General features: G+C 43.7%; 41 protein-coding genes. 21 read left to right on the top strand and 20 right to left on the bottom strand.

Annotated features, from left to right (window positions below; genetic code table 11):
- Positions 1-284 precede the first annotated feature (284 nt).
- The 4 genes from PY364_RS13360 (at position 285) to hpsO (ending at position 5,390) form a co-directional block, all read left to right on the top strand.
- Complete coding sequence (locus tag PY364_RS13360) at positions 285-1,358, top strand: glycosyltransferase family 1 protein (protein ID WP_275523183.1); 1,074 nt, start codon at positions 285-287, stop codon at positions 1,356-1,358.
- 54 nt (positions 1,359-1,412) lie between these two features.
- Positions 1,413-2,885, top strand: a complete 1,473-nt coding sequence (gene glmM, locus PY364_RS13365; protein WP_275523185.1) for a phosphoglucosamine mutase — start codon at positions 1,413-1,415, stop codon at positions 2,883-2,885.
- A gap of 288 nt (positions 2,886-3,173) precedes the next feature.
- Positions 3,174-4,178, top strand: a complete 1,005-nt coding sequence (gene hpsN, locus PY364_RS13370; protein ID WP_275523187.1) for a hormogonium polysaccharide biosynthesis glycosyltransferase HpsN — start codon at positions 3,174-3,176, stop codon at positions 4,176-4,178.
- Positions 4,179-4,214: 36 nt separating this feature from the next.
- Positions 4,215-5,390 carry a hormogonium polysaccharide biosynthesis glycosyltransferase HpsO gene (gene hpsO / locus PY364_RS13375; protein WP_275523188.1) on the top strand — a complete coding sequence of 392 codons (1,176 nt, stop codon included), beginning with the start codon at positions 4,215-4,217 and terminating at the stop codon, positions 5,388-5,390.
- 31 nt (positions 5,391-5,421) lie between these two features.
- Here hpsO and PY364_RS13380 read toward each other — a convergent pair whose 3' ends face one another.
- Together PY364_RS13380 and PY364_RS13385 are read right to left on the bottom strand one after the other, a co-directional pair.
- The gene (locus tag PY364_RS13380; protein WP_275523189.1) at positions 5,422-6,075 is read right to left on the bottom strand and encodes an RloB family protein; all 654 of its coding nucleotides are present in this window, start codon (positions 6,073-6,075) and stop codon (positions 5,422-5,424) included.
- Positions 6,068-7,357 carry an ATP-binding protein gene (locus PY364_RS13385; protein WP_275523190.1) on the bottom strand — a complete coding sequence of 430 codons (1,290 nt, stop codon included), beginning with the start codon at positions 7,355-7,357 and terminating at the stop codon, positions 6,068-6,070. The genes PY364_RS13380 and PY364_RS13385 overlap by 8 nt, the downstream gene beginning before the upstream one ends.
- A gap of 99 nt (positions 7,358-7,456) precedes the next feature.
- Here PY364_RS13385 and hpsP point away from each other — a divergent pair, with 99 nt between their 5' ends.
- Entirely contained in the window at positions 7,457-8,671 is a 1,215-nt protein-coding gene (gene hpsP, locus PY364_RS13390) for a hormogonium polysaccharide biosynthesis glycosyltransferase HpsP (RefSeq protein WP_275523191.1), read from the top strand.
- Positions 8,672-8,701: 30 nt separating this feature from the next.
- Here hpsP and PY364_RS13395 read toward each other — a convergent pair whose 3' ends face one another.
- A complete protein-coding gene (locus tag PY364_RS13395) occupies positions 8,702-9,253 on the bottom strand; it encodes an acireductone dioxygenase (protein ID WP_275523193.1) in 552 nt (183 codons plus the stop codon).
- A gap of 113 nt (positions 9,254-9,366) precedes the next feature.
- Complete coding sequence (locus tag PY364_RS13400; RefSeq protein ID WP_275523194.1) at positions 9,367-9,906, bottom strand: Rieske 2Fe-2S domain-containing protein; 540 nt, start codon at positions 9,904-9,906, stop codon at positions 9,367-9,369.
- Positions 9,907-10,100: 194 nt separating this feature from the next.
- Here PY364_RS13400 and PY364_RS13405 point away from each other — a divergent pair, with 194 nt between their 5' ends.
- The 3 genes from PY364_RS13405 (at position 10,101) to PY364_RS13415 (ending at position 13,672) form a co-directional block, all read left to right on the top strand.
- The gene (locus PY364_RS13405; RefSeq protein WP_275523195.1) at positions 10,101-11,060 is read left to right on the top strand and encodes a M48 family metallopeptidase; all 960 of its coding nucleotides are present in this window, start codon (positions 10,101-10,103) and stop codon (positions 11,058-11,060) included.
- Positions 11,061-11,195: 135 nt separating this feature from the next.
- Entirely contained in the window at positions 11,196-11,603 is a 408-nt protein-coding gene (locus PY364_RS13410; protein WP_275523196.1) for a DUF4359 domain-containing protein, read from the top strand.
- A 101-nt stretch (positions 11,604-11,704) separates the two neighbouring features.
- Entirely contained in the window at positions 11,705-13,672 is a 1,968-nt protein-coding gene (locus tag PY364_RS13415; protein WP_275523198.1) for a TerD family protein, read from the top strand.
- Positions 13,673-13,703: 31 nt separating this feature from the next.
- Here the strand turns inward: PY364_RS13415 and PY364_RS13420 are convergent, their stop codons facing one another.
- Entirely contained in the window at positions 13,704-14,042 is a 339-nt protein-coding gene (locus tag PY364_RS13420; RefSeq protein ID WP_275523200.1) for a hypothetical protein, read from the bottom strand.
- A gap of 414 nt (positions 14,043-14,456) precedes the next feature.
- Between PY364_RS13420 and PY364_RS13425 the strand changes: the two genes are divergently transcribed.
- Together PY364_RS13425 and PY364_RS13430 are read left to right on the top strand one after the other, a co-directional pair.
- A complete protein-coding gene (locus PY364_RS13425; RefSeq protein ID WP_275523202.1) occupies positions 14,457-14,759 on the top strand; it encodes a hypothetical protein in 303 nt (100 codons plus the stop codon).
- Complete coding sequence (locus tag PY364_RS13430; protein WP_275523204.1) at positions 14,756-15,175, top strand: PIN domain-containing protein; 420 nt, start codon at positions 14,756-14,758, stop codon at positions 15,173-15,175. Before PY364_RS13425 ends, PY364_RS13430 begins: the two co-directional genes overlap by 4 nt.
- 41 nt (positions 15,176-15,216) lie before the next feature.
- Here the strand turns inward: PY364_RS13430 and PY364_RS13435 are convergent, their stop codons facing one another.
- From PY364_RS13435 to PY364_RS13455, 5 genes are all read right to left on the bottom strand, one after another.
- Complete coding sequence (locus PY364_RS13435; RefSeq protein WP_275523206.1) at positions 15,217-16,290, bottom strand: EamA family transporter; 1,074 nt, start codon at positions 16,288-16,290, stop codon at positions 15,217-15,219.
- A gap of 198 nt (positions 16,291-16,488) precedes the next feature.
- Entirely contained in the window at positions 16,489-16,899 is a 411-nt protein-coding gene (locus PY364_RS13440) for a hypothetical protein (protein WP_275523207.1), read from the bottom strand.
- Between the two features lie 6 nt (positions 16,900-16,905).
- Positions 16,906-17,895, bottom strand: a complete 990-nt coding sequence (secF, locus tag PY364_RS13445) for a protein translocase subunit SecF (RefSeq protein ID WP_275523208.1) — start codon at positions 17,893-17,895, stop codon at positions 16,906-16,908.
- 123 nt (positions 17,896-18,018) lie between these two features.
- Complete coding sequence (gene secD, locus PY364_RS13450; RefSeq protein WP_275523210.1) at positions 18,019-19,413, bottom strand: protein translocase subunit SecD; 1,395 nt, start codon at positions 19,411-19,413, stop codon at positions 18,019-18,021.
- 186 nt (positions 19,414-19,599) lie between these two features.
- Positions 19,600-20,583: an alpha-ketoacid dehydrogenase subunit beta gene (locus PY364_RS13455; protein WP_275523212.1), complete on the bottom strand. Its 984-nt coding sequence runs from the start codon at positions 20,581-20,583 to the stop codon at positions 19,600-19,602.
- Between the two features lie 175 nt (positions 20,584-20,758).
- Between PY364_RS13455 and PY364_RS13460 the strand changes: the two genes are divergently transcribed.
- The gene (locus PY364_RS13460; RefSeq protein ID WP_275523214.1) at positions 20,759-21,367 is read left to right on the top strand and encodes a pentapeptide repeat-containing protein; all 609 of its coding nucleotides are present in this window, start codon (positions 20,759-20,761) and stop codon (positions 21,365-21,367) included.
- Here the strand turns inward: PY364_RS13460 and PY364_RS13465 are convergent, their stop codons facing one another.
- Positions 21,368-21,997: a Uma2 family endonuclease gene (locus tag PY364_RS13465; protein ID WP_275523215.1), complete on the bottom strand. Its 630-nt coding sequence runs from the start codon at positions 21,995-21,997 to the stop codon at positions 21,368-21,370.
- A gap of 190 nt (positions 21,998-22,187) precedes the next feature.
- Here PY364_RS13465 and PY364_RS13470 point away from each other — a divergent pair, with 190 nt between their 5' ends.
- A complete protein-coding gene (locus tag PY364_RS13470) occupies positions 22,188-22,748 on the top strand; it encodes a Uma2 family endonuclease (RefSeq protein WP_275523216.1) in 561 nt (186 codons plus the stop codon).
- Positions 22,749-22,761: 13 nt separating this feature from the next.
- On the opposite strand, the gene PY364_RS13475 is transcribed toward PY364_RS13470, so the two are convergent.
- Entirely contained in the window at positions 22,762-23,025 is a 264-nt protein-coding gene (locus tag PY364_RS13475) for an AAA-like domain-containing protein (protein ID WP_343277575.1), read from the bottom strand.
- Between PY364_RS13475 and PY364_RS13480 the strand changes: the two genes are divergently transcribed.
- From PY364_RS13480 to PY364_RS13490, 3 genes are all read left to right on the top strand, one after another.
- A complete protein-coding gene (locus PY364_RS13480) occupies positions 22,992-23,369 on the top strand; it encodes a type IV pilin-like G/H family protein (protein ID WP_275523217.1) in 378 nt (125 codons plus the stop codon). The two genes, PY364_RS13475 and PY364_RS13480, sit on opposite strands and share 34 nt — an antisense overlap.
- Positions 23,370-23,506: 137 nt before the next feature.
- Complete coding sequence (locus tag PY364_RS13485) at positions 23,507-24,922, top strand: radical SAM protein (RefSeq protein ID WP_275523218.1); 1,416 nt, start codon at positions 23,507-23,509, stop codon at positions 24,920-24,922.
- Between the two features lie 96 nt (positions 24,923-25,018).
- Entirely contained in the window at positions 25,019-26,095 is a 1,077-nt protein-coding gene (locus PY364_RS13490) for a potassium channel protein (protein ID WP_275523219.1), read from the top strand.
- Positions 26,096-26,343: 248 nt separating this feature from the next.
- Here the strand turns inward: PY364_RS13490 and PY364_RS13495 are convergent, their stop codons facing one another.
- The 3 genes from PY364_RS13495 to PY364_RS13505 form a co-directional block, all read right to left on the bottom strand.
- The gene (locus PY364_RS13495; protein WP_275523220.1) at positions 26,344-26,874 is read right to left on the bottom strand and encodes a hypothetical protein; all 531 of its coding nucleotides are present in this window, start codon (positions 26,872-26,874) and stop codon (positions 26,344-26,346) included.
- Between the two features lie 370 nt (positions 26,875-27,244).
- Positions 27,245-28,162 (bottom strand): N-acetylmuramic acid 6-phosphate etherase, encoded by a 918-nt coding sequence (gene murQ, locus PY364_RS13500; RefSeq protein ID WP_275523221.1) that lies wholly within the window; start codon positions 28,160-28,162, stop codon positions 27,245-27,247.
- 184 nt (positions 28,163-28,346) lie between these two features.
- A complete protein-coding gene (locus tag PY364_RS13505; protein ID WP_275523222.1) occupies positions 28,347-28,709 on the bottom strand; it encodes a DUF3110 domain-containing protein in 363 nt (120 codons plus the stop codon).
- A 522-nt stretch (positions 28,710-29,231) separates the two neighbouring features.
- On the opposite strand from PY364_RS13505, the gene PY364_RS13510 reads away from it, so the two are divergent.
- Positions 29,232-35,525 (top strand): translocation/assembly module TamB domain-containing protein, encoded by a 6,294-nt coding sequence (locus tag PY364_RS13510; RefSeq protein WP_275523223.1) that lies wholly within the window; start codon positions 29,232-29,234, stop codon positions 35,523-35,525.
- Positions 35,526-35,578: 53 nt separating this feature from the next.
- Here the strand turns inward: PY364_RS13510 and PY364_RS13515 are convergent, their stop codons facing one another.
- Positions 35,579-36,139 carry a hypothetical protein gene (locus PY364_RS13515; RefSeq protein ID WP_275523224.1) on the bottom strand — a complete coding sequence of 187 codons (561 nt, stop codon included), beginning with the start codon at positions 36,137-36,139 and terminating at the stop codon, positions 35,579-35,581.
- A gap of 111 nt (positions 36,140-36,250) precedes the next feature.
- Positions 36,251-37,255, bottom strand: a complete 1,005-nt coding sequence (locus tag PY364_RS13520; protein WP_275523225.1) for an RNA polymerase sigma factor, RpoD/SigA family — start codon at positions 37,253-37,255, stop codon at positions 36,251-36,253.
- 606 nt (positions 37,256-37,861) lie between these two features.
- On the opposite strand from PY364_RS13520, the gene PY364_RS13525 reads away from it, so the two are divergent.
- Together PY364_RS13525 and PY364_RS13530 are read left to right on the top strand one after the other, a co-directional pair.
- A complete protein-coding gene (locus PY364_RS13525; RefSeq protein WP_275523227.1) occupies positions 37,862-38,083 on the top strand; it encodes a helix-turn-helix transcriptional regulator in 222 nt (73 codons plus the stop codon).
- The gene (locus tag PY364_RS13530; protein ID WP_275523229.1) at positions 38,084-38,347 is read left to right on the top strand and encodes a ScaI family restriction endonuclease; all 264 of its coding nucleotides are present in this window, start codon (positions 38,084-38,086) and stop codon (positions 38,345-38,347) included.
- 13 nt (positions 38,348-38,360) lie between these two features.
- Here PY364_RS13530 and PY364_RS13535 read toward each other — a convergent pair whose 3' ends face one another.
- Entirely contained in the window at positions 38,361-39,209 is an 849-nt protein-coding gene (locus PY364_RS13535; RefSeq protein WP_275523231.1) for a site-specific DNA-methyltransferase, read from the bottom strand.
- Positions 39,210-39,307: 98 nt separating this feature from the next.
- On the bottom strand, positions 39,308-40,285 hold the full coding sequence (locus PY364_RS13540) for a heme o synthase (protein ID WP_275523232.1): 978 nt from the start codon (positions 40,283-40,285) through the stop codon (positions 39,308-39,310).
- A gap of 71 nt (positions 40,286-40,356) precedes the next feature.
- Between PY364_RS13540 and PY364_RS13545 the strand changes: the two genes are divergently transcribed.
- Entirely contained in the window at positions 40,357-40,536 is a 180-nt protein-coding gene (locus PY364_RS13545; RefSeq protein WP_275523233.1) for a hypothetical protein, read from the top strand.
- A 67-nt stretch (positions 40,537-40,603) separates the two neighbouring features.
- Here the strand turns inward: PY364_RS13545 and PY364_RS13550 are convergent, their stop codons facing one another.
- The gene (locus PY364_RS13550; RefSeq protein WP_275523234.1) at positions 40,604-41,521 is read right to left on the bottom strand and encodes a heme A synthase; all 918 of its coding nucleotides are present in this window, start codon (positions 41,519-41,521) and stop codon (positions 40,604-40,606) included.
- Positions 41,522-42,129: 608 nt separating this feature from the next.
- On the opposite strand from PY364_RS13550, the gene PY364_RS13555 reads away from it, so the two are divergent.
- A complete protein-coding gene (locus tag PY364_RS13555) occupies positions 42,130-43,176 on the top strand; it encodes a cytochrome c oxidase subunit II (protein WP_275523235.1) in 1,047 nt (348 codons plus the stop codon).
- A gap of 95 nt (positions 43,177-43,271) precedes the next feature.
- Positions 43,272-44,948 (top strand): cytochrome c oxidase subunit I, encoded by a 1,677-nt coding sequence (gene ctaD, locus PY364_RS13560; protein ID WP_275523236.1) that lies wholly within the window; start codon positions 43,272-43,274, stop codon positions 44,946-44,948.
- Positions 44,949-45,001: the final 53 nt, after the last annotated feature.

Raw genomic sequence — 45,001 nt, forward strand, 5'->3', positions numbered from 1 at the left:
CTGCACTTGAGGGGAAGGGCTTACCGCACGGCGGTTTACCTTCAAATGTAATCAGTTGTTCTAGCAGATGAGCTAGACTAACCGTCCCTGAGTATTTCTACTCATTTTAGGTTAAACGAATCGCACTATTGTGATTCTTAGTCCAGATGTCAGCAAAGAAGAAAATTGAATGAGTTAAATTTATACTGTTAATATTATAGCAGATGTTCGCGATATAGTTTCCCCAATTCTTGCACAATTAAGCGTTATAATCCTGTTGAAATTTTAATTTGATATCTGAAAGTATGCTCAATCCTCTATTAATAAATCTATCCTTCCTAATTCCAGAACCCACAGGAATTTCCACCTACGCAACGAACGTTTTCCCCTACCTAAAATCTCTCAATCCTACCCTCCTAGTTTCCCATTCAATCCCAGATTATACCTGCTATCCCGTACCCGATAACATGACTCCCGCCCAAGGAAGTAAGGGACACTTACGGCGCTTATTATGGACTCAATTTCAACTACCGCAAATTTATAAAAACCAGCAAGCAAGTTTACTTTTCTCCCCGCTACCTGAAGCACCGTTATTTTCTAAATGCCGCTACGTAGCGATGGCCCACGATCTGATTCCTTTGCGCTTTCCTAAACGTTTTTCGCGCTTAACAGCTTACTTCCGTTACTATATACCACAAGTATTATCGCAGGCAGAACATATAATTTGCAACTCGGAAGCGACAGCTAAAGATATTGCAGATTTCTACAAAATACCGGATAATAAAATTACACCTATTCCTTTGGCTTACAATCCTGATAAATTTCGCTTTCTCGACTTGCCAACTAGCAATTATTTCCTTTATATCGGTCGCCATGACCATTATAAAAATTTGCAACGGGTGATTTCTGCTTTCGCCACTTTGCCGAATAAATCCGATCTTGAACTGTGGCTAGCGGGCCCCGGCGATGGACTTTATACGCCACAACTGAAAGCTCAGGTTGTAGGATTAGGTTTAGAGAAACAGGTAAGGTTTTTAGATTACGTTCCTGCTGCTGAGTTGCCAATAGTAATTAATCAGGCGATCGCACTTATTTTTCCCAGTTTGTGGGAAGGTTTCGGCTTCCCGGCCCTCGAAGCAATGGCCTGCGGTACACCGGTGATTACTTCCAACCTTTCCTCAATGCCAGAAGTCGTAGGCGATGCGGCATTGTTAGTAAACCCTTACAATATCGGCGAAATTGCTGAGGCAATGCAGGCAATTGCTGATAGTTTGGAATTGCGATCGCGCCTTCGCAGCCTTGGCTTAGCTAGATCCGCCCAATTTAGCTGGGAAAAAACCGGTCAGGCAACTGCTATTACTATTAAACGTTATATCTAGAGTCCGGAAATGTTATCCTCCAGTGTGTGTGTGTGATTGTTTAGAGGAGTGATTATGGTACAGACACCTTCGCGCCGTCGCAGCTACCAGCTTAAAGCTGCTAACTCGCTACAGCCAGCTAAAAGCGTAAAAACTGTAGGCGCAGCAAACAGTATATCCCTACCGAATACGCCGCTATTCGGGACAGACGGCATTCGCGGCAAAGTTGGGGAATTATTAACGGCCCCCTTAGCATTGCAAATCGGTTTTTGGGCGGGACAAGTGTTGCGCGATCGCGCTTCCCAACCGGGCCCAGTCATTCTCGGTCAAGATAGTAGAAACTCCAGCGATATGCTGGCAATGGCTTTATCAGCAGGTTTAACCGCCGCCGGCTTGGAAGTATGGAACTTGGGATTATGCCCAACCCCCTGCGTCGCCTATCTCGCCAGCGTTTCCCATGCTGTCGGCGGAGTGATGATTTCCGCTTCCCACAACCCCCCAGAGGACAACGGTATTAAGTTTTTTGGGCCGGGAGGAAGCAAACTACCTTCAGCAGTACAGCAACAAATTGAAGCCGGAATCAGGGGTGGGGCAAATGTCGCGATCGCGAGTTCCGTTTGGGGACACCACTACCACAGATCGGAATTAATCAAAGATTACGCCGCATCGCTACACGGCCCGCTCTTGCCAGAAGTGAATTTGCAAGGAATGCGAATTGTTTTAGACTTAGCTTGGGGGGCCGCCGCCCATATCGCCCCAGAAGTTTTTGCCGAAATGGGGGCAGAAGTTATCTGCTTGCACAACAATCCCGATGGCGATCGCATTAATGTTAACTGCGGTTCAACTAATCTTAATTGCCTGCAAGCAGCAGTTTTAGAACATCAAGCAGACTTAGGATTTGCCTTTGACGGCGACGCTGACAGAGTTTTAGCCGTTGATACCAAAGGCCGACCCGTTGACGGCGATTATATTCTTTATCTGTGGGGCCAAAGGTTGCGCCAGTCCGGGCAATTGCCGGACAATTTGATTATTTCTACAGTAATGGCTAACTTGGGATTTGAGCGTGCTTGGGAACAAACAGGCGGCAAACTAATTAGAACTTCCGTCGGCGATCAGTACGTCCACGCCGAAATGGAACGTACAGGATCGAAATTGGGGGGCGAACAATCCGGTCATATTCTCTGCCCTCATTATGGTGTCAGCGGCGACGGTTTATTAACAGCTTTGCATTTGGCATCGTTGGTTCGCAAGTCGGGAGAATCTTTAGCAGAATTAGTCGATGGTAGCTTTCAAACCTACCCCCAACTATTACGCAATGTCCGAGTTGAAGACCGAGAGAAACGGATGAGATGGCAAGAGTGCGAGGCCTTGCAGACTGCGATCGCGATCGCTACAAAGGCAATGGGAGAACAAGGACGAGTCCTCGTCCGCGCCTCTGGTACAGAACCCTTAATTCGAGTTATGGTAGAAGCAGCCAGTGACGAATTAGTAAACCATTGGACGGAAAATTTAGTGTTAGCAGTCCAGAAACATATCGCTTTTTGCTAATGGCTAATTGGGGGTCTAGAAACCGGGTTTTTTTACGAAAATACTTCGTTAGAACCCAGAGATTTGGTAAAAACCCGGTTTCTTTCGTCCAATTACCAAAATATAAGTAAATCCACCTAATTAAACATAAGATAAGAATGGCTAAAAAGCTGAATGTATAAACATTCTACCTTCTACCTTCTACCTTCTACCTTCTACCTTCTACCTTCTACCTTCTACCTTCTACCTTCTACCTTCTTCCTTCTACCTTCTACCTTCTTCCTTCTTCCTTCTTCCTTCTACTTAACAATGAACCCTTACGAATTACCAATTCCCAATTATAAATTCCCAATTCCCATCTCTGTTGTCATACCAACATACAACCGCGAAGTACATTTGCGTGATACATTAGCAGATGTAGTTAAACAAACCTACCCAGATTTTGAAGTATTAGTAGTAGATCAAACACGCAGCCACGAAGAGGAAACTCAATCCTATTTAGAACAATTAGTAGATACAGGTAAAATCCGCTGGTTTCGAGTTAATTGGGCAAGTTTACCCGGAGCTCGTAACTATGCAGTAGAGCGTGCACTTGGGAATATAATTCTATTTATTGATGATGACGTGCAATTACCAGATGGGTTTCTAGAAAATCATGCTCGCAACTACTTAGAAAAACCCAAAATCGGAGCAGTAGCAGGGCGAGTTTTTGATAGAATGAAATTAGATGATTCTGGAGGCGATTTAAAAATAGAATATTTGCCACCAGAAGCGATGGATGCAGGTATTGGCTGGTATCATATTGACTTAGTACATACAGTAAAACCGCAGCAAATATTATCAGCTAGAGGCTGTAATATGTCCTTTCGTCGGGAGATTTTTATTGAACACGGTTTAAGATTTGACGAGCGATTTATGGGTAGTGCAGTGCGAGAAGAGTCAGATTTTTGTTTGAGGTTGCAGTCAATAGGTTATAAAATTTGGTACGATCCAGATGCGTATTTAATTCACTTAGGAGAAGAGACAGGAGGCTGTCACGATATTAGTAAACGCTCGATTAAGTATCAAGTTACATTCTATCACAATCACTTCCTAATGGGGTTAAAAAATTTAACGCCTTTTCAAAATTTACGCTTTTTTGCAAAGTTATTTGATTGTCACGTCTTAGGACATCCGCCTTGCTATAAAAGCGGTTCTCCGATCAAGATTATAACTCGATTATTTTTTTACATTCTTGGGTTTATTAGCGCTCTTTTTACATTGATTTTATCCCTTTGGACTGATGGTCAAATTTATACTAACTTACGCAATTAGTGGGTAATTTACCGAGCAATCATCAATTACTAAAAGATGAGAATCTTAGTTGTCAGTCACACCTATATCGTAGATATAAACCGTGAAAAATTCAAGATTTTAGCCAATCTAGAACCAGATATTGAGGTGATAATTGTTGTACCGCGACGCTGGAAGCCAGGAGGAGTACAAAATAAAACTATTGAGACACAATTTTATCAGGAAGGTTCATTTAAGGTAGTACCTCTGTCAAATTTAAGTCAAAACAATCAAGCTTTACTAATATTTGGCACTGATTTAATTAAATTATTACGCCAGTTTAAACCGCAACTTATCCAAGTAGAACAGGGTTCAAAATCCCTGGCATACACTCAATTAATTATCCTCAATAAGCTACTAAGTTTGAAGGCAAAAAATATATTTTTTACTTGGTGGAATTTGCCTTATAAATTAAAGTTTCCAGTTTCTTGGTTAGAAGCTTATAACCTTCAGCATACTGACGGAATTATTGCTGGCAATTTAGCTGGGGCTGAAATATTGCGTCAGCGGGGATATCCAGGGATAATTAAAGTGATGCCACAGTTAGGCGTAGATGAAAACTTATTTATGCCTGCTTCTAAAAATGCTGAATTGTCTAATTTATTGGGGATTAAGTCTACAGATTTTGTGGTAGGATTTGTGGGGAGATTTGTGGAAGAAAAGGGTCTGTTGACGCTGGCTAAGGCATTAGCTAGTTTAAAAGAACGTAATTGGAAATGCCTTTTAGTGGGGCGGGGAGAGTTGCGATCGCATCTAGTTGATAAAGCAACAGCATGGGGAATAAATGACAGATTAATCTGGGTAGAAACCGTTTCTCACAATCAGGTTCCCGAATATATTAACTTAATGAACGTATTAGTATTACCATCAGAGACGAGTTATAAGTTCAAAACTTTAACTACTCTTGGTTGGAAAGAACAATTCGGTCATGTTTTAATTGAAGCAATGGCTTGTCAAGTTCCGGTAATTGGTTCCAATTGTGGGGAAATTCCTCATGTAATTGGGGATGCGGGGTTAGTTTTTCCAGAGGGAAATGTAGAGGCGTTGCGAGATTGTTTGATACAATTGATGGAAGTGCCAGAGTTGGCGGCGGATTTAGGTAAGCAGGGTTATGAAAAGGTGATGGTTCATTATACTAATCAGGCATTGGCTAGGCAATTGTTAGATTTTTATCAGGAATTGTTAGAATGTTAAATGATTTAACTGTTGTTTAATGGATAAATAATCAGTGAATAAATTTGTTTAGTTCTACCACTAGCAAATGTACTGTTGTTGAAGGATTATCCTGTTCAGGTTTTGGCGGATTATATGCCTCCAAAAGCCGTTTTGCGTGCTTAATTGCTTTTTCTTGTTTATCTTTCAGTTCATCATAAATTGTCGGGCAGTTTTTTTCGTACTTATGCCCCAATAAATTAGTTAACATACTTTTATAGTTCTTACGAGACATCGCAGTATCATAATAATTAAAGTGTAACAAGTACCAAAGTTCAAAAGCCTCATTGGAATAAGCCACTTTAATGTCGTTGCTTTGAGCACGAGTTATAGCAGCATTAAAGTTTTGTGGGGGAAATGAATCGCGGTCGAATACACACCACACCTCGTCATTATTATCAGCGCTATATTCTCCCTCTTTTTTCAACTTGATTGTTTCTTCTACTAGACTTATCGTATTTAACCCGTCTCCTTGAATATCAAGATTTATCACCTCTTTGTTTACGGGAAAGCTTTTGAAATAGTTAGGTTCAGTTTTTTCACCTTCACAAACTATTAAAAACCATTTTCTCTGTTCTTTTGTCTCAAAAGACCTATTAAAATAGGTATTATATGAGTTTTTTGATGATCCTTTTTCTCGTTTTTTTGATGAACGTTTATTACTCATTAATTTCACCTATCAAACGGCTTAAGTCACCAATAAAAGGAATTGCCCCATACTTTCCACGAATATAATCTTTTTCTAAAGAAGCATCTTTACTTATTTTATACTCTACCAAAGAATAAAGATGAGTTGCACCCTGCCTGTATTTTTCAGTGAACCATATTTGATCTTTTCTAAACAACTTGTTGCTGAGTAGATTTGTGTCATGTGTTGTAAATATGAGTTGTGCGTTGTTCGGATTAGTCTCCTTAGAATTGAATAGACTGATAATTGCACAAGTAATTAATGGATGAAATCTTGCATCAAGTTCATCAATCAACAAAATCTTTCCGGCTTTTAATGTATCAAGTAAAGGCCCGGCTAAAGAGAACAACTTTTTAGTTCCTTCTGATTCATTGTCGTTAAGATCAAAAATTTCATTGGAAATTGGCTGTTCTTCATCATTATATTTTCTGTGAAGTGTTTTAATCGCTTTTACGTCAATTTCATGGGAGCGTATAAGGTTCCTAAACTCTTCAGGTAAAATATTTGGTAATAATACTTCATTGATTGGAGTTTTCTCAATTTGAATATCCTCAATGCCCAAATCTAGTTTTTTTACAAAGCCAAGAATATCATCTTTGTGCTGGTTGTTTTCAAAGCTACGGATTGTGTAAGTGCGATATCCTAAATCGTTAAGCCCCGAAATCAAGTTTAATCCGTTGAACCACACCAAAATTTTCTGTGCAATCTTGCCATTAAATTGTGCAACAACAGAAAGGAATAAAGCATTATTCCTAGTCTTATCTGTGACACCTTTACCCTCTTTGAAAGTATCGGTAAGTTTAGAAAAAGTATCTAATTCTCGTTCAAATAGCTTAACTTCCCTTGTTTTTTGTTTGTAAAATAGCCATTCAGAAATAACCTGCTCTGTATCTACCTCAAACCCGTATCTGTATATTTTCCCATCTAATCTAAAAACGATTTCAAAAAAAGATGGTTCTTTTTCTGTTTGTGTGCTTAACCGGAAACGATCAACATCGATAGGTTCTGAAATTTGTCCTTCTTTCGATGAGTTCAGAACAAAGGACTTCATAAAGTTAATGGCAGCCACAAGATTGCTCTTGCCACTTGCATTAGCTCCATAAATTGCTGCACTTTTTAGCAGGCTTAGTTGAGCATCAATTCTAAATACATTATTTTCGTCAAGCCTTTTATCTTCGCTAGCAATCGCCGAAGCCACCATAGTGAAGGTGACAGTATCTTTGAACGATTTATAGTTTCCAACGCTGAATCCGATCAGCATAAAGTCCTCTGGCAATATAAAGCAACATAATTTGCGATTTTCGCTACTTAATCTATAATAACACAACAGGCACTTCTAATTCACACAGAATGCTAAAAAATGCAAATCCTCCAAATTATCCCCTCAATTTCCCTCGTCTACGGCGGCCCAAGTCAAATGGTACTAGGACTATCAGCCGCCCTTTCTAACCAAGGTATTGATGTTACAATCCTTACCACAGATTCTAACGGAGATATCGGTCAAACTCCCTTAGATGTTCCCCTAAATCAACCAATACAGCAAGACGGATATAACATTATTTATTTCCGCTGTTCGCCCTTCCGTCGATATAAATTTTCTCTAAGTTTATTGCAATGGTTAAATAACCATATTAAAGAATTCGATCTAGCCCATATTCATGCTCTATTCTCACCAATAAGTACCGCCGCTGCTACCATTGTTAGATATCATCATCTCCCCTATATTATCCGTCCCTGCGGTATGCTTGACCCCGCAGATTTATGCAAGAAAAAGCAACTTAAACAAATTTATGCAGCATTGTTAGAACGACCTAATTTAGCAGGCGCGGCTGCTATTCACTTCACCAGTAAACAAGAGGCGAAAATCTCAGAAAGATTCGGAATGTCTACCGCAGGTAAAATACCGTTACCGCAAGACTTAGTAATTCCCTTGGGCGTTAAAATTAGCACTGATACTCTATCTGTTAAATCCCTTGCTAACCAGTTTTCTCTAAACTTTGTAGACGCACAAATTCCTCAAATATTATTTATGTCCAGGATTGAACCTAAAAAAGGATTAAATCTGCTGATTCCAGCACTAGAAAAAATCCTGGCACAAGGAATAAAATTTAACTTTATCCTAGCTGGTTCTAATCCCCAAGATGCAGATTATGAAATGAAAATTAAGGAACAAATAGACAATTCACCCTTGGTAAACCATACAACAATTACAGGATTTGTTACAGGAGAAATCAAGGCATATTTATTGCAAAATGCCGACTTATTTGTGCTACCTTCTTATTATGAAAACTTTGGTATTGCTGTAGCTGAAGCGATGGCCGCTGGTACGCCTGTGGTAATTTCAGATCGAGTACATATTTGGGAAGATATACGGCAAGCTGAAGCGGGTTGGGTTGGGCCTCTAGAAGTGGATGCGATCGCGTCTCTAATTACCATAGCACTCCTAGATGCCGATGAGCGCAAACGGCGGGGCTTAAACGGGAGAGAGTATGCGAGAAAGCATTACAGTTGGGATGCGATCGCGCAGCAAACCATCCAAGCTTATCAACAAATTTTGAAACCGGGCAATTTTTAATATTGCCCAATTTCTTAATAGCTTTAAACTTTAAACAGCCGCTAACTTGGAACGAATTTCAGTACCAGTATACTCCGGTACCCAACCCTCAGTACCATTAAAATAGCGTACAGCTTTAATCCGGCGACTAACTGTTAGATAAAACCAATGTTCGCTATTAGCAGGAACATTAATATATTCTTCAGATTGCACCGTCAATTCTACTTGATCGCCGCCGGGACGCACAAACCCAAAAATGCCTTCACCTGCTACAATGTAACGAACTTCATCATCAGCATGGGTGTGGCATTGATAAAATTTAGATAGCATTCCATCTAAATTTGGAACCTCTGGATGCAGTACAATTAAATCGCGGGAATGATAGCCAGCAGTTTGCTTGAGTTCTTCAAAATAGCCATCTAAAGCTTCTAGAACTTGCTCTTTCTCGCTGTCATTAAGCACGTCTTGTGCAAGCAAATTGCGAATTTCTGGATCTTCACCAACCGGCCAACGGTTAAGTTGAATGTTAAGTTGAGCGAGTTCGCGGGAAATGTCGCTCAGGTCAGTATAAGTTGTACCGTCTTCTAGTCGTAAAATAGCCATATTGCACCTCCCAATTGCGGGTTAGACGCGATGAAAGACGCGAGGACTCGCGCCATACCAGAAAAACAATTATAACTGATATTTGGCACTATTAGCTCTGAGAACTAAAATTTTTAATTTTTAATTTTTTCGCGCGGATCGATCGCAGGTTTTCGGTCTACCAAGCGGATTTGGTTTTGCTTGACCACCACCGTCAACAAAGGCAGGGAAAGCTTCGCAGGGCCTTTAACAACGCGGCCTTGACCATCATACTGAGAACCATGACAGGGACATTCAAAGCGCGATCGCTCTGCTTTCCACTCTACAGTACAACCTAAGTGCGTACACACAGGATTGATGCCATATTCGGCAATTTTTGGCCCATCATTAATTACCAAATAAGCAACTTTTGGCAATCCTTTCACCAACACAGGAATCCCCGCTTTTGCATTAGGAAGGAATTCAGAAACCTCAATCGGTTTTCCCTCACTATCTTCGGCTCTTACTCCTGGCAGATAATTTTCACATTGGGAATTATGGGGAAACGCAGAACAGAGCTTTTCGAGGTCAACTTTTTCGCTTTGGCTGGCTGCGGGAAAAAGCAACCCAATTGCTACAGTTCCCGCCGTTCCAGTCACCATATATTTTAGAAATTGCCGCCGATTGTTTGTCATCGCCTCAGCCTTTAGCCTTCGCTATAAATTGGTTAATCTTTCTCAAAAAATTTTAACCTTAATTTTTATTATTATAGCATTGTCAAGAGAAGGGTGCGATATAATTTTAATGAGTGAACCACAAAGGCGCAAAGGAGAGAAGGGAAAAATTTTGAGAAAATGATATATTTAAAGTAACTTTCGTAAATATAATCATGCCTAACTACCCTGGAATTTCTAGCGAAGCTTTTCGTCACCCCCTTGACCGCCAAGCAGAAGAAGCTTTACGCAGCGTCCCTGGATTTGATATGATTGCTAGTCAATTTGTAGAATTTGTCTACGAAAGACCGCAATTTGTTTATCTGATGGGAAATAGTATTCAAGTTGGCCCCCGACAATATGCCAGTATCTATCATATATTTCGGGAATGCGTACAAGCTTTAGATATTTTTCCTGAACCATCTTTATTTGTGTCCCAAAATCCTGAAGTTAATAGCTATGCTTTGGGCAAAAACAATCCTTATATTGTTATAAATACAGGTCTTTTAGACTTAGTGAATGAGCAGGAATTGCGCTCAGTTATTGCTCACGAATTGGGACATATTAAATGCGGTCATCCGATATTAAGCCAGATGGCTATCTGGGCCATGAGTGTGGCTTCGATGATTGGGGAAGTAACTTTTGGACTCGGAAATATTGTTAGTAGTGGTTTAATTTTTGCTTTCTATGAATGGCGACGGAAGGCAGAATTATCAGCAGATCGGGCGGCTTTGTTAGGAACAGATGATATTAATTGTGTGATGACTACGATGATGAAAGTTTCAGGAGTTAGCAGTAAATATGCTCACGAATGTAGCTTGCAGGAATTCATTAATCAATCTGATAATTATCAAGAGCTAGACCAAGATAACCTCAACCAAGTTTATAAATTTTTGCTATATAATGGCGGACAGGGTGCAATGCTGAGCCATCCTTTCCCAGTGGAACGTTTGCGCTATCTCCGGGATTGGGCCAATTCTGAAGAATACCGCCAAATTCGCTTGGGGAACTATAAAAAGGCGGTTTCCGAGGGTGCAGTTGATGTGAAGTCACAGGAACCAAGCAATGAGACGGAGGCGCTGCGGCGGGAAATTGAGGAGTTGCAACGCGAGATTAATCGTTATAAGTCACGGTAAGGAATTACTAGCAGATTTAACGGATGTAAACATCTGTAAATCGCCTCAAAGCTCAAATCTAAAACATAATTCTGAAATCTGTCTTCAGGATGTGTAGTCTAAAAAAAGTACAACTCAATTAGGCAAGGTAAAAAAATGATTACTGACAAAGATTTTAACAGTGACAAGGAGACATCTAATTCTAGCCGCAATCTTGGGAAAGGTGCGATCGGGCTGGCGATTCTTGCTGTTGTGATGGGATTTACTAATCCTCCCAGAGATGAGTACCTCAGCTATGCTTCAGGCACAATGGCAACAGAACTACAAAAGTCTATGTGCAAAGAGTCTCGCGTACCTGAATTTTTAGGGAATTTTGCAGAGTCTTTAGTTGGTGCTTGCAAAAGTGTACTAACTTCGGAACGGGGTACTATAGAAATTTTGATCGACAATTCAACGCATCGCCAGAATTTAATTATCTTCAGTATTTACACTACTGAAGTTGTGGGACAAAAGTATCATACAATCGGAGCTTTTGGGAATTTCTTAACTATTGCTGCTAAATAGGAGAATAACCATCATTTTTAAGATTTGTTAAAAATTTGCGATGTGAGATACACTCTCTCTTATACTATTATGCAATATTTGCATTTATAGGGCGATCGCAGATGGTAGTCGAATTAACTAAAGGTGCAAGGTTTAACCTTTCTAAACAATCAGATTTAAAGAAAGTTGCGATCGCCCTCGGTTGGGAGTTCAATAACCCCGCACAAAGCTATGAGATAGATGCCTCTGTATTCATGCTGGGATCTGATGGCAAACTCCCCCACGAAAAATATTTTGTATTCTACAATAATCTACAATCATTTGATAGCTCTGTCCTGCAATCAACACCTAAAAAAGAACAGCAAGAAAAAGCAGAAAATAAGGCGATGTATGGTGTGAGGCTGGAAAAAATTAATCCTGATATTCAGGAAATAATATTTGTCGGTACTATTGACGAAGTACCAGAAAAAAATGCCAACTTCAGCATGATTAAAAATGCTTTTATCAAGATTTGTCATCTGGATAATGGCAGCGAAATTGCTCGATATGATTTAAAAGAAAATTTTTTCCAAGAGACGGCTATCGAGTTTGGACGTTTGTATAGAAACAAAGGAGAATGGAAGTTTCAGGCTGTAGGACAAGGATATAATACAGGATTACAAAGCTTTGTTGATAAGTACCATGTCGAGAATATACAATCTACTGCTAACACCTCTGCAATTAGCCCATCATTAGATAATTCTCAGCCTGTTATTAACGACTCAAGTGTAGAATCAGAACCGAAAAAACCGCGTAAGAAAAAAAGACGGAAAACACCAAAAAATAATAATCAAGTTTCGGCTGTAAAGCGTAAAATACCCATAAATTTATTAGCAGGGTTAGGTGTTTTAATTCTAGGCATTGGTGCAGGCGCGACTGCATTAATTAAATCGCAAGAAGCCAGTCTACATCAAGCTAAAATACTGATAGATGACAGAGAAAAGTTTAGAATATCAACAGATATAAATTTTCTCAAAAATGTAGAGGAAAGCCTCAAAAAATCAATAGCCAATTTAGATACGATTCCTAATTTACCTGGTTTTGCCTATCAGCAAGCTCAATCAGATTTAGCTAATTTGCGCCCCACTATGGTGTCTGTTGAGCAAAATATCAATGCTGTTCAAAGTCTAGAAACTGCTCAAAAACTAGCATTAGAAGCTGCTATTTTAGTAAAAAATCCGCCTCATACTGTGGAAGTTTGGCGTGATTCACAAAGCAAATGGCAACAGGCGATCGCGCTTTTACAGGCGATTCCAACAGACGCATCTGTTTATATTTCAGCGCAACAAAAGTTGTCTAATTACCTTGCTAACCAGACTGTGATTAGTCAAAGATTTGCTACAGCCCAAAAAGCTGTCACCTTCAGCAATCAAGGTTCTATGAAGCTTGAAAAAGCCGATTATCGAGGTGCGATCGCAGATTTTAATCAAGCAGTTAACATCAACCAAAACTTACCCCAAGCTTATCTAGGCTTAGGAATTTCTCACTCAAAACTAGGTAATAGCCAGCAGGCAATTCAAAATTACAATCAGGCACTAAAATTTAATGGTAATTTGGCAGATGCTTATTTCAGCAGGGGTCAAGCTTACTATGAAATCGGTAATAATCAAAAGGCGATCGCAGATTATGAGCAAACTATTCGCCTTAATCCTAATTATGCCCTAGCTTACTTAGAGCGAGGTGCTATTCGCTATCAAATTGGCTCTAAACCTCAAGGATTCCAAGACTTCCGCCAAGCAGCGGAGCTTTTTTCTAAAGAGGGAGATACAAAGAATTACCAACTAGCGCAAACTCTGCTCAACAAGTTTCAAGAGCCGACTTCACCAAGTCCAGAGCCAGTAAAATGTGATTATGCACGAAATATTGACTCATTAGGTCGGCCGTGTGGTGTGCATTTAAATATTCCAGTTAGAACCCGCAAAACTTCTCTTCCTAACCCTTATACTTCAGATACTAACCTTCAAAAAAATACGAGTAAACAGGAAATATCCCCCTCTAATTCTGATAGCAGTAGCAGCAGACCTCGTAGGAGTAGAAGAAGCAGAAGATAAACTCTGTTTCACCCTTTATAACTACTAAAGGTTAAACACGCTTTACTTTTTTACTCTCACGAAAGCGCCGAATTCCTACTAATACGCTAGCGGCCAAGGCTAAACCATTGAGAGTTAAAAGTTCAGTAAATTGCAACTCTCCATCTTCTACTACGGATGCTGCTGTGCGAACTACTATCGCCACAGGAGGGAGCAAAAATTGCTTTGAAGTTTCAGAGGCGACGCGATCGCGCGAGGCGAGTTTGATTTCACTCTCTTGCTGCGCTAATTTATCGCCAGCAGAGGCTTTGGGAGCAGCCACAGCAAATACAAGACTCAATATCAGTGCAGAGGTAGTAACTTTGACCAGTAAATTAGTTGTTTTATTCATAAATCCTCCTCACAGGGAGTCGCGCCACCAAACCTTTTCTTAAGATGAAGGGTGTGACCCCCTCTTGCTGACACCCCCTACTTCCTCAATCATTACTCGCCAAAGTACGGGTGTAAATAGTCTTGGGCAAATTTCACTCAATCTTTAAGAATCCCCTCTCCGCATGAAGCTTGGAGTTATGGAGGTAGGTAAAATGATTGATTTCAGGCTGAAACTCCTCTTCGCACGCTCAATTGTCACAGAAGACAAGAGAGCGATCGCAGAAAGTAAGTAAGTTAAGTATAAATAAACACTTCTATACCTTTAGACTTTTACGTAACACCCTCCTCTGGGCGGTATATTTACCCCCCAGAGCACGGTGTTACGGATACGTAAGTGCCATATAAAATAGAAATAGAGTTATCGGAAAATATCATGCAAGCATACAAACTCAAAGGAACTATCGATTCGGCAGGTAATTTAATAGTTGCCGAACCTGTTAATATGCCCCCAGGCGATGTTGAAATTATCCTCTTGCAAACAGTTGATAAAGTTGCCAGTTCCAAATTCTCGGTAGCGGAGTCACACCCAGCAGAGACACCTAAGAGGAAGTTTGAAAGTAACGTTAAGGCATTTCAGGGTTTATTTGATGAAAATACTACACCTGAACCACCAGATTTTGACGATCCAGACAAACAAGCAAAATGGGAATATTTGAAGGAGAAACATAACCTGTGAAAATTTTGTTAGACACCAATGTTATAGTGGATGTTGCTCTTGAGCGAGAGCCTTTCTCTGCCGATAGCGATCGCGTCTTATCGTTCGTTGAGCAAGGGCAAGTTGAAGGTTATATTTCAGGATCAACTTTTAGCGATCTTTTCTACATTATTCGTAGAAGTAAAGGTCGCGATTCTACACTTGTTTTTTTAAGGCAGTTAGCAACCTTCTGCCAAGTTGCTACAGTCGATCGAGCTGTTATTTCAATGGCTTTAAATGCCAACTTCAAAGATTTTGAAGATGCCATTCAATACAGCACTGCTGTCATCAATCAATTAGATGCAATTATCACTCGTAACCAGAAAGACTTTCCCGTTACTACTCCTCAAATCCTCACACCTGCTCAGTTAATTCAAGAGTTAACCAATTCTGCTTAATTTTCTTGTTAAATACGCGATTAATCGCGTCCCTACAGATGCTAAATTTCTGACTCCAATTCAGTCACTCGCACCTGTAAAGGCATCTCAACGGAGTTGCCATCAGTCGCTTCCAATACTTTCTGCTGCTCATCACTCGCCTTAGTTCCAGTTAGCTTTATCCTCAACTTTTCAGCTAAAATATCTCGCTGATTAATCAAATAAATACTAACTAAAGTTAGCCCCACACCTATTGACTGTATAGGGTTCAGCACCTCACCTAAAAATAAATTACCAAATAGCAAAGCAAAAACTGGAGTTAAGAAAGTCAGGGAACTTAAACTCGTGAGACTGCCACTAGAGGCAAAGTAAAAGAATAAACCATAAGCGATCGCACTCCCAAACACAGTCGCATAACCCAAGGCCATCCAGCCAGAAAAATCAATATTCACAAACTGTTGCGATTCTGTTACAGCCGAAAGCCCAAACAGCGGTAAACCACCTAAAATCATGTGCCATCCAGTCGCCGCCACCGGATCGGCATAACGGCAAACCCAGCGCACCAAAATCGTACCCACAGCCATTGACAAAGCCGCCAACAGCATCAACCATTCCCCACTCTGGAACAACATCCCAATCCCCGCAGAGGTCGCCTGTACCGTCTCAGGATGTAACCAACCCAAAATCAAGCTCTGCGGCAACCCAATCAAACTGATACCCAAAATGCCAATCGCCAATCCCAACCAACCCCAAAATCCAATTCGTTCCTGAAACAGCCACAGCGATAAAATCGCCACCGCCAAGGGTTGAGAATCAATCATCACCGAACCTAAACCCGCCCCAGTTCTGACTAACCCTTCCGCCAAAAAGCCTTGAAACAGCGCACCATCTACCAGCGCAAACAGCGAAATCCACAGCCACGCCTTCCAACCCTGGGGCTGAGGTTTACCCATCAAAGCGGCCGCTATTAGGACTAAAACCCCCGCTGGCGCTAACCGTACCCCCGCCATAAATAGGGGCGTTGTATTGGGGATAACCCCTTTCATCGCTACCATTGCGGTTCCCCACAGGAAAAACGGCGCGATCGTTAACAGCGGCGTAAAGGGCAGTTTCGACTCAGTAAGCTTTAGCTGCATAATTATCGCTCCAAACAATAAGGGGGGTATCCTAAATTATTATGAAGTAATTTTAAGATTTGTGTGCTACCTGAGTCAATAAGGCTACTAGGGAATTGGGTGCGATCGCGCAAAAGTAAGGTGGGCGCTACAAATATCAATATTTCTTGCTGGAATTGAGAGGATGGTAGCGCCCACCCTACAAGAGTCCTTCTGCCTTCATTCTCGACACACAAACCGCCACAGAGGATGACTCGACCCCTGTTGGCGAATACGACGGACTTGTTGTTCTAAACGCAGTTTTTCCTTCCGAGGTAATCCCAGCAAAATATTACGACTTTGCCAAACGAGTACAGCCACAGTCATACCAATGCACAAACCCAAACCAACAGCAGGTAAACGGTTATAAATCAGACCATAACGTACAGCAGCCCAAGTAAAATTTTCCAACCACAAAGCAATTTCACCGCGCAACGCCCACAAACTCAAAGCGCCCACACTCAGCCACAGGAATGCGACAACTAACCAACGGCCGTAAACAGTTAATTCATGCAGCCTTTGCACTTGCGCTTGAAAAATTGGGTCATTTTCAAGGGAAGAGGAAGGAGAAGAGAAAGGAGGAGTCTTCACTTTTTCCTATTTTTGAATATCATCTTGAGGATTTGGCCCATCAACAGGAACCATGATAGATTTTCCTACGCGATCGCGCCACCAAGCCAGCAACGTACTAGCAATAAAAATACTCGAATAAGCACCCGCAGTAAACCCAATAATCAGCGCCAGCGCAAAGTATTTCAGGGTTTCGCCCCCAAACAAAAAGATAGCCGTTAAAGTCAGCAACACCGTTAACGTCGTATTGATTGACCGCCCCAACGTTTGGTTCACAGCATCATCCACAACCTGACTAATCGGTTCCCCCGGATTCAGCTTAATTACTTCCCTAACTCGGTCGTAAATCACCACTGTATCATTAACAGAAAAACCGATAATTGTCAAGATCGCCACCACGAATAAACTATCAACTTCGACACCCTGCACTAAACCCAAAATGGAAAAAATACCAACCGTAATTAAAATATCGTGGAACAGAGCAACAAAGGCAAAAAAGGCATAGTCTAACTGGAAGCGCAACGTTAGATAACCAGTAATACCGACAAAGGAGAGAATAATAGCGAGTAATCCAGATTTAAAAAGCTGTTTACCCAGGGTAGGGCCAACGGTATCAATCTTAGTAGCTTGAGGGTCAAAAGCACCTAACTTTTCACTTAAAGTTGTTTGCAACTTAGTGCGCTGTTCAACATCCAAAGTTTTTGTTCGTATTGAGATGCCCTGTTTTGTTTTATTAGCTGCATCTGTAACAACTTGGATACTGCTATTAGCTAAACCTTGGCTGTCAATGACTTCTCTAACAACTCCAAGATCGATGGGTTTAGCACAATTTGCAGGTTGCGTGCAGTCAAGTTCAAACTGCAATTTAGTCCCACCGATAAAGTCCAAACTGGGGCGCAAAGGAGCGCCGATAGTTGGATTAGTCCAAGAAATAACCATTGACACTAAACCTGCCAAAATTATAATGCAGGAAACTGTCCACCAAATCGACCGCTGTTTAATAACACTAAATTTCATAATTTGATAATTGTTAGTTGTTAGTTGTTAGTTGTTGATTGTTAATTGAATTGGTAACAGTTAACAGTTAACAGTTAACAGTTAACAGTTAACAGTTAACAGTTAACAGTTAACAGTTAACAATTAAGATATTGCCTTTGGCAAATTAGGACAAAACCATTGCGGTTTACGTAACTCAGGAAAACTCAAAACCACCAATAATAGAGTGCGACTGCAAGTAAGAGCAGTAAACATACTCACCATCACACCTAATCCCAGAGTCACGGCAAAACCTTTGACTAAACCCGATCCTAGCCAGAAAAGGGCAGCACAGGCAATCAGGGTGGTCACGTTGCCATCTAAAATACTAGAAAAAGCCCGATAAAAACCAGATTCTACAGAGCGATACAAAGTTTTACCAGCCCGCAATTCTTCCCGCGTGCGCTCAAAAATCAACACATTAGCATCAACAGCCATCCCAATACTGAGGATAAAACCAGCAATTCCTGGTAGCGTTAAAGTCACACCTAATAATACAAAACAAGCCCAAGTTAGCAGCGAATAAATTAAGAGCGATACATCCGCAATTAGTCCAGGCAGTCGATAGTAAGCGACCATAAAGATTAACACTAAAGCCAAACCACCAAGACCTGCATAAATACTGCTTTGAATGCTATCTCGACCTAAAGTAGCACCGACAGTGCGGTTCTCAACAATTTCTACTGGAACTGGCAAAGCGCCGCCGCGTAATTGTACTGCTAAATCGTTAGCTTCTTGGACTGTAAAGCTGCCTGTAATTTCTACATTGCCACCAGTAATGCCATTGGCTGCAAATTCAACGGGCACAGTTGGAGAACTAATCAACTTTTCATCTAAGTAAATACCAAGAGTTCGTCCTGTACCCGCCAGGTTTTTAGTCATTTTTGCAAATAGTTCTCCACCAGGGGGATCGAAGCGGAGAACTACTTTCCAATTATTGCTACCCTGGGTTGGTTCCGCTAGAGCATCTTTGAGGTTTTTGCCATTGAGTCCAGTAGGTTTATAGAGTTTAGCAATTGCCTCATAACTCCTCTTTAAAGCTGCCTGATTTTCTGCGATCGCGGCTTGATTCCCGCTATCTTTTAACTCTATTTGCTTCGCCAACAATTCCCCTTGCACTTGGCGCTCAATTCCTAACTGTGCTTCAGTTCCAGGCGACTGTTCCCGAAAATCCAACTGTGCAGTACCGCCTAAAACCCGCTCAGCTTGTTGAGGGTCGCTGACTCCTGGCAACTGTACGAGAATTTGGTCTTCTCCTACTGTTTGTACAACGGCTTCGGATACTCCTAAACCATTAACGCGATTTTCGACAATCCGCTGCACATCCTCTAACATTCGCTGCTCAATTTTAGGAATTGCCGGGGTAGTTTTTACCTGAATTGTAAGTTGCGACCCTCCTTGCAAGTCTAATCCCAGCCTTGGCGGAACTTTTACCACTACAGTGATTGCTGCAAGAACTAAAACTAAGATTAGAGCTAATAATGAACGCTGTTTTTGCATAACGTAACCCGGATCAAGAAATGATTATTATATCGCTATTTTGTGATTGTCTTAGGCATTGCTAATTGCTAATTGCTAATTGCTAATTGCTAATGTTTCTTCCTTAACAGTTAACAGTTAACAGTTAACAGTTAACCGTTAACCGTTAACCGTTAACCGTTAACAATTAACAATGCCTCTTGAACCTCAAACCCGCAGAGCAACCATTTTTTGGACTGCCTCGACAATTTGCGGCGGCTGGACGATTGTTAGTCTTTCCAATGTACCATTGTAAGGTGTAGGAATATCTTGGGAAGACAGCCGCAATACAGGGGCATCGAGTTCGTCGAATAGGCGATCGCTAATCGAAGCAATTAATTCCGCACCTATCCCACCAGTTTTCATGCACTCCTCAACAATAATTACTTTGTGAGTTTTGCGAACTGAAGCCCCGATCGTTTCCATATCGAGGGGTTTGAGGGAAATTAAGTCGATCACTTCTGGATCGTAACCTTCTTTGACCAATGCCGGCACTGCTTGCATGACGTGATGCCGCATCCGCGAATAAGTCAGGATCGTAACATCCTTGCCGGTTCGCACAATCTCTGCTTTATCTAGCGGGACTAGATATTCTTCCTCTGGCAAGTCTTCTTTGAGGTTGTAGAGGAGGACGTGCTCGAAGAAGAGAACGGGGTTATCGTCACGGATAGCTGACTTTAACAATCCTTTAGCATTATAAGGCGTAGAGGCAGCGACAATTTTTAGACCTGGTACTGCTTGGAAATAAGCTTCTAACCGTTGGGAGTGTTCAGCGCCAAGTTGCCTCCCCACCCCCCCTGGCCCGCGAATTACCATCGGCATTTTGAAGTTGCCGCCAGAAGTATAGCGCAGCATTCCCGCATTATTGGCAATTTGGTTGAAGGCTAGCAGCAAAAAGCCCATGTTCATGCCTTCGATAATCGGTCGCAGTCCCGTCATTGCCGCGCCTACAGCCATGCCTGTAAAGCTATTTTCAGCGATGGGGGTGTCGAGTACCCTCAAATCGCCATATTTTTTGTAGAGGTCTTTGGTCACTTTGTAGGAACCGCCATAGTGTCCTACGTCTTCGCCGAGTACGAATACGGCGGAGTCGCGGGCCATTTCTTCGTCAATGGCGGCGCGGAGGGCATTAAAGAATAAGGTTTCTGCCATCGGACTGTGTGATTGAGGTGGGTCAGACTAGCATATTACCCTTTTGGGGTGTAGTTAAGGTATGCGATCGCACTATTTGTTAACAGTTAACTGTTAACAGTTAACTGTTAACTATAATTGGTAATCCCTACTCCTTAGCTTCCCCATCTTCCCCATCCTCTTTTCTGCGATCGCTATGACTCAACCCCACAATCTCAATTTTTCTAATCAAGACTTGCGAAACCGCTCTTTTAAAGGTCTTGACCTCACTGGTGCAGATTTTAGCAGTTCTGACATTCGCGGTTGTAACTTCAGTGAGGCGATTTTAAGGGGGGCCAATTTTCAGGCTGCGAGGTGTGGAGAAAGCCGCAGGCGAGTAAGTATTCTGATTGCGCGTGCTGGCGGTGTGGCGATCGCAGTTACAATTGCAGGTGCTTTTGTGGGATTTGTTGCGGGTGCGGAAGCGGGAGCCGCCGCTATTACCGCTACAGCGGCCGTTGCGATCGCGATTACTAAAGTTGAGGCTGGAATTGTGGCAGGTGCGATCGCTGGTGCTGCGGCTGTTATCGGTTGTAACGGTATTATCACATTTTTGGGCGGAGATAGTCTCAGGGGAATATTATTATTTTTAGGATCTGGAATAATTTTTGGGTTAGCTACGATCGTGTTTTTTCAGACAGTTATTGAAGTTGAAAGTTTGAGTAAAACATCTTTTAAAGGAGCAGATTTGACTAATAGTAATTTTGATGAGGCGATGATTGAAGATACTGATTTTGCGGGTGCAATAGGTTGGCGGCGTGTATAATTATTGATTTTTCACCCATTTTCGGAATTCTCGCACGGCGGCGGTAACACCTAGATTTTGGCATTGAATCAGAAATTCATCAACTTTGGTGGGGGAAAGCATGGGGAAAGTGGGAGAGCGATCGCACTCTACGTACTGCCCATTTTGTAATTGATAAAATTTAATTGTTTCTCCATCATATCGCCAGAGTTCTGCTACACCTAAATCTGCATAGATATCAAATTGATTGAGAGAACTGCTAGTAATGTCAATTTCAACTGCTAAATCTGGCGGGGGAGTTTGAGTTAAGTCTAATTTAGCTATACCTCTAACTCGCGCTTCATTTTGGATATAGTAGCACGAATCAGGTTCTTTAGCTGCGTTTTTTTCGGAGCGCTTTAAGGTTACGGAACCACCCATTTCAATGTTAAAATTCAACTCATCAACAAAGGCTATAATCATAGCCTCTATTTTTCTGTTAGGATTCTCATGTTCCCAGAGTGGTGTCATAATTTCTAGGTTCCCTTTATGATATGAAAGTCTGCTAGAACGTTTGTCGCCAAGTTCCACTAGCAGGCTTTCAAAGAATTGCCAACTAATATTTTGTAGTAAAACTCGCTGTTCGGCTTGACGAATTGATGTTGTTACCATTTTACTCACCTTATCTACTTGAGTTTACGGTTGGCTAGGATTTTGATATAAAATTGTGCAATACAAACACAAATTATTCGCGCTCATTATCAGTATTGTAGCAATACTTTTCAGGATTGGTATAAATTTAAACCTGTTTTTTTCAACTTGTGATATGCTTTAGAAGAAATGATTAAAGGAAAGGTAAATTATGCCAGTCCAGTTACTCAAAAGGCTGTTCACAGTAGAAGAATACCATCTAATGACTAAAGCTGGTATCATTGCTGATAGCGACCGTGTAGAACTAATAGAAGGAGAAATTATCCTTATGGCTGCAATTGGAACTCGTCATGCAGGTTGCGTGAGGCGCGTAGCCAGAGTGTTCAGCCAACTTCCAGAAAACAGGGCTATTTTTGACGTACAAAATCCTGTCCAGTTGAGCGAACGAGCAGAACCGCAACCGGATGTAGTATTGCTACAACCTCGCGCTGATTACTATGATACAGCACATCCCACGCCCTCTGAAGTTTTGCTATTAGTAGAAGTGGCTGATAGTACAATTGATTATGACCGAGATGTGAAAATTCCTATTTATTCTCGTTCCCAAATTCAGGAAGTATGGCTAGTTAATTTAGTCGCAGAATGTTTAGAAGTCTACCGTCAGCCAACACCTAATGGTTATAGTTTAATCCAAAGATTTTGGCGAGGTCAGCAAGTTTCACCGCTAGCATTTCCTGAGTTAGAAGTGAGTTTAGATTTCGTACTAGGATAGATTAGGATAACTTTTAAGTTAAACGATCGCGAAAATATTGCTCATATAAACTGCACCTGGGAATACAATTATTTCCCTCAAGTTTCACCAAACCCATACTATTTAATTTAAACGCCAATTGCGAGCGTAGCCTTACCGCACCAGAAGACGTTACAACCTCCCTCATTCCATTCATCAATTCCGAATACTTCTCTAAATTCCACAAATGCCATCGCAAATGATCGCTGTAAATTCCCGCCTCACTTGGAGCCTCTTTCACTAACTTGGTTAAAGTCATATCTTGACGCGCAAGAGGAACTTTACACGGCTCGCAATGAGATCAATAATGCTTTAGTCGAGGAGTTAGATACAACAACCGAGACCACAAATTACAAGTATTCAGTTCGTGCAACTAACGCTAAGCAAGCTACCTTTAATTATGGAATCTCCAAAAAACCGGAGCTTAAAAGTTATGTTGGGGGTGCTTTTTTAATACCAACCAAGCCCTATCAGGAGAATGTAATAACAACAATATCCATCCTGTGTAGCACTGACAAACCCGGTACAATTACACCGCTACCTCCAAGGCTTCAAAACGGTGAATTAGTTTGCGGAAGTGGGACAACAGCCGTGACAAAATAGCGATCGTTGAAGGCTGCGATCGCCATTTTAAATAATTGTTAAAATAAATATGAGATCGCGCCTTTTCCTATAACCATCAGCTATCATTAGTTATCGCAAACATTTAGATTGCCTCTCGTCATCAAAGGAGCCAACAAATGAAAGTAAAAATGATTTTGCCAGCCCTCACCGAAGCCATCAGCCCCCACTGGCGGCCCATCAAATATTCCCTATTTCCACCCTTGGGATTAGCCACAATTGCCAGCTTTTTTAGTGAAGATGACGAAATCGACCTCCAAGACGAGCACGTTGAACCTTTAAACCTAGATGACGAACCAGATTTAGTAGTAATTCAAGTCTACATTACCTCCGCTTACCGCGCCTACGAATTAGCCGATTACTATCGCCAAAAAGGCGCTTATATCGCCCTCGGCGGCCTCCATGTCACCTCCCTCCCAGAAGAAGCCGCCGCCCATGCTGATACCATATTTCTCGGCCCTGGCGAAGATACTTGGCCGCAATTTCTTAAAGATTGGCATTTAGGCAAACCAGAAAAAGTTTATACCTCTAGAAATCGCACTTTGATCGGTGTTCCCAAAATCCGCCGCGATTTAATCAAACGCCAACTATACTTAGTGCCAAATTCCATTGTCGTATCGCGCGGTTGTCCTCACCACTGCGATTTTTGCTACAAAGAATCATTCTTCAAAGGTGGCAAATCTTTCTACACCCAAACAGTCGATCATGCCTTAGCTGAAATTGAAAGATTACCAGGAAAACACCTATTTTTTCTCGACGATCACCTATTTGGAGATGTCCGTTTTGCCAGCGCCTTATTTGACGGTTTAAAAGGCATGGGGCGAGTATGGCAAGCTGCGGGAACAGTTCATGCAATTTTGCAGCCAGATTTGTTAGAAAAAGCTGTAGAAAGTGGGTTGCGTAGTTTGTTTGTCGGCTTTGAAACCCTCAATTCTATCAATCTACGAGAACAGCACAAATATCACAACCTAAATCGCGATTACAGTGCCGCAATCCGGCGTTTACATGACATGGGTGTGATGATTAATGGCAGTTTTGTTTTCGGTATGGACGAAGATGATGAAACTGTGTTTGATACCACTGTAGAATGGGCAGTAAATAACGGGATTGAAACTGCCACATTTCACATTTTAACACCCTATCCTGGTACAGACTTGTATCAGCGAATGGATGCAGAAAAGCGGATCGATCATCACAATTGGGATTTGTACGATACTCGCAATGTTGTATTTAAACCTAAGAAAATGACCCCAGAAGTTTTAGAAGCTGGTTACTGGCGGGCCTATCGAGATTTCTATCGATGGAGTTCAATATTTCAAGGAGTTGCCACTAAAAATACTTGGAATCATCGAATGCGACATTTACTCTATGCAGGCGGTTGGAAAAAATTTGAGCCCCTGTGGGATGTGATTATTCGGGCGGAAAAAATAGCCAAAATACAGCCGATGTTAGAAACTATTCTCAGCGGATTTAAGAAAAATCCAACTTTGGAAAGTCAAACTGCTCAAAAATCAATTCCTGAATTAGTTCATTAACTGCTATAAAAAAGGGGGAATATCAAAAGCCCCCTTGTGCTTTTTAAGAGTTGGGGGCTCTCTTCTACGTAAATCCTAAAGTAATCAACTAAATCGGTGTACTCCACGCTAGAGCAAAAATACCAACGTTTGCAAAAAGAATTAGTTGGCGGTGCGATCGCCCTTGGCGGCATTTTTTGCATCGGCACCCTTTGGTATAGCCTGATTGAAGGGTGGCCGCCCCTCGATGCCGCTTACATGACAGTATTTACTCTAGCAACAGTAGGTTATGGCGAAATTCACCCCCTTGGATCGCGAGGCCGACTTTTTACCATCTACCTAATTTTAATGGGCGTTGTCACCATCGGTTATATCGTCAACCGCTTTACAGAAGCCCTAATTCAAGGTTACTTTCAAGAAGGAGCTAGACTGAGGCAACAACGGCGCTTGGTAGATTCATTAGTTGGACATTACATTCTCTGCGGTTTTGGGCGCATGGGTCGCCAAATTGCCTTAGAGTTCAAAGCAGAAGGTATCCCTTTTGTCATCGTAGACTCTAACGCAGATTCCATCCAAGATGCCATTTTATTAGGCTATAAAGCGATTCAAGGCGACGCTACTCTTGACGACACCCTGCTGAATGTGGGAATTAAACGGGGAGTCTGTATAGTATCGGCATTACCCTCGGATGCAGAAAATCTTTATGCAGTTTTGTCGGCAAAAACCCTCAACCCGAATGTGCGGGCAATCGTGCGGGCGACAACAGAAGAAGCAGTACAAAAGTTACAGCGGGGTGGTGCAGATGCAGTGATTTCACCTTACATTACAGGCGGAAAAAGGATGGCCGCTGCTGCGTTACGCCCTCAAGTTATGGACTTCGTGGATGGAATTTTGACGGGAACCGATCGCTCTTTTTACATGGAAGAATTTCTCGTCGATCCCGAAAGTTGCCCCTATTCGGGGCAAACCCTCAGAGATGCTAAACTGCGATCGCAATCAGGAGCATTAGTATTAGCAATTCGCCGCGACGATGGTACATTGATCGCAGGCCCCACCGCTGACACCACCATCGCAGGCGGAGATATGCTGATTTGCATGGGAACTGCTGAACAATTGCGCGAACTTAATAAAATTCTTAGTCCTCTCAAAACTCCTTTTCCTAGACCTCCTAAACAAACACCTCTTGGAGGGTAATTGCTAATTGCTAATTGGTAATTGGTAATTGGTAATTGCTAATTGCTAATTGCTAATTGCTAATCAGTGCGTAATACCAAATCCGGGGAAAGTCATCCCCTTTATGTTGTCATTGCGAACGAAGTGAAGCAATCGCCTAGTCTCTGCGATTGCTTCTGTTTGCTTCGTTCCTCGCAACTCGCAATGACGTAAAGGTGGTAGTAAACCTAGATTTGGTATAATAGCCACTAACAACTAACAACTAACAACTAACAATTAACAAGTAAATCTGGAACTTGGCGAGAAGAAGTAGACCAACTCATCAAACAAATCGTCATTTGTGGGCCACTTAGCATTTTTTCATTAGCAACAATAGACTGAAACTTTTCATAACTCAATCCCCAAACTTTACATTCAAAACTAGCATTAACTCGCTTACCTCCTTGGCGAATCGCCGCCCATTTACAGTCAGGCATAATGTTCTCTAAAAATGCTTCTGCTTCCTGCTTTGAAGCAAATCCGAAATAATCTACCCAGCGCACTCCATCGGCGGCCAGCGAGAAAATCCGACTGCTAATCCTGAGTGGCAGCCAATTTGCCGTTTGAGGACAAGCTGATAACATTTGCTTCCAAGCATCGATTACCAGACACAGTTCGCTCTTATTTAACGCTTTCCATTTCTTCGGCGTTCCTAGAATTTTGGCAATCACAGGATCGCAAAAAACCTCTGCTTTCTGGGATTTTTGGATCTGAGTTATTGTCTTGAGTAACTGCTCTTTTGTTGTTGGCGTTTTAGACATAATTCTTACCGCCTTTGCCTGCTTTATATAACCATTATAACTCTTATTGATTTATTCGTCAAGTCAAGCCTTAAAGGAAAATTTTAATATACCCTGGCGATTGGAAATCGCGGCTATACAAACAAAGTCCGCCTACGCGGACTCAAGAGGTTCTGATACTAAATCCGGGTTAGTCATCCCCTTTATTAGTAATAATCCGTCATTGCGAGCCAAGCGAAGCGCAGTTGCGAGGTACGAAGCAAGCCCGAAGCAATCGCAGAGACTAGGCGATTGCTTCGGGCAAGATCCAGCTTGCTTCGTTCCTCGCAACGCTTCGCGCCTCAGATTGCTTCGCTTCGCTCCCTAACAGTTAACAGTTAACCGTTAACCGTTAACAATTAACAATTCCTGCAACCGCAGCCCGCAAATTACCTTGATATTCTGCCAAAACCCGATCGCACTCTTCCTTGTCCAAACCAGTCCAGTGCATCATTAAAGCTAACTTTACAGACTTATTGCTTTTCTCCAATAAAAAACCAGCCTCATCCCGGCTCAAATCTGTCAAATCTTGCAAAATCCGCACAGCGCGATCGCGCAACTTCTTATTAGTCACCGCCACATCAACCATGCGATTTCCGTACACCTTCCCCAACTTCACCATCACCCCAGTCGAAAGAATATTCAGCGCCATTTTCGTCACAGTACCCGCCTTCAGCCGCGTCGAACCCGCCACCACCTCCGGGCCCACCAACAAGCGAATATCAACATCAGCCTCAGCATCCACTTGTTCAGCAGGCACACAAGCCATAAAAATAGTCTTAGCCCCCCGTTGGCGGGCGGCCTGTAAAGCACCTGTCACAAAGGGCGTTGTTCCCCCAGCCGTAATCCCCACAACCACATCCAAAGCAGTAACATGACGGTGTGCGATCGCCTCCGCCCCGTCATGGGCCCGATCCTCCAAATCCTCCGAGCTCCGCACCAAAGCCCCCGCACCCCCCGCAATAATCCCCTGTACCAACTCCGGCGGCGTACAAAAAGTGGGCGGACATTCAGCCGCATCCAAAACCCCCAAACGCCCAGAAGTACCCGCACCCACATAAAACAGCCTTCCTCCTTGACGCAAAGCCGTAGAGGTGATGTCAATCGCTATTGCTAAAGCTTGACGAGCAGATGCGATCGCCGCTAAAGTTTGAGCATCCTCACGATTAAACAGATCCACCAACTCCAGAGAACTCAACTGGTCTAAATTCTCACTATTGGCATTCACCTGTTCCGTCAACAAATGCCCACGTTCATCCAAATTTTTCATCTTTCAATTAACCTCATGTGTCATTTCTTTTGTGGGCAAGTGTTTGCAATCAGACGGGGAGCGGGGGAGAGAGGAAGAGGGGCTAGGGGCTAGGGGCTAGGGGAAGCGTGAAAGAAGGGGAACAAGGGAATAATTTACTGCATTTTCCTTCATCCTTCTTCCTTCTTCCTTCATCCTTCTTCCTTCATAAAAGTCCTTCCAGCCGGCGACGAATAGCGTCAAGTTCGCTGATTGGCATTTCCGAATCCTTCTTCTGTTCCACCTGCCAGTCAGTCTGTTCTACATTACTTTCTGGTGGAATAGCCAGAGCTCCCGCCGGGATCAGTTCCCAGTCATAATCAACACTATTGCAAAACTCCTTAACCTCCTCATCTTGGATTGCTTCCACCACAGGCGTAGGGAAATCCTGAGCCTCCAACATCACACCAAAGCGCTCAGCGTCGTCTTCCGACTCAAACATCAGCACCTTATTGCGATCGCCGATCTGTATAGTATGGATTCCCTCATTCTCCGTTCGAGCATTAAACAGTAAGACGAACACTCGCATAAGTTTCTCAGATCCTCAGTTACCACCGTTTTTTATATTAAAGGCGATCGGCGAGAATTAATGGGGAGAGCGGAAAAGTGCGATCGCGTCTTTATTGAATAGGACTTACGCAAAACGTACTTCTGCCATTGCTAAGGCTAAGCCTGCGCGTAGCGCTTGACTTTATGAAGCAATCTCAAACCTAGGTTTTTGGTATCTCATCCTTAAGTCCTATTTAAAATAAATCGCGTCTATGTTGAGTTGGTTGAAGGCGTTAGTCTGTGTTTAGATTGAGTTTGGTCAAAGTTCCTCGACTGAACCTGACTCTGTACAGAAGTGTCTATATTTTGAGCAAACAGAGTGAAGACACTTATAGCAAATGCCAAGCTCGTTAGGACGTTCTGATTTCCTGAAACCCTTAATGCTATTCTCTTCTTTCCCTAGCCCCTAGCCTAAGCGCCCCTCTTTTCCCCCTCTTTCCCTAGCCCCTAGCCCCTAGCCCCTAGCCCCTTCTTCCCTAGCTATAGCTCTTCTGTTGCAAGCATGACGAATCCCAACATCGACAATCAACCAGAACCCCGTCCCTCCCGCCGCAGATGGCGGCCGCTAATTTTGAGCGGTATAGGATTGGGAATTGTTACCATAACTGGGGCCTTGGTGGCGGCTTGGTGGATACAAGAAGAGTTAGCACCCCTAGTTGAGACTGAAATTAGCCAACTATTGAAGCGGCCAGTTAAAGTCGGGCGGCTGGAAAGATTTTCTCTGACTGGTTTACGCTTTGGTAGCTCGTCGATACCAGCAACTCCTACCGATCCCGATAATGCCTCGACTGAAGCTGTCGAAGTACACTTTTCTGTGGGGGATTTGATCTTCAGACGTACCTTAAAGCTCAACATCACTTTAGTCAACTCCAATGCCTATATAGAGCAAGATGCTAATGGCAAGTGGATTAATATCGAAACGGCTAAAGGGCCTGAAGGCGGCGTAATTAAAACCGAAATCGACACTATCCGAGTTGAAAATGCCAATGCTGTACTCGTACCCTCTCCAGCGGTAGGACAGAAAACCTCAGCCCCGATTTCGGTGAAGCTCAAAGATGGTAACGCTCAACTTAGAGAACAAAATCAGCGAATTCTCTACGAACTTAATGGTCAATTTATTACCAGTGGTAACTTCCGAGTCAAGGCAGACTCGCTATTGCCAACTGGTGAAACGAATGTACTATTACAAGGGCAAAATCTACCTGTTTCTGAACTGGCACGTTTGCTGAAAGCTCCGGCAATTAGTTTGGTTGGGGGTCAAGGAAGTGGCAATTTAACTGTCAGTTTGCAGCAAAATAAACTATCGGATATCACTGGGATAGCTAGCTTTCAGGGTGTGGAGGCGATCGTTAATCCGTTGAAACAACCGCTGAAGAATACTACGGGTCAAGTGCGGTTTAAGGAAGGTGCGATCGCAATAGATAATTTTAGTACCAAGTACAGTGAGATTCCAATTAAAATCGCAGGCACGCTTCAAACTGGGCCTAACTTTGACCTGGGACAAACTAAGTTTAATTTAGCTACTAATATTCAGCCTGTAACTGTGGCGGTGTTGCTGAATGCAGCTAATAAAGAACTCTCAAAGCCTTTGCAATTGCCAATTCCTGTAGCGGGGGAAGTGAAACTAGAAGGTAAACTTACTGGGGATCTTTCTCAACCTTTGTTTTTAGGCGCGATCGCAACTACAAAGCCAGTTCAAATCGATCGCCTCCAATTTAGCAATATCAGCACTCGCTTTGCAGTAGAAAGAGGAAGAACTTTTGAGCGGGGGAGTGGGGGAGCACAGGGTGCTAAATCCTCCCCATCCTCCCCATCTTCCCTATCTTCCCCATCCTCCCCATCCTCCCCATCTTCCCCACCTTCCCCATCTTTCCCCTCCTCTCTGCTTGTATCTTTGAGCGATATTCGGGTAACGCCAAGTGCTGGGGGTGATATTACTGGTAAAGGTCAAGTTGATATAGCTTTGGGAGAGGGTAATTTGCGATCTGGGGTGGTACTAGATGTCGCGGCCAAGGATTTACCAGCAGATGCGATCGCCCGAATTTACCAAGTATCTCTTCCTGCTGAAGTTGCGATCGGCAATATCTCCGCTAAAGCTCAGATTTTCGGCCCTCTTGATAATATCCAGGGCCGAGTGCAATGGCAAGCACCACAAGCTACATATCCGGCGACTGGTGAAATTCGGATCGCGCGATCGGCAGTAGGTTTGCAGAATGTGGCGCTGAGCGTTGCTGGTGGTACTGTGAATGTTAGCGGTGTTCTCAATAACCGCCGTTGGCAAGCCTTGGTGGGAGCCGATCGCGTCGATCTCAATCGTTTACAGCAAGAGATACCGTCACTGTCAATACCTGCTGATTTAGAGGGGCTTGTGAGCGGCCGCGTACTGGCTGCGGGAACTTTGGACAATTTGAACCTAAATGCGATCGCAGCTAGGGGAATCGGCAGTTTAACCACCGCTGGAGGGACGATCGATGGTAGGGGGGTATTGGATAAAGGTCAATGGCAAGGGATTGCGGAGTCAGAGACGATCGCGATCGCTTCTCTGGCAGATTTGGGATTGCCAATTTTAAATGCTGTTAACCCCGAAGCTACTAAGCTGAAAGCTCAACTGCAAAATCTGCAAACCCTAGATGGGCGGGTATCCGGGCAAATTCGAGTAGCTGGGCCTTTGGATAAGTTGAATTTGAATGCGATCGCGGCTGATGCCAAAGGGCGAATTAATGTCGCTGGGGGAACTGTCAATGCCAGTGGTAAGCTGGAATCTGGGCGCTGGCTAGGGATTGCAGACGCAAACGCGATCGCACTCAATCCGATTATTAATGCTGGACTGCCCTTTATTGATGGGACTGACCCCCAGACCAACAATCTTAGAGCTCAACTGCAAAATCTACAATCCCTGAATGGGCGAGTTTCCGGGCAAATTCGAGCAGCAGGGCCTTTGAATAACTTGACTTTGAATGCGATCGCGGCTGATGGTAATGGACGCATTGCTGTGGCTGGCGGTACTCTTAATCTCAAAGGCGAACTAGGCGGTGGCAGATGGCAGGGAGTTGCAGGGGCAGATGCGATCGCACTCAATCCAATTATTAACGCTGGATTGCCATTTGTCAATACTAATATCAAAGCTCAACTGCAAAATCTGCAATCTCTCAATGGGCGATTAACAGGTCAATTGCAAGCATCTGGGCCCTTGGAAAACTTAACAGCAAATGCGATAACTGCCTTTGCCGATGGGCGCATTGTTACTAATCAATTAGGCGCAATTGTCGCTCAAGGTAAATTAGAAAAAAGCAGTTGGCAAGCATTCCTGCAAACTAATAATTTAGCTCTGAACCGTTTAGAACAACCATTAAAACAAGCGGGACTGCTAACGGCCGATCTACCATCAGAAATAGATGGATCTTTAGATGGGAGAATACGCCTATCCGGGAATTTGAACAACTTAAGTGGTAATGCAATTGTTGCTAACGGTGAAGGTCAACTCAGACTCAATGATGGCGGTGGAATTGTCAATGGCAGAGGTCAATTAACTGGAGGTAATTGGCTAGCAACTATTGAAGGCGATCGAGTTGCCTTAAGCCGCTTTCAACAAGTTTGGTTAGCACAAACTTCGCGCTTGCGAGCCCAAGGCTTAATCGGTCAAGCTCAAAACTTGCCTTTACTCGGAGGACTTTTCAACGGTCAAATTAACTTATCTGGCCCCTTAGCTGTTGTACCCCAAGCAATTCGCGCTGCTGGTCGTTTCCAAGTATCAGAATTGCCTTTTCTTAATCAACCCTTTGCGGCTGTATTTAACTGGGATGGTAAACGAGTACAAGTTGAAAATGCTGCTACTCCGGGATTGAGCGCCAATGGATTTTTTGGTGTAGAATTTGAAGGGAAAGGACTACCTTCTATTTCTAATTTGGATTTTAATGTTAAACTCTCCAATTTTGACTTAAACTCCTTACCAATTCCTACACCGCCAGCACTTCAAAATGTCAGCGGGCCGACTTTAGTAGCAGGAAAAGCCGATTTTGTAGGGCGGCTTTCTGGAACTTTAGCCAATATCAATTTAGTTGGCGATTTGCGATTGCGTGACTTAGCGGTAAATAAGGTAGAATTTGAACCGGTCATGTTGGGTACTGTGAATGGAGGATTAGGTCGCGGATTGGAATTGAATTTAGCAGGCCAACAAGACCGAATTCAGGTAGCTTTAGATCGGACTTATTTACCAACATCATTTTTAATTAGGCGTGGAGATGCGATCGCCAGCGGTCGTACTCAAGGTGATATTCTGCAAGTTAATCTCGAACAGTTTCCTCTGGCTACTTTGAACTTGACACCCGCCAAGGATCGAGGGTTGGGGCCGATAACTGGTTTGGCTTCCGGTCAAATTAATATACCAGGCTGGAAAATGCCGCTAAATGTGGCGAATCTGCAAGCATCGGGACAAATCGCGATCGCCCAACCTGCGATCGGTTACATTAGAGCTGATAATTTCCAAGGGCAATTTAACTATGCTAATGGTGTTGCTAGCCTGATTAATGGTGAATTACGACTAAGACAAAGCCAATACCTGATTTCTGGAACCGTTAAAGCTGGCGATAACCCCGAATTTGCAGGCAAAATTAATGCCAAGCAAGGCAATTTGCAAGATATCCTGGTGGCGTTGCAATATTTTAACTTCAGTGACATTGCACGCGGCTTAAAACCTCCCGTTTATGGGACAGCGGCGGACGTACAAACGGTGGCTGTAGGGATGCCAGATGCTCCCTTAATCGAGCAATTGCGCCGTTTTGCAGAAATTCAAGTCCTCTTACAACAACAGCGTGAGGCTCAAGCATCCTCGAAAATACCGCCTTTATCGGAATTGCAAGGGAATTTTGGCGGTGAAATCTCTGTAGCGGGTTCTTTACGGACAGGAGTACAAGCTCAGTTTAACGTTGCGGGGAATGATTGGCGTTGGGGAAATTATGTTGCAGAACAGTTCAGCGTTGAGGGTAGTTTTCAAGATGGTACTTTGACTGTTTTACCCCTGCGAATTAAGTCTGGAGAGACGCTGATTGGCTTTTCGGGGCAAATTGGACAAAAAGGGCAGTCGGGCCAGTTACGAGTGAAAAATGTCCCAGTGGAGGAGTTGGCGAAAATTGTCGAATTGCCTTATGTAGATGTTACGGGCAATCTCAATCTGAGAGCAAATATCGCAGGTACTTTGGACAATCCGCAGGCGATTGGGGAACTGAGTTTGGTTAACGGTACAATTAATACTGAGCCAATTGAGAATGCTGAAGGCAGTTTTAGCTACACTAATGCCCGTCTCAATTTCAGCGGTAGTGCTTTGGTGACTGCTGCGGAACCGATAACTGTACAGGGAAGTTTGCCTTTTGAGTTGCCTTTTGCAACCGTAAAGCCGGATAGCGACCAAATTGCCTTGAATGTCAATCTCAAAAATGAGGGGTTGGCGATTATTAATGTGCTCACGCCGCAAATTGCTTGGGTTGATGGTAAGGGACAGGTACAACTCAAGGTAGGTGGGACTTTACAGCAGCCGGCGGCGGAAGGGATTGCGACTTTTGAGAATGCGACGGTGCGATCGCCCGCTTTTCCCGATCCGCTGACGGGGTTGACGGGAATTGTGCGGTTTGAGGGCGATCGCATTCGCGTGGAAGGTTTACAAGGACAATTGAGTCAGGGTAAGGTAACGGCGGTTGGGACAATACCGCTGGTTGTACCTCTGGCTGAGGGCGATCGCGATCGGGCAAATCGGCTAACAGTCGCTTTGGATAAGTTGGCTTTGAATCTGAAGGGACTTTACCGAGGTGGTGCCAATGGTCAAATTATTGTAGCAGGAACGGCTTTGAGGCCTTCTCTGGGCGGTAATATTGACCTTTCTAACGGTCAGGTGTTTCTCCCTGGGTCTGGTAGTAGTACAACGGTGGTATCGACAACAGGGGGGCGATCGCAGTCCTTTGAGGTGGGATTGGATAATCTGCGGTTGAATTTGGGTAAGGGAGTCCAGGTGACGAGTCCGCCGATACTCAGTTTTTTGGCAACTGGGGGTTTAACTGTAAATGGGACGCTGGATGAGTTGCGGCCCCAGGGTACGATTAAGCTAACAGCCGGGGCGGTGAATTTGTTTACTACCCAATTCCGCCTCGATCGCGGCTACCCGCAAACGGCAACTTTTATACCATCTCAAGGGCTAGACCCAACTCTGGACGTGCGTTTGGTGACATCAGTACCAGAGGTAACGCGGTTTGTAACACCGACTTCGGCTTTGTCTTCTGAGATCGCGGATAATCCGACTGGGATTAATTCTGGTAGTGTCCGCAGCATCCGCATTCAAGCTTTAGCCCAGGGAAGGGCTTCTCAGTTGGCGGAAAATATCGAGTTGCGGAGTTCTCCAACTCGTTCGGAAACGGAAATTGTGGCTTTGTTGGGCGGTAGTTTTGTACAGACTTTGGGGGCGGGAGACAGTACGCTAGCGATCGCGAATTTGGCAGGTGCGGGTTTATTTAGTAATCTTCAGTCTGCGGTAACGAATGCTACGGGATTAACGGAATTTCGCCTATTTCCTACTAGGATCAGAAAAGAGGAAGCGAAAAGTTCTTCTTCGTCTACTTTGGGTTTAGGTTTGGAGGTTGGTCTTGATATTACACGCAATGTTTCTGCTTCTGTAATTCGCGTGCTCGCGCCGAACCAGCCGACTGAATTTACTCTCCGCTATCGTTTGAGTGATGAGGTTTTGTTGCGCGGTTCGACTAATTTTCAAGGTGATAATCGGGCAACTGTTGAATATGAAGTGAGGTTTTAGGAACTCTGAACGTCTTAACCACCTTGACCGTTGCTATACCTCCTGCCTCCTCTCTATTTTCCCCAAACCTGCTGTTGATAAGTCTTTTTACATATATTTAGTAGTCGGCGATCGTTCTCACTTATTGTAGATAGGCGATGATACTGTGGGAGATTAACAGAATAGGGAGAGGTACTGCCGTCGAAACTATCTACAACTTTTACATCTAACTGAGTTGATTTTAAAGAGCCATAAAAACAGTAAAAAGCAGACCTAGGAAGATAAAAAGCTCCTATCACCTTCCCTTGACGAAGTTCAAACACAAAATACTCCTTTTCAACTTGGTCGCGTTGAGGAGATTGACCATAGAAATAAGTGCCATCAGGTATTAAGCTATTTGTTGGCTCCCGCTCGGAATCGATTGTAAATGGTTTTGGACAGAATTTGACTGGTGGACGTAAAAGCGCAGTTGTTTTCGGCGGCCCGGCAGCCAACAACCCTAATCCGCTTACAGATGTACTTGTTAAATAGGTGGCGATCGCTCCTAACCCCAAAGTTAAGAATAACCCCCCCAGTAAACCGCCAAATCGATTTAATTTCAATAAACCGGGTTTTTGAGAGAAAAGGCTTGCCATAGTCAACCAGTTGCTTGCAACCAACCCGGTTTTTGATCCCCTTGCTAAATGCTCGTTTCCAGATACAAAAAAAGATTTTAGATTAAATCTAAAATCTTTTCTCTCAAATTTCTAGCTAGCTAGGTATTCTCGCACTTGAGCTTGCCGACGACGTAGATGAGCTAGAGCTTGATGTTCTAGCTGGCGCACCCGTTCCCGGCTGAGTTTCAGCCGTTCCCCTACCTTGGCCAGAGACATTTCATTCCCGTCTTCCAAACCGAACCGCAAACTCAAGACATCTCGCTGCTGGGGAGTTAGTTCTGCCATCAGGTTATGGAGGTCTTGTCTGAGCAATTCCCCTGTGATGTAATCATCAGGAGAGGCGCTTTCATCTTCTAAGAGTTCTTGCAGTTCTGTATCCTGGTTATCTCCCACCCGCAGATCCAAAGAAACTGGATGGCGTGCCATTAGCAGGTATTCCCGAATTTGGGAAGGGTGTAATTCCAGTGCAGAGCCGATTTCGGCTGGAGTTGGGCTGCGCCCTAGCTGCTGAGCTAGTTCCCTCTGGACTTTTTTGATTTTATTGAGTTTTTCGGTAATATGAATCGGCAAACGGATGGTGCGAGCGTGTTGAGCGATCGCGCGCGTGATTGCTTGACGAATCCACCAGTAGGCGTAGGTTGAAAATTTGTATCCCCGCATCGGGTCAAATTTCTCTACACCTCTCTCCAAGCCGAGAGTACCTTCTTGAATTAAATCCAAGAATTCCATATTGCGCTTTTGGTATTTTTTCGCGATCGCCACTACTAAGCGCAAATTCGCCTCAATCATTTTCTGCTTGGCCCGGCGACCTTGGTGCATCACGCGCTTGAGTTCAGCTTCACTTAGCTGCACTTGCAAAGCCCATTCTACCTCCGTTGGTTCGCGCCGCAGTTCTTTAGCTAGCTCTCCTTTCGCTTCTAGCAATTGCATCATTTGCTGCACCTGCTTGCCGTAAACAATCTCTTGCTCGCGGGTGAGCAGCGCCACGCGGCCGATCTCGTGCAGATAGGTACGAACCGTATCTGTTGAGGAGTCTGGCCTTGTGCCCATATAAGGGGGCTTACCAGTTTTGTTTTTAGGGGTGGCGTTAGACATGGGTGAATATTACACTCCTTAAACAGATAGAAAGTTGACCATAGTCTGCCCCAGTTTTCGGAGCTGGAGAGAAACTTATATTAGAGATAGGTTTCCCTATCCCTTCAAGCATGGGTGACGATTGGTAGAAGCTTTTTGGTACGTACTTTTAGGTCGTCATCTCTGGCAATCCAGTTAACTTGATAAAAGTTGACTGGCTTTGACGGTTCCTACAAGTCGAAGTTATTTTTCAGTTTACTTTTCTCAATTTTATTACAATTTTTGATGGCCGTAAAGGGTAAAAGCATCTATCTTAAGGTGAAAATTCTACATTTTTCCTTAAGTTTGCAGGCACTCTTCTAGGTTTAAGCACAACTGACTCTCACTGACTGTGAAACTAGGGGGTTTGCTTGCTTCTTATTCCATAATGACCTGAATTTTTTTAAGTGCCCAGATGTACTGAATAGGAGATAACCGAACTCGATCCCGGTACGCGGGCCGGATGTCTCTACTCTCAAGGATCTGGTATCAGTTCCAGCTAGCACTCTAGGCTAGCTGTCTTCTTCAAGGCTAAATCACACTTATAGTGTGTAGATTTGAGCGTAAAGTCATAGATATCTTGCTGATGTGACAGAAAATCCAGAACTAAAGAAATTTGGAGAGCAAGTTCGCCGGCTAAGGATATTAAGGGACTTTTCCCAAGAAAAGTTAGCAGAACGGGCTGGACTCCACCGTAACTACATTGGTGGTATTGAGCGGGGTGAAAGAAACATAGCCCTCTTAAACATTCTGCGGTTAGCAAAAGCTCTAGGAGTATCGCCTAGTGAACTGTTGAAGGAAATAGAGTAAATGCAGTCACCCTATACGGGGCTTCCTGTTCAAGCTTGGGAAGGCAAGACACGAGAACTCATAGACCAATCAGGTTATTACCTGGTAGTTAATTTCCAGAAATTCAATACGCAAACTCAAGGGGTACAAGCTTTAAGTATTAATTTAGTTCGTTTCGGGTGGATAGATCGAGAAGATTGGCAAGGGCAAGCGGCGGCAACAGGGCAGCAAGCTAGATTAAGCCGTGATGTAGAGCGTTATAAGTTACTGCCATTACCTCTATAAAAATTAGCCTTTTCTAAAATAAAGATAATTGAGTTCCACTAAGCTGCTTTTGCCTTAGAAAATCATCAATCCGCTTAGCAGCTAGATCGCAGTAGTCTTGGCAAATCTCAAATCCAATGATAGTGCGCTCTAAATCTAAAGCAACAACCGCCGTAGTTCCTGAACCCAAAAAAGGGTCTAAAATGATTTCGTTTGGGTTGGATGAAGCTTTGATAATGCGCTGGATGACAGCACTGGGAAATTGAGCGGGGTGAGAGGTACGCTCTTTTGATGCTCTATTTTTGCCAGAAGTGACTTTGGCAAAATCCCAAACATCCGTCGGATTTTTACCTTGGGAGTTGACTTTAATTTTACCATTCTTTTTTTGATTGGGGTATTTTACATTAGGATCGCGCACGTCATCTAAATTAAAGGTATAATTTTCTTGGTTTTTCACGTACCAAAGAAACTTTTCATTGCGGGGTGAAAAGAATTTACTGCCAGCAACCCCAGCGCCATAGTGCCAGATAACTTCTTGGATAAGGTAAAAAGGAATTTTGTCCCAAAGTAGATAGGGAATGGGAATCGCTTTAGCTTTATGGGGAATTGATAGATATCCTAAGTTAAGCCAAAAAGAGCCGTTGGGAACTGTAAGCCTGTAAATCTCAGTTATCCAGCTTTCACACCAGTTTAAATATTTATCAAGTGGCAATGTTTTTTCATATTCTTTGCCAATGTTATAGGGTGGACTGGTGACAGTGAGATTAACAAATTTATCTGGCAGCTTTGACATGGCTTCTAAGCAGTCCATCTGATAAATCAGACAGTTAGGTGCTTGAAAGTAGGGTTGACCCAAAAAATTTACTATGTTAGTTAAAACCATGATTGAATTGTTATCAGGGGTACTCTATAAACTAATCATTAAATCACAAAACCCGCACTAGGCGGGCTCCATCAAAATAATTGCAATCTAACTCATGCCTACAGCGGAATTGCACTAATTAAAGTCTGCATATTAGCAGCAATAGCAGCCGTAAAATGATGAGTAGCCGGCAAACTATCAACCACAATTCCCGCACACAGCAACATCATGTAAAAGATGGAATACTTAAAGAGCGATCGCGCTACTCCCCGATCCTCTGGAGACTGTAACAGTAGCCAAGCTTTCTGCATAAAAATCGCCCCCAGTAAAGTTGCCGCAACTCCATACACTGCACCCGCTGCATTCAGTGGATAAACTAGCAGCAAAGTCGCAGGAATCAAAATCAGAGTGTAAATCCAAATCTGCACCGCAGTCGCTTTATCGCCTTCAATTACTGGCAACATTGGCACGCCTACCTCCGCGTATTCGTCGCGAATCATCATTGCTAAAGCCCAAAAATGCGGCGGTGTCCACAAAAACACAATCGCAAATAATAACCATGCGGTTAAACTTAAATCTCCTGTCACAGCAGCCCAACCTACTAAGGGCGGAATTGCTCCTGCTGCACCGCCAATGACGATATTTTGCACGCTATGACGCTTTAGCCAGTGGGTATAAATTAGGACGTAGAAAACGATGCCCGACATTGCTAATAAAGCAGCTAGCAAATTAGCAACAACTGTGAGCAAGGTGAAGGATAAACTAGCAAGAACAATTGCGAATATTAAAGCATCCCGACGCTTTACCCGCCCCGAAGGAATAGGTCGCCAGCGAGTGCGCTCCATGATATAGTCAATGTCGCTGTCGTAGATGCAATTAATAGTATTAGCAGCACCGGAAGCTAAAGTGCCTCCAGTCATAGTTGCTAATAGCAATAAGGGATCTACTTCTCCTTTAGCTGCCATCCACATTCCCGCCGCTGTGGTAATTAGCAGCAACAGGATAATTCTTGGTTTCGTTAGTTGGTAGTAACTTTGAACTACCTGTAAAAGGTTTTGATGGATTCGGGATTGGTTGTTAGTAAGAATTTCCTGCATTATTTCCTTTCCTAAATTGCATAGCCCGTTGCAGGCTTTTTTGTAACGCGATCGGTTTTATAGCAACCGCCTTGGCGGTTAAGACTTACGTAACGCCGCCCTCTGGGCGGTTTAATTACCGCCTAGAAGGCGGCGTTACGGATATATTTAATGGTCTTGGCGACTGCTATAACTGGGCGGTTAAAACCGCTACTACACTGACTAAACCCGCCTGCGCGGGTTTCAAAACCGTCGCCTTGCTCTTTCTATAGTCCGCGTAGGCGGACTTTGTTTGTTTAGCCGCGAATTTTATTCGCCCGGCTTATTCTAACTAGGGAGTCAATTGGCAGATATGGCGCGATCGCGCCATGCTAAAACGCTGAATGCTACAAGCGTGGCCAGTAAAGCTGCACCCACTGCTTGGTGAGCTACTGTTAGGGGTTCTACTTGCAGGTGTAACCGGAAAGTTGCTACTCCTAAAAGTAACTGTGCTATTAGACATAAGCCAGCCCAGTTTGCTAATTTTCGTAATGTGGCATTTAGTGCTGGTGTTCGCCAGGCGATCGCGATTACTGCTAAGGTGCCGACGGTGGCGGGTACGATCCCCATAATGTGGCTATTCATCACACCACATAGCTCGGATGCGCCAAAGCATTGATGCAGGGCCCATTGAGAGCCGACTAATGCTCCTAATAGGCTTTGCAGGTAAATCAGCAAGGCGGCGATTGATGCTAACCAGGGTAATTTGCCAACTGTTCCGGTTGCTTGATAGGGTGTCAGCATTAAGCCGATCGCTACTAGGGTGATGAAAAATACTAAAGCCATTCCCAAGTGAGCGGTGACAATATCAAACCGTAGGAGTTGCGTTACTGTCAGTGCTCCTAAAATGCCTTGGGAAACGATCAGAAATAGGGTGAGTGGGGAGGCGATCGCTAGCCAACCAGGAAGACGATGCCTATACCACCAAGATAGTGCGGTGAGTGCGATCGCGCTTAATCCAATCAATGCTGCATCTAGCCGATGAAACCATTCCAGAAATACTTGTAGGTTCATCTGCGCGGTGGGTACTAACTCACCGTAGCACAAGGGCCAATCAGGGCAAGCCAGACCAGCATTCATTACCCGCGTTGCGCTACCTACGGCCATTAATAGCCAAGTGGCGATCGCCATCTTCCAGACTAGGCTACGAATCATATCCCTTGGCTGCCACTCCGCTTGCGGCTGCGCGGCAGTCTGATTCAAAACAGAGTTAGCCATGAGTTTTACATTAACCTTAATCGTCAATCAAACTTAATTAAATAATGAGCCTTTGCTCAGGTGAGCTTAACAGTCTATTTTTATCGCAAAAGTCGTGTTTACTACATTAGCGACAGTAAAATTGGATTAACCCCTCTTTACAAAGATTTCAGCTTTGCTGCTGTGATAGTTACTGCTCCCCATGTAACGCCGCCTTCCAGGCGGTATCCTTAACCGCCTGGAAGGCGGCGTTACAAACAGTTTTGCGTAAATTCCAGGAAGATATTGGGCTGATTTTTATAATTTTAAACAAATCTTGATTTATTTTCAGGATTTTGTGTGCTTGATCGATTAAGCCATCAAAATTTATGAATATTTTATAAAGAAAACCTTAAGATTTAATATTTTTTTGACTTTTTACTGTACGAAAAAGTGTAAAGATTTATTGCGAAATGTTAAAAGCATAAAAAAATCCTAAAAATTAGCACCAGTTACAAACTCTAAATGGATACCTGCTCTACCCTAATAAGTAGATATGACTGCCTGTAAGATGGCAGCCCACAAATAAGCTTCAAGTAAGCGACTCCTCAACCAAGGTGTCGCACCCCTGAGCAAGGAGTCAACAAGGCATGGCAGAAGAAAAAGAAAAACAAACAGTACCAGCTTCAATATTGGCTCTGGTTGCTGGCATCGTCATCACAGTTGTCAGCGTGTGGTACGGTCAAAACAACCACCTACTCCCAGAGCAGGCATCAGCCCAGGCCCCGCTGGTGGATGATTTTTTTAACGTGATGATCACGATCGGCACAGCTCTGTTCATCGTAGTAGAGGGCGCGATCGTACTGTTTGCGATCCAATTCCGCCACCGCCCCGGAGACGACGGCGACGGAGTGCCAATTAGCGAAAACTTCGGTTTAGAAATTTTCTGGACAGCAATTCCTGCGATCTTGGTGATTGGCTTGGGAGTCTACAGCGTTGAAGTTTATAGAGACATGGGAGGCTTTGACCCTGGAGCTTCTCAGGTAATGGCTCACGTCCATTCACCATCCCACATGGCACATAAAATGCCCAGAGGAAGCGCGATCGCAGCTCCCCTGATCGCGCAATCAGAAGAAATGACATCAGAAGAGATGGCATCGGAAATGCCACCAGCCCCCAATGCCAAATATGGCTTTGGAGGAACCCCGGCAGAACAAGGAAAAAAACCAGACGTGACAGTAAACGTCACTGGTATGCAATACGCCTGGATATTTAGCTATCCCGAAAGCAACGTCACCTCTGGCGAATTGCACGTACCCATCGGCAAAGACGTACAGCTTAACCTCTCCGCCGTCGATGTAATCCACTCCTTCTGGGTGCCACAGTTTCGCCTCAAACAAGATGCCCTTCCCGGTATACCCACTGAACTCCGGTTCGTAGCTATCAAGACGGGAGATTACCCCGTATTTTGCGCCGAACTCTGCGGCAGCTATCATGGCGCGATGCGTACAAGAGTAATCGTTCATACTCAGGAAGAGTATGATAGCTGGCTACAAGAAAGTCAGGTTGCTCAGCAGCAAGAGTTAAATCAAGCTGTTGCAGTTAACCCTGCTAATTTGTCAGCATCCGAGTTTCTGGCTCCCTACGCAAGCGAGATGGGAATTAAAGCCGAAACCCTAGCTCAACTGCACAAATAAGTCAGTTAACCGTTAACCGTTAACAGTTAACAGTTAACAGTTAACCGTTAACCGTTAACAGTTAACAAATTCGCTATTTTTCCCCAACATACTTTATGGCACAAGCACAAATTCCAGTAAATGCACCGCCGGAAAATAAGGGCGATCCTCATGGTGGACATCAGCATCCAGAAGCGTGGAAATGGTACGACTACTTTACTTTCAACGTTGACCACAAGCTGATTGGTATCCAATATCTGGTCACGGCGTTTATTTTCTACCTGATTGGCGGTTTGATGGCGATGGCGATGCGGGCAGAACTTTTTACTCCCGATTCAGATTTTTTGCCTCCCGAACTGTACAACGCTTTCCTGACTAATCACGGGACGATCATGATTTTCCTGTGGATTGTGCCGGCTGCGATCGGGGGATTTGGCAACTTTCTAGTACCGCTGATGATCGGTGCGAGAGATATGGCGTTTCCGAAACTAAACGCCCTCGCTTTTTGGGTAAACCCCCCCGCTGGATTGCTGATTTTGGGTAGTTTCTTTTTCGGAGGAGCCCAATCAGGTTGGACATCCTACCCGCCTTTAAGCGTGATTACAGCAAATACGGCTCAGTCCATGTGGATTTTGGCGATTATATTGGTAGGAACTTCCTCGATTTTGGGATCGTTGAATTTTATCGTCACCATCCTGAAGATGAAAATTCCTAGCATGAGGTGGGATCAAGTTCCCCTGTTTTGCTGGGCGATTATGGCGACTTCAATTTTGGCACTTGTGTCAACTCCAGTGCTAGCTGCGGGATTAACTCTACTGTTGTTTGACATCAATTTCGGCACGTCATTCTTCAAGCCTGATGAAGGCGGTAATGTTGTCATTTACCAGCATTTATTCTGGTTCTATTCTCACCCGGCAGTTTATCTAATGATTCTGCCTATTTTCGGGATTATGTCAGAAGTAATTCCAGTTCATGCTCGTAAACCCATTTTTGGGTATAAAGCGATCGCCTATTCTAGTGTCGCTATCTGCTTTGTGGGATTGTTCGTCTGGGTACACCATATGTTCACCAGCGGTACACCTCCCTGGATGCGGATGTTTTTCACCATTTCAACTCTGATTGTTGCGGTTCCCACTGGGGTGAAGATTTTTGGCTGGGTAGCTACTCTCTGGGGCGGTAAAATCCGCTTTACCAGTGCGATGCTATTCGCGATCGGTTTGTTGATGATGTTCGTCTTTGGCGGACTTTCTGGTGTCACTTTGGGAACTGCACCTTTTGATGTTCACGTTCACGATAGTTACTACGTCGTGGGCCATTTCCACTACGTTTTATTTGGCGGTTCAGTCTTCGGCCTTTACGCCGGAATTTATCACTGGTTCCCCAAAATGACTGGCCGGATGCTGAATGAAAATTGGGGCCGAGTTCACTTTGTTCTCACCTTCATTGGTACTAATCTTACCTTCCTACCGATGCACTCTTTGGGATTACAAGGAATGCCTCGCCGGATTGCCATGTATGACCCCCAATTTACTCAGCTAAACCAGCTTTGTACCTACGGATCGATTTTGCTAGGGTTCTCTGTAATTCCATTCTTCATTAATATTATTTGGAGTTGGATGTACGGGCCGAAAGCGTCTGATAATCCTTGGAATGCTCTAAGTTTGGAATGGACGACTGCATCGCCACCCGCGATCGAAAACTGGGAAGTTTTGCCAGTGTTGACGTATGGGCCCTACGACTATGGAGTAGATGGGCATGGTAAGCCAAGTGTCCCTATATCTGTGAAGAGTTAGTGGTTAGTTGTTAGTAGTTTACGTAACGCCGCGCTCTGGGCGGTATGTTACCG

Origin of the sequence: Kamptonema sp. UHCC 0994, assembly GCF_029167235.1 — a bacterium.
Lineage (GTDB): Bacteria > Cyanobacteriota > Cyanobacteriia > Cyanobacteriales > Microcoleaceae > Kamptonema.

What these genes read in the sequence shown, in the direction of transcription:
- PY364_RS13540 (WP_275523232.1), bottom strand. Translation starts at nt 40,285, where the DNA reads ATGCAGGAAATTCTTACTAACAACCAATCCCGAATCCATCAAAACCTT.
- PY364_RS13550 (WP_275523234.1), bottom strand. Translation starts at nt 41,521, where the DNA reads ATGGCTAACTCTGTTTTGAATCAGACTGCCGCGCAGCCGCAAGCGGAG.
- murQ (WP_275523221.1), bottom strand. Translation starts at nt 28,162, where the DNA reads ATGAAAAATTTGGATGAACGTGGGCATTTGTTGACGGAACAGGTGAAT.
- PY364_RS13510 (WP_275523223.1), top strand. Translation starts at nt 29,232, where the DNA reads ATGACGAATCCCAACATCGACAATCAACCAGAACCCCGTCCCTCCCGC.
- PY364_RS13380 (WP_275523189.1), bottom strand. Translation starts at nt 6,075, where the DNA reads ATGAGTAATAAACGTTCATCAAAAAAACGAGAAAAAGGATCATCAAAA.
- hpsN (WP_275523187.1), top strand. Translation starts at nt 3,174, where the DNA reads ATGAACCCTTACGAATTACCAATTCCCAATTATAAATTCCCAATTCCC.
- hpsP (WP_275523191.1), top strand. Translation starts at nt 7,457, where the DNA reads ATGCAAATCCTCCAAATTATCCCCTCAATTTCCCTCGTCTACGGCGGC.
- PY364_RS13495 (WP_275523220.1), bottom strand. Translation starts at nt 26,874, where the DNA reads ATGTCTAAAACGCCAACAACAAAAGAGCAGTTACTCAAGACAATAACT.
- PY364_RS13535 (WP_275523231.1), bottom strand. Translation starts at nt 39,209, where the DNA reads ATGGTTTTAACTAACATAGTAAATTTTTTGGGTCAACCCTACTTTCAA.
- ctaD (WP_275523236.1), top strand. Translation starts at nt 43,272, where the DNA reads ATGGCACAAGCACAAATTCCAGTAAATGCACCGCCGGAAAATAAGGGC.
- glmM (WP_275523185.1), top strand. Translation starts at nt 1,413, where the DNA reads ATGGTACAGACACCTTCGCGCCGTCGCAGCTACCAGCTTAAAGCTGCT.
- PY364_RS13405 (WP_275523195.1), top strand. Translation starts at nt 10,101, where the DNA reads ATGCCTAACTACCCTGGAATTTCTAGCGAAGCTTTTCGTCACCCCCTT.
- PY364_RS13470 (WP_275523216.1), top strand. Translation starts at nt 22,188, where the DNA reads ATGCCAGTCCAGTTACTCAAAAGGCTGTTCACAGTAGAAGAATACCAT.
- PY364_RS13505 (WP_275523222.1), bottom strand. Translation starts at nt 28,709, where the DNA reads ATGCGAGTGTTCGTCTTACTGTTTAATGCTCGAACGGAGAATGAGGGA.
- PY364_RS13395 (WP_275523193.1), bottom strand. Translation starts at nt 9,253, where the DNA reads ATGGCTATTTTACGACTAGAAGACGGTACAACTTATACTGACCTGAGC.
- PY364_RS13475 (WP_343277575.1), bottom strand. Translation starts at nt 23,025, where the DNA reads ATGACTTTAACCAAGTTAGTGAAAGAGGCTCCAAGTGAGGCGGGAATT.
- PY364_RS13520 (WP_275523225.1), bottom strand. Translation starts at nt 37,255, where the DNA reads ATGTCTAACGCCACCCCTAAAAACAAAACTGGTAAGCCCCCTTATATG.
- PY364_RS13360 (WP_275523183.1), top strand. Translation starts at nt 285, where the DNA reads ATGCTCAATCCTCTATTAATAAATCTATCCTTCCTAATTCCAGAACCC.
- PY364_RS13415 (WP_275523198.1), top strand. Translation starts at nt 11,705, where the DNA reads ATGGTAGTCGAATTAACTAAAGGTGCAAGGTTTAACCTTTCTAAACAA.
- secF (WP_275523208.1), bottom strand. Translation starts at nt 17,895, where the DNA reads ATGAAATTTAGTGTTATTAAACAGCGGTCGATTTGGTGGACAGTTTCC.
- PY364_RS13410 (WP_275523196.1), top strand. Translation starts at nt 11,196, where the DNA reads ATGATTACTGACAAAGATTTTAACAGTGACAAGGAGACATCTAATTCT.
- PY364_RS13435 (WP_275523206.1), bottom strand. Translation starts at nt 16,290, where the DNA reads ATGCAGCTAAAGCTTACTGAGTCGAAACTGCCCTTTACGCCGCTGTTA.
- PY364_RS13530 (WP_275523229.1), top strand. Translation starts at nt 38,084, where the DNA reads ATGCAGTCACCCTATACGGGGCTTCCTGTTCAAGCTTGGGAAGGCAAG.
- PY364_RS13555 (WP_275523235.1), top strand. Translation starts at nt 42,130, where the DNA reads ATGGCAGAAGAAAAAGAAAAACAAACAGTACCAGCTTCAATATTGGCT.
- PY364_RS13425 (WP_275523202.1), top strand. Translation starts at nt 14,457, where the DNA reads ATGCAAGCATACAAACTCAAAGGAACTATCGATTCGGCAGGTAATTTA.
- PY364_RS13455 (WP_275523212.1), bottom strand. Translation starts at nt 20,583, where the DNA reads ATGGCAGAAACCTTATTCTTTAATGCCCTCCGCGCCGCCATTGACGAA.
- PY364_RS13460 (WP_275523214.1), top strand. Translation starts at nt 20,759, where the DNA reads ATGACTCAACCCCACAATCTCAATTTTTCTAATCAAGACTTGCGAAAC.
- PY364_RS13465 (WP_275523215.1), bottom strand. Translation starts at nt 21,997, where the DNA reads ATGGTAACAACATCAATTCGTCAAGCCGAACAGCGAGTTTTACTACAA.
- PY364_RS13400 (WP_275523194.1), bottom strand. Translation starts at nt 9,906, where the DNA reads ATGACAAACAATCGGCGGCAATTTCTAAAATATATGGTGACTGGAACG.
- PY364_RS13385 (WP_275523190.1), bottom strand. Translation starts at nt 7,357, where the DNA reads ATGCTGATCGGATTCAGCGTTGGAAACTATAAATCGTTCAAAGATACT.
- PY364_RS13515 (WP_275523224.1), bottom strand. Translation starts at nt 36,139, where the DNA reads ATGGCAAGCCTTTTCTCTCAAAAACCCGGTTTATTGAAATTAAATCGA.
- hpsO (WP_275523188.1), top strand. Translation starts at nt 4,215, where the DNA reads ATGAGAATCTTAGTTGTCAGTCACACCTATATCGTAGATATAAACCGT.
- secD (WP_275523210.1), bottom strand. Translation starts at nt 19,413, where the DNA reads ATGCAAAAACAGCGTTCATTATTAGCTCTAATCTTAGTTTTAGTTCTT.
- PY364_RS13485 (WP_275523218.1), top strand. Translation starts at nt 23,507, where the DNA reads ATGAAAGTAAAAATGATTTTGCCAGCCCTCACCGAAGCCATCAGCCCC.
- PY364_RS13420 (WP_275523200.1), bottom strand. Translation starts at nt 14,042, where the DNA reads ATGAATAAAACAACTAATTTACTGGTCAAAGTTACTACCTCTGCACTG.